The following is a 57671-nucleotide window of genomic DNA, read 5'->3' as shown; positions in this document are numbered from 1 at the left end:
TGTTTAATAGACGTTTCAATACCGGTGTCATTAAAGGAGAACAAAAGAGAATATTGGTGGATGGAGAATGGTGCAGTTACGGTGGTAAACAGCGTAATTAAATCAGATTTTTGTTGCTCTCATCAGGAGAGGTGAGATGATACGAAAAGAGGTTAGCCAGTTAAAATGAAGAGGTGTGTACTCAAGAGCACATAGAGAGAAGGTGACCAATGAGCTACGTCTTTTGACGAGTTATCTGTGATGCAAAAGTCTTTGGCTCTGCAAGGATTTAATAAGGTGTCACTGTTGATGAGGAGTTGCGGGGAGCTTTATCTCTATCTGCCAAGTGCCAAGTGCCAAGCATGACGAACACACTTGTTCACGGTATGGGCTCAATTCGCTAGAGCCAACAGTATGGAAGCAGCGCTCGTTGAATTATGTTGTGGTTAATAGATTGCGGCACCAAACGGCAAACGTTCTCGATGATCTGCTAAGTGTCGGTACATTTGGTTGTGATGTGGGAATCTGTGAGATAGGGGATTGAAGGTGTGAGAGCGTGTCGAATTGAGTTAGAGAACTTTGTATAGAGCCATTTTTATATCGGGGATTCTTTATAGCGGAATCAGTAAACATGTACCATAAAAAGAAAAAGTGATAGTGGACGCTGAGGTCACACTATCACTTTTAGAGAACAATGAAGCTTAAGCTATTGAGATGCTCTCGCTCAGCTTAGAGCGATGTTCATCGTTATTACGCCTACGTTATTGCTGTTGAATCGCCGTAAGAGCATGTTGGAAGTACAAGCTTGTCGCACACACATCGTGGTCATGATCATGGTGGTGGTGACCGCGTCCATGATGGCTATTGAGTATGTTCACCACTTTCATATTTTGCTCAGTCATAGCTAAACCAGAGTTACTGTTTTTCACCGGAGCAGGGATACCTTGGTAAATCGTTGCTTCAACTTTTATCTTGTTGATGTCCTCTGGTTTCACTGTGTATGGGTTGTCGTCGAGTACGGTAAAGTTAGCCGTCTTGCCGATATCAATGGTGCCGATATCATTCTCCATACGAGCGGTGTATGCGGCATCAATAGTGATAGCACGCATAGCTTCATCTACCGTGACACGCTCTTCTGGACCCATAACCGTTTCACCAGATAGTCCGATTCTATTTACCGCTGCCCAAACTAGACCTAATGGTTGTGCCGGAGCCATTGGAGAATCTGAATGTAACGATAGAATACCGCCAGCATCGATGAATGAACGCCCACGAGCCATTACCTCTGCTCGCTCTTTTCCGATGCCTTCCTCAGAATACAACTCTGCTAAGATGTGTGTATAGTAAGGGTTCACACTGAAGTTAGCCCCGACTTCAACCGCTCTAGGAATGTCGTTTTTATCTGTAATTCCAAGGTGGTGGAATCCAGTTCGGTGATCGGCTCGACTTTTTTCTTTGTTGAGTTTTTCAACGATGTTCAACGCAGTTTCGAAACCTAAGTCACCATTAGCGTGAATGATGATGGTGTAGTCGTCCTCCCAATAAGGGCGCATGCTGGCCTCAAGATCCTCTGGTTCTTGTAACCACTCGCCAGAATGACCATCGGTGTACCCATCTTTGAGTTGCATTAACTGACTGTACATTGCGCCGTCAGAGAACAGCTTAACGAATTTTGGCAGCCACTTAATCTGCTCACCTTGATAAGACGGGTGTTGAGTCAAACCTTCGGCAATCGCTTTACCTTTGGCAGGGTCGTTTTCCGCCATCATGTAGGTAAAGTTACCGGCTGGCATTAACCAGTAATCCATTGGGAAGTTGCCGTCTTCAAGGATGTCGACTACTTGTTCGAACATCTCTGGTGTTGCAACGACACCTGGATCAATGGCGGTAGTGATACCACCAGAGTGGATGTAATCTTTGGTTCGCTCCATCCCCGTTGCAAAAATGCCGCTATTTACCCAGAAGCTCATTACATCATTGAGAATGAGTTTGCCGCCAGCTTCATAAGCATGGCCTCGTTCCCAGTCCAACTGAGTATACGCATGGCCTTCGCCAGTCCAGTCTTCTTCAGACCAACCTAGCATTTCCATCGCTGCATCGTTGAAGAACAATTCGTGGAAGCTGCGGTGCCAAATGATAATTGGTCGGTCTTCAGAAATGTTATTCAGCAACTCGCGGCTCATTTCATTGCCGTGGAAGTAATGATGGTAGCCCCAGCTTACCAATGGTTCGCCTTCAGCCAGTTCACTTTCTAACTCTGTTAAACTGGCTAAGTAGTTATCATGGCCGATTACGCCTTCAACGTTACCCCACGGTAAGTCCCAATCAGCAGGAGTAATAAAGTCTGTGCCGATCAATAACGCCATCAGCCAAAGGTGAACGTGAGGTTCAACAAAGCCCGGTGTAAGAACGCGATCTTCAAATGATTTATCAATCGTAAAACCATCTTTAGATTGGTACTTAGTGGTGAGTGTTTTTTGATCGCCAAGGTCGAGGATTTTACCGTCTTGGACTGCGATAGCGTCTACGTTGCTATGATCGTGATCTGAAAGGGTAATGATGTCGTTCGATACGTAAAGCGTTATAGGGCTAGTAGAGGTTTCGGCGAAAGCAGGTGTGGCGACTAGGCCAGCAATAACCGTTGAGAGAAGTAGCTTTTTCATAATGAATCCTATTGCTCTCAATTAACGGCCTTGTTCTATGAGAGGGTTAAGTCGACCATCGCGCTTTGGAAAATCAATCTTCCTGTGAGCGCGTAGAAAGTCAGTTCTTTCTTTGTATTCACGGATAAGTGATAAGGAAAGAGAGGCGGTAAACCCATAATTAGCAATGCGTAACTTCTGTTCAATTAAGTGTGTATAGCTAACTTCTGGGCTTACTGCCAATACATAGAGAAGCGAATTTTATCGTTCAAATACAGAGTGAAAACTCTCTTCGCCTCACATTTGTTGCTAATTTAGCAGTGTTATTACGTTTCTAATAACGCATAATGATGGGTAAATCCAAACATTAATAAATCTAAGGTGGTGGGAATGTTTTCTTACGAACACTTAAACTCATTCTGTGCGACGTATGACGAACAGAGCTATAGCAAGGCCGCGAGAGTTCTTGGTAAAGATAGAACGACCATTCGAGAACAAGTGAAAGCGTTAGAAGACAGTTATCGAACCATTTTATTTACGATTGAAGGCAAAAAGGCGATACCAACTAGCTTTGCACGCTCTATTTATAAGCAGTCAAAATTGCTGGTGCAAAACAGTGAGCGATTACATCTAAGAATGATGAATGCTCATCACCAAGAGCTGACCCGTTTGGATTTTTATCACGACACTCTGATGCCCAACGATTTGGTTGTGGAGATAGAACAGCATGTTTTGAAGGCACACCCTGATATGGTGCTCAATTGGTTGCATCGAAATCGAGACGAAATCTTGGTTGATGTGACACAAGCGTATAACAAAGTTGCGATCATGCAGCACCGAATGGAAAACATGTCGGAATACCCAATCAGCGCCATCAAACTTGGTGACGGTGATATTGCTGCTTACGCACGGGTTGATAGTCCTCTGTTCAAAATCAGTGAGATTCGACTTGAAGATCTGCAATTAGAAACGCAGTACATCAGTGAAAACCAAAGTAAAACCATGCCAGAGTGGTTGGGTGTATCACCGTATTTTCGCACGGTAAGTAATAACGATATGTTACTGGAGTTAGTGAAAGTGAATGGGTGGGCGTTACTTCCAAAAAGCTTAGCGACCGAAGCGGTGAATGAAAAAAAGCTCCGCCGAATAGAGTTTAATGAATTGCTTACACACAGCGCAAAGTTTGGGCTCTCGTTTTTCTATCCAACGAGCTTTGAAAATACCAATGTATATAAAGGTTTGGTTGAAGTACTGAAGGGCTACGCAACTAAGAATTTGTAGAACCACCCTTTAATATCGTTTTGAAAGGTAATTAATATAAGTTGAGAGTTCGGTAGATGCACTCAAGTTGAAGCGGAGTGTTGATTATGAATAGACAAAGGCCAAGTGGCCTTTGTCCGTTTAGCTTTGTTTAGTTTGCTGATTGAATTATTGTTTCAGTCACGTCTCCAATCAAACCCGGCTGGATTAACTGGAAGTTGATCGCTTTTCCAGATTCTTGGATATCTCGCATATTATATTGAAGTTGAGTGTAGTCATCTCCCCATTGGTAGCGAAGTAACGCTTCACCTGATTGTAGGTGATAGTTCACCGCATACTCTGTCGCGTAACCTGCCATTACACCATCAATTGATACATTTGGCGCATCATGTGGGATTTTGTAGGTTACGGAATCGAGTTTTACCATGCCATTAATTACACTGGTTGGCTCTGCGAGGTGTCCAGTGTAGTAAGTTGCGTGGATGAATCTGTCTTCTGGGTTTGCGTTGCCACCAGTACCAAGGTTAGTCTGTGAAAATTGTTGTTCTTGTGGGCCCCAGCCACGCTTAGAGCGTTCTACGTTTGCCAAGTGCTGGTCGTAGTCCGGTTGATTCGTCATTACTGTGTATTCAGGTCCGTGCCAAATTCGTGGCCCCTCGGATCTGAACTCAATGATCGCTGAATCACCGGTTGTGTCTTGAAGACTGATGTGTAGTGCAATTCTGATTGGTACACCAGGTACGAATTCTGTTGCAGCCTGTGTTTTTTCGATAAATCTAACCGCTTCTTCTACCGTGCTAAATTGGGAGAGTACATGCTTGAGGTAGGTAAGTGTGCCTAGATCATCAGCTTTCGTTGATTCTTCGGTATCCATACCACGATCGTATAGCACGTTGCCGCTGAGCCCAGCACTATTCATACCATCCGTTATTTGACCGTATGTCGTTAACCCAGTGACATCGTATTTTGAGGTAACTTGGTTATTGTTATCGAGGTGCGTTAGATACGTTGTTTCCTTCGGAATGTTGATGAGATGAACATTGGTTTGTTCTGACCAATCTAAGGTTCTAGTGACGAATGTACCGTTGTCCTTAGTATCCCAAAGTATGCGTGTACAAGCTTCAGCGGCGGTAACAACACCCATTGTAAAAGTAGCAACTATAGCGGTAGATAAAATCTTTTTGTTCATGATGAATGCCTTTGTAGTTTCGGAATACAATTATCATTACATTGGTTTCCCCCCTTAAAAATTACAATGTGCGGGTTTTAATCCATCATTAAGTGTGGGCTTATATTCTTGTTCCCTATAAAACGCTAATAGCTTCGGCAAAATGTGCTTTTGTAATAGCCTTAATCGTCGGTAGGGGCTCTCTATCATTCATAGATACTGGATAATAAAGTGTTAGACCAAAGTTAAAATGATTAGCGAGCTCTTTGATCTCAATCTGCAGCAGTTCACCTCGCTGAAGTTGAGGATCCGCAAGCTCTTTGCTCATTATTGCCCAACCATCGTGTTTGACTAACTCGAGTAACAAATCGTTGTTACTTACTAAGTGATAGTGCGGTGAAATCAAATATAGGTCAGGGAGTGTATTGAAGTGGTTTTCACTTACATATTGCTTCTCTAACCTTAGGTCTTCAATAGAAAGGTTATTGAGATGAGGAAGCTTGCTTCGTTTGCCCGCGTAGATACCTAACTGACCATATCCTAAGGAAAAGAACTCCACATTTTGGCTGAATCGCTGAATGTTTTTGTGCTGCATCAACGCAATACTATTGGTTTGCTTCTCAATAGAATCAAATGCTTCTTCTCGGTTTCGATGTAACCAGTGTACACGCAGTTCTGGACTTTGCTTATGCAATGCATGTTCGACTTTGATCGCTAAATTTAGTGGCAATGAAATATCGTGATAGATGTTGAGCGTGAGCATTTCATCCATATAGATGTTTTCTAAGGATGTACTGAGTTTTTCGGTGTTACTCAGGACAACTTTAGATCTCTGATATATATGCTCTGCTGCGGTGGTTGGTGTCGCTTTTTTTCCTACTATTTCAAACAGGGTTACGCCGTACAAGTCTTCAACCGCTTTTACTTGGTCTCGTATGGTGGTTCGGTCTTTACCTAGTTGTTTGGCTGCGCCACTGTATGAAGACGCTTCGTATGTAGTACAAAATGCTAGCAAGTGTTCGTAGGAAAACATATGTAAACCTCTGCGGGATAGATAGTTAATGTTCTTATGAAAGAAATCATCCCGCATATTTGGTGCTTATGCTAATTTTTATCCTTTGTCGTGCGCTGAAAATGTGATCAGCACAACGACTTTGTTGCTAGATTGAGTTTAATGAAGATCGAGTAGGTTGGGATCTTCTATTTTGTTCTGTCTAACTAGCCCCAAGTAGGGTAATTCGGTAATAATTTCATTTGGTGACAATGAAATGATTTTTCTTGGTGTCGAAAACATCGTCATAATCATATCTTGTGAAAAAGCTTTGAACTTGTCTTGATTTATTTTTTTAGAGGTACTCTCTAAGCGAATCGAATCGGCCACTACATTAAATTGAATATGATTATTTTCGAATCGTTGCCAATGGGTGTCGAATTTTATGGTGACTTCGGCCACAGAGCCTGTCTGGCTGAAAAAGTTAAAATGCATCGCGTGATAAGACTTGTCTGGTGTCATCCAAACTTCCGACTCAGTCTCGACTACGCGTATATCCCATAACTGAGTAAGGTAACCAAATCGACTTGGGTAGCCTCTGTGTTTATATGACCAATATTGGTTCAGAAATACCGATTCAGGGCTGTACTGAGTAATGTAAATATCTTTAATAATGTAAGACGCCAGCGCGACAATAATAAAAACACCGGTCACTATTTTAGTGGTGATAGATGACATACAAGCACCTCCTTATTGTGATCTCGCCAATATAATCGAGGAAGTGCAGGGGCAGAGTTTTTGCGATGAAAAGGCAAAGTGTCAAACAGTGCACTTTGCTGAGCTTCGATGAGCAAGGACTGACAAATCTGAACGTCGTGCTCGCTAGGGCTCTGAGCTTTTTGGTGTATTAACATCGGGATAGGCGGTGCTATTGTCGGCTCAGTTGTAAGCCGACTGAATGCACTATTGTTGTACAAGTCGGCTAAGTTCCAGGCGATAAATAGAACACATGTGAACCTAATAAGGCTATGAATAAAAAAGGTTTTGTTATGTTGAACCCAGTTTGTTGATTTTGACCATAACGAAGCGTGGCGAGTAATCAGTGATTGGGACTCTGCTTCAGTGAGCGCTTGAGTTTCTCCGATATAGGCGTAGCCCTTCATCACTTGAGTTTGGATGAATTTTGGTTGTTCGCTCGAATCTCCCAGTTGTGCACGCAAGTTTTTCACAGCCGTAGCGACACTCGATTTAGCACGTGTACTTTCCCAGATAGCCTCAAGAATAAACGCTGATGTGAGGTCAGAACCTGCATGTTCAATGAAAAGTGACAGCAATTTCCATTCATTGGAACGCAGTTGTGTCTCTTGCAAAGACGTCAGGTTTAACAGCTTTCCGCTTTGACTGTTAAAAAGCAGATTTTGATTTAATAGGTAGAAACTCATCGTGGCTCGCTCAAGGTTAAGTCTAAATCTTACTTAAGGTGGATCGTATCGTCAGTAACTTTTGATCCCACTTGCGACGACGAGCAAGCTCAAGTGGACTCTCTTGTTTAACCAATATGCGATCAGCGTGCGCTATTTTATTGGTCAGCCAAAGGCTTTGATAGTGCAAAATATTTCTCGCTATCGTATCAGCGGTTACTGACTTAGTTTTTGATTTCAACTGTTCAATGGCTTGATTTATGTTGTCGAGTTTGGCTTTTAATCGAGCTATTTGGTCTTGAGGTGAGCGTGTTGGGCGTCCTCTCTTTACGGCTTTATCTATTGTCGAGCTACTTTCAATGTGGCTACTTTGGTTAGATTTCAATCGTGAAAAATCGATGGTGTGTTCATCAAGTTGGTGCTCTTGGCATAGTATCTGGTCTTCTAATACTAGGCTTTGATTGACGAGTTTTTGCAGTTCACTCATCGGTTTTCTACCGGCTTTTGTTTGGGTTGTTGCTTTATTGTTTTTTTCGAGCGTGTTGGCGGACAGTGTTTCAATACTTAGTGCCGGTTGGTTGTGTGTATGACACGTGTGTCTGTATTCGAGGTACGTATCTTGAAGCACTTGCTCTTGTCGCATTAATAGTACAGGCAAGGGGAGTGCTGGCCTACCCGCGCTGCTTTGTGATTGCCTTGGTAGCAGTGAATCAATTTTGTTGTCAATAATATGCAGCATCAGTAACCGAATGACCTTTCGTTGATGCTTGATGCGCTCAAACACAAACGAAGTGTCGTCACTCCAGAAATTATTGAGAATCTTTGAATCATTTAATAACGTTCCGCTACTCTCTCTGATGCCCGATTTGAAATTTTCTATAACGGTATAGAACCAATCATTTTGCTGAAAAACAGTCGCCTTAACTAATGTACTTTCAATCCAAGTGCTCACTGTTTGCGAGATTCCCTTTTGTGAGAAAGCTTTCTCATGGAGCCAAAGCTGATCCGCGAAATCACACACAAGTATTGAACTTGGCTGTGACGGAAGCGACCTAATCCGAAGTTGGTACAGGCTAATAAGCTGCTGCACATTGCCTAATACCTTCTTATTAACGCTTTGCCATTGCTGGAACGGATCAGAATGACGTTGCGCAGATAGCATTAGGTTATCAATGCTGCTCCAAATCTTATACTCCTCAGAGGCGCTGATGATGTCGGCGTTAATGAGAGCCAACTGTTCTGCGTTGTGTTCTGGGTAGTGTTGACGAAGCTGAGCTTGGTAACGGAGGTTAAGACTCACGTAATCTTGATAGTCTCTTACGACGTGTTTACCTAGTTTCACAATTGGAGACAGAGTAGGGCGACCTCGTTGATGAGTATTCATCATACTGACTCTAATGCGGAGAATGGTTTTGCCAGAGGTAGCACTTTGACGGCATTCCAGTGAGGCTTACCTTTTATTTCCTCAAGCTCCATATAGACTCGTTGACCTTCCTCTAAGTTAATTTCACCATCAAATTCAATGACACTGATGTGAATGAGTACATCAATATCACCGTGATCAGGTTTAGCAAAACCAAACCCGTTTTCTAGGTGAAACCAAGTGATGTAGCCACGAGTGCAAATCAAATCGGACATTTACGAGATTAACTCAGTGAATAGGTAATGAGGTGATTCTATCAGTGGGTGCTATGACAAAGTTTGATTTAAATCTATTTAATAAGTAATTAATTAAATCCAAATTCTATGTGGAATCCGACACAAAACCCTCGGTATTTGCCAGTAAATCATGACTTAGAACAAGTTTGATTCCGACGGCGCTACAGCTCAACTCCCTAAATCGCAAAACTTGACTCAAAAGGGCGCAAGTCCATTCATCCATTTGATGTGTTGGTGGGTCATTCCATGAAAAAACAAACTTCAATGCTTCCAAGTACGGTTGCCGTTAATCGCAGAACACCGAGATCTTCTATGAAAGTCTCGGCGTTAGCTGTGCTGGTGGTTGGAGCATTAACGAGCTACGGAGCATTGGCTGAAAGTGTCAGCTTAAGTGAGCTGTATCAGCAATCTCTCGACAATAACCCAGCGTTAAAAAGTGCAGCATTAGCCATTGATAGTGCGACTTATGGCGCAGACAAAGTAGGTGCCGCGTATTTACCTCAGGTTGATGCAAACCTTGCGTATGGTGTGCTTCGTAACAGTTACACCACACTCAACGAGATAGACACCAACGCAGCGCAAGCGTCTGTTTCTGTTGGGCAAAATATTTATAACGCAAAACTGAACGCGGCAAATGAGTTAAGCAATCAACAGGTTGAACTCAGCCAAGTCTCACACCAAGTCGCGCTAGAGAGCCTCGCTTTGCAAGTCGTAGTGGGCTATTTCAATGCTCTTAAAGTGCAAGAGTCGTTAAAGCAAACCAAAGCGACACAAGAAGCGTTCGAAGAGCAGCTTAAGCAAACCGAGCGCCAATTTTCTTTAGGGATGATTCCTGAAAATGACGTGATTGATGCGCGTGCTCAGTTCGATTTGGTTTCTGCATCGGTGATTGTGGTTGAAAACGAAGTTGAGAAGTCTCTTGATGCGCTTTATGAGTTGTCGGGAAGAGAGTTTACCTCGGTTCACCCATTAAATGCTGACCGCTACTCAGCAAATATTCCCACTCCAGAAAACGCACTGACTTGGCAGGAAAAGGCGCAGCAATTTAACCCAGAAATGCAAATTCAAAAGCAACTGGTTGAAATCAGTAAGCAACAGATTGAGTTGGCACAGGCTGGTCACCAACCAAGTTTAGGGTTGGTGGCGGAATACCGCTACACCTTTGCTTCAGATAGCCGAAGAACCGACATGGGGCAGCCGAGCGATGAATTTCAAAGCCTAGATAATAACTCTACCGTATTTGCAGGCGTTGCAATGACCTTGCCTGTCTACCGAGGCGGGGCAACCAACAACGAAGTACAACAAGCCAAAGTTCAATACCAACAGGCCCTTCAGCTTCAAGAGCAATCTTGGAGAAGCGTGACACGCCAAATCCGCGGTGCAGAAAAAGACCTCAACGCCCTTATTAGTGCCCAGCAAGCTTATGCCAACGCTGTTCATTCTGCTGAACGCTCACTTGTAGCAACCCAACAAGGCTTTGAAATTGGCAACAGAACGATTGTCGATGTGCTGAACGGAGCTCGTCAGCTTTATGCGGCGAAGCAAGACCTGACTGAAGCGCAAATTGATTTCATTTTGGTGTCACTACAGCTCAAGTTCTTGGGTGGTGAGCTTCTACCTGAAGACATCAGTGCGATTAACGCTGGTTTGAAACGGTAGTCGAAAAAGCCGGTTAAAAGCGCTCGCTCTAAATCATGGCGTCAACGCCGAATAGAAAATAGATCAAATGTGATGGCACCTGAGATTGAACCATTAGGTTGAATCAAGGATGCAGTCACTCAATGTATCGACGTATTTGTAGAGAACACACGATGAAAAAAACAATAACGTTATTAACCGCAAGTATCTTACTTGCAGGCTGTGGTGGTAATTCACAACCTACGGAGCAAACTGCTGCTCCAGTGCCTAGTACACCGGTAACGGTGGTGCTTGCAGAGGAAATGGCACATTCGCCAATCCAATATCATGTAGGACGAATGGAGGCGGTTGAATCTGCTCAATTGACGCCAAGAACCAGTGGTTTCTTGTTAAACAAACTCTTTGATGATGGTGCCTTGGTCGAAGCGGGAGCTGTGCTTTTTGAAATTGATCCGACCTCGTACCAAGCGGCATTTGATGCAGCAAAAGCAACCTTATCTGAAGCGCAATCGGCACTGAGTTTGACTCAGCTAAACCATGAAAGAACCACTCAGATGTTGAAGTCGGGCGGTATTTCACAGTCGCAGCTCGATTTGAGTATTGCGGAGCTAGAGATGGCGAGATCTCGAGTGGTATCTGCGCGAGCAAACGTAAGAGTTCAGCAAGACAACTTAGATCAAACCCAAGTTAAAGCACCGTATTCAGGGCAGTTAGGAAAAAGTAACTTCTCTATCGGCGACATGGTAGGACCTAACTTTGGCCCATTAATTGACCTGATAAAGATGGATCCGATTGATGCGACTTTCTCGATTAAAGAAAGCGAACTGAGTCAATATCAGCTTCAAGGTAAGCAAGCGACATCAGTATTGCTTGAGCGTGATGGTCAATTGACGGATTACCAAGGCAACATCGCTTTTGTTGATAACAAAGTGAATGCAGCCAGCGGTACGGTGATGATTTCTGCCTCTTTTGATAACAGCGAAGCGGGTCTGCTGCCGAATCAATTTGTTCGTGTTGGGCTAACGAGTGCAGAGCCGTTAAGCGGCGTGCAAATTCCTCATAAAGCGATCCATCAAGATCAGCTCACTCAATATGTACTTACCATCGAAGAAGGCAACGCGGTGCGTCGTGATGTCGTTGTAGGTGATCGAATTGGACAAGATGTTTTCGTCGCAAATGGCTTGGATGCCGGTGAACCAGTGATTGTTGGCGGACTTCAACGCATTCGTCCTGGTGCCCCTGTTTCAGTTGCGGAGTAATAGATTATGCTCAGTAAATTTTTTATCGACCGACCGAAATTTGCATTTGTTATCTCGATCTTCCTGACCTTGATTGGTTTGATTGCAATTAAAACCATGCCGATTTCAGAGTATCCAAGTGTGACGCCTCCACAAGTTCGTGTCGTAGCGTTCATGCCGGGTGCCAGTGCTGAAACCGTAAAAGAGGTGATTGGTAATCCAATCGAAGAGGAAGTGAACGGGGTTGATGGCATGGTTTACATGCAGTCGCGTTCAACGAACGATGGCCGTTACTTCTTAAACATTACCTTTGATAACAGTGTTGACGCCGATATGGCGATGGTTAACGTATCTAACCGCGTTGCCGTTGCTGAAAACATGCTGCCGTTTGAAGTTCGTGCCCGTGGTGTGCGTATTCGTAAAGCCGCGCCGGATGATTTGCTCGCGATTGCTTTCTACTCTGAAGATCAATCGATGTCAGAACTAGAACTTAACAGTTGGGTTGAATCAAACTTCATGGAACGTATCGCTCGTATCCCTGGCTTGGCGAGCAGTGACTTGATTGGTGCGACCTATGGCATGCGAGTGTGGCTCGATATGGATCGTATGGCGTCACTGGGTGTGACGACATTTGATGTGAAGAACGCGATTCGTGAACAAAATGCAGTCGTGCCAGCAGGGCGAATTGGGCAAGGTCCAAGTCGTGAAAATGCCGCATTGCAGTTTAACTTGATCACACAAGGTCGACTATCGAGTGCAGAAGAGTTTGAACAAATTATTGTAAAAACGTTAGCAGACGGCAATCAAATCTATCTGAAAGATGTATCAAACGTTGAGATTGGCAGTCAATTCTATGATGCCTACGCAACCTACAATGGCGGAGATGCCGCTTTAGTTGCAATGCAGGCCAACCCAGATGCCAACGCTTTGGAAACAGGCGCTGCGGTTAAATCGGTATTGAAAGACATTGAAAGCATCATGCCTGCCGGTATGACTTACGCGATCCCATACGACACCACCTTATCGGTTGAAGCGTCTATTCGCAGTATCGTTGAAACCTTAATTGTTGCTGTCGGGCTTGTGATTGCGGTGACTTACCTGTTCTTAGGTAATGTCAGAACAACACTTGCACCTGTGGTTGCGATTCCTGTGTCTTTGATTGGTACTTTTGCTTTCATGCAAATGGGTGGCTTTAGTATCAATACCGTTACCTTATTTGGCTTGATTCTGGCGATTGGTATCGTGGTGGACAATGCAATCTTGGTGGTTGAGAACGTAGAGCGCATTCTTAACGAAAATCAGACCATTAATGCCAAAGAAGCAACTAATCGAGCGATGAAAGAAGTCACCGGCCCGATTGTCGCGTCGACATTGGTCATGCTCGCGGTGTTTATTCCTGTGGCATTGCTTCCCGGTATCACGGGGCTGATGTTTGCTCAGTTCTCTATCACCATCTGTATCGCTTTGGTGCTATCCGCTATCAATGCACTTACTTTGTCACCTGCACTATGTGCAATGGTTATGAAGCGCAATCCCAAGCCTGCTAAGTGGTTTGTGGCATTTAATGCAATGTTCGACAAAGTGACGACGGCTTACGGCAAAGCGGTATCTTTATTGGTGCGCAAATCAGCAGTACTTCTGGTGGCGTTCGCAGTGGCTATTGCTGCCATGGTAGCGATGAATGACAAGCTACCGACGGCATTTGTTCCAGCCGAAGACAAAGGCGTATTAGCGCTCGCGATGTTCTTGCCTGATAACGCGTCGAAAGAGCGTACTCATGACTTGATTCGTCAAGCTGAAGCGGTATTAAACCAAGACCCAGCAATTGAAGATTTCGCAGGTGCGATTGGCTTCAATGCTCTGACTGGTGGTGTTGCCGCTAACTCAGCGACCATGTTTGTCAATTTGAAAGACTGGGATGAGCGTCTTGCAATGGATGGCGACCATACACAAGCTGCGGTTGCCCAGCGCATCAACATGCAATTGTATGGCATTGATAAGTCGATGAGCATCGCTATGGGCCTACCACCTATTCCAGGTATTGGTATCGGTGATGCACTTGAGTTTATGGTGCAAGACACGTCTGGACGCACTGCTCAAGAACTCGCGCAAGTGACTTACGCGATGATGGCAGCGGCCAATCAAGCGCCAGAAATCACCAATGCGATGACGACTTATCGTGCCAATGTTCCACATTACAACGTTGAAATTGATCGTGAGAAAGCACGTCAGTTAGGTGTACCACTCAGTGCAATTAATGATGCGATGGCGACACATCTAGCGTCTTCATACGTGAATGACTTTGCACTAAACGGAAGAAGCTACCGAGTTTTTGTTCAAGCTAAAGGGGAACAACGAAATGATCTATCTGATGTGTTACGCATACATGTCCCGTCGGCGCTTGGCGAGCAAGTTCCGCTGTCTGCTATCGCAACGATTGAACCGACATTAGAGCCTGACCTAGTCACAAGCTACAACATGTTACCAGCGGCACGTTTGCAGTTAAATCCAGCTCCAGGTTACTCATCTGGTGAAGCGATTGATGCAATGGAGCGTATTGCCGAGGAAGTTTTAACTCAGGGTTACACCTATGAGTGGACCAACATGGCTTATCAAGAGAAGTTGGCGGGGAACACGGCTCAAATCGCATTGGTTTTAGCTCTGGTCTTTATCTACTTGTTCCTTGTTGCTCAGTACGAATCGTGGGCTCTGCCAGCTGCGATCATTATTGTGGCTCCAACCGCTGCTGTGGGTACTTTCGCGGCGCTATTAGCGGGTGGGCAAGCCTTGTCTATCTACGGGCAAATTGGCTTGATTCTATTGATTTCCCTTGCAGCCAAGAACGCGATTTTGATGGTCGAGTTCTCAAAGCTGAAGCGTGAAACTCAAGGTTTAAGTATCGAAGAGGCAGCGATCCAAGGCGGCAAGATGCGTTTTAGAGCCGTAAACATGACGTCATGGTCATTCATTCTTGGCATCTTGCCTTTGGTGTTTGCCAATGGTGCTGGGGCTATCTCTCAGAACACCACTGGACTGGCGCTACTGGGTGGCATGTTGATGGTGCTGGTGGTCGGTTCGATGATGACTCCGGGCTTCTATGCCATTTTCCAAACGCTTCGTGAAAAGCTGAAAACGAAACAACAGTAACCCATAGCCTCAATAAAGTGACGGCAAAGGTGTGTTGTTGCTTTATTGATGGTTTTTACCCTCGTTATGAATTTTAAAGATTGTTTTTATCGTCTGATAATTGAGTGAGGCAGGGAGTACTTCTCTGCCCCGTTTTTGAATATGAGCCATGTGAGTACGGAAGCGGCTATGGCACCAATGAGAATAAGGTTTACACATGAAAAAACTATTACTGACCGCTTCAATGTTAGCTGCAATGTCTGGTACTGCTTTTGCGAATGAAGAAGAAAGCCAAGTGATTGATCCATCGGATCTAACTCGCGTTTATACACAGGCTGCGTTTTTTGTTACTTCTGATGCTGATATCCGTTTGTCTTCAATGCTAACTGGAGCATGGTCTGAAACGACTCAGTTCGGTGGCTTTATCGAAGGTAACTTTGGCGACTCAGATGCTAAGCCTGGCAAAGATTCAATGGGCGTTGACTACCTTGGTAGCCGAGCTCAATATTTCCAAGTATCAGCAATTGATAGCTCATTAATGCCGCGTGTTGGCTTCATGGCGGACTTCATCCACACTAAGAACTCTGCATTGGGCTTGGACGACAATACGTTGATGTCTGTCGGTGCTATTGGTCTGATTAACCCGGCTTATACCGGCGGTGCGATGCTGTTTCCAAACGTAAACTACACCATCGGTGAAGTGTTTGGTGAAACGGCAGACGGCTACATGCTAAACCTGTTTGCCACCATCCCAATGGGAGATTCTGGCGCGTTTGTTCAAGCATGGCCTGAATACATGAACGTTTCTGGCGATACAGTGGAACTTGAATCGACGTCTTTCAATATCATGATGAACGCTCCTATTAAGGAAGACCGAACTCAGTGGCTAATGACGAAACTGCAATACGCATCTGCAGATGTCACTCTGCCAACGGGCGTTACGCTAGAAGGTGACTACGAGCTAAAGGCTGAAGTCGGCGTGAAGTGGTTCTTCTAGTGTGTATAGGTAATTGAGAGAGTTGCTTCGTGAGATAAAAGCGAATCAATAATCTAAACTTAAAAGCGAAGGGAGCTAATGATTTGGCTCTCTTTCTTGTATTGGGCGTCCGTTGGAGTTAGTCAACAAGTGATAAGGTAACGGACATCAAAAATTCAACATGGTCATTTAGTTGTTTTACGATTACACTGCGCCCAATATTTCAGAAGTACATATTTAGGTAGAGGTCACCATGGACCAAGAACATTACGAAGACGCTGATTACGAAGGTCAAGACCTAGGCGAAGAAGGCGAAGAGATTGAAATTGAAGCCATTGGTATCGATGTTTCATCACAGCCAATCGAACTCTACAAAGTGTTTAAAATTGCTAACCTAGTGAGTGGTGGCGGTGAAGCTAAGCACATCATCTCTGAAGGCTATGTAGCGGTAAATGGTGAGCTGGAAACGCGTAAGCGTCGTAAAATGTACGATGGCGACTTCTTTGAATTCAACCAAGAATACTATGTAGTGGTGTGTGATCAACCAGTACAAGAAGAATCAGAAAAGCCGAAAAAGAAAGAAGCGCCTAAACAAAATAACAAGGCGAAGAAAGGCCAGTCTAAAAAGGATTCTAAGAAGAAAGAGTCTAAGAAAAGCAAAGCTGAAATGCTAAGCGCAAAGGCTGAACCGAAGAAAGAGAAAAAAGAGAAGAAACCGAAAAAGAAAGCGGATACGCCAAAGCCAACTCGTGACGACAAAAGCGGCCGTAATTCGATTGAATTCTTCTAAGCTATAGCTCTAAATTGCTGCTCTAAAACTATTCGTTTGAAAATCAAGCAACGTTAAACCTCGGTTTTTCGTTAAGCAGATATCAAAAGGCTCACTATTTAGTGAGCCTTTTTTGTATTTGTTTGCTAGCACAGCTAACGGCCAACAACGCTTATTCTCAGTGTCGAGTGCGAGAAGACGTCAGTTCTGATGCGCGAAGCTGAGCAACGGCTTTTGCTAGTTCAAGCTGAGCTTGTGCAAAGTTGATGTCTACATTGCCCTTATTGATATTTTCTAGAGCTGCATATTTCGCTTCTTCTGCACGAGCGCGGTCAATGTCTTTACCATGCAAGGCAGTATCGGCCAAAACTGTTACCACATCGGGTTGAACTTCAAGCATCCCACCAGAGACATAAAGCACTTGCCCCTCTGATTTAGGGTCTGTGACAAACACTGTTACGCCCGGTTTTATTTTGCTGAGAAGCGGGGAGTGACCGGGGCGGATACCCAGCTCACCATCCGCGCCAGAAACGGCTAGGGCATACGCTGGACCTGAAAACAGCGTACCTTCCGCACTTACAATATTAAGTTGAAATGTATTATCTGTAATTCCGATAGCCATGGTGCACCTACCTCTTAGAGTGATTTTGCTTTTTTAAGCACTTCGTCGATAGAGCCACAGTACAAGAACGCTTGCTCTGGGATGTCGTCATACTCGCCGCTTAACAGACCTTTAAAGCCTCTTAGTGTTTCGCTTAGCGGTACAAAGACACCTTTCTGACCGGTAAACACTTCTGCTACGTGGTAAGGCTGAGTTAAGAAACGTTCAATCTTACGAGCACGAGATACAATCTGTTTATCTTCAGTTGAAAGCTCATCCATACCAAGAATCGCGATGATGTCTTTTAGCTCTTTGTAGCGTTGCAACGTTGTTTGAACTGTTTGTGCAATGTCGTAATGCTCTTGACCAACCACGAGAGGATCCAATTGACGAGACGTCGAATCTAACGGGTCAATCGCAGGGTACAGACCCAATGCAGCGATATTACGAGACAGTACAACGGTCGCATCTAAGTGAGCAAAGGTTGTTGCAGGTGAGGGGTCAGTCAAGTCATCCGCTGGTACGTATACAGCTTGGATAGACGTGATAGAGCCTTGTCTAGTTGAAGTGATACGTTCTTGAAGCACACCCATCTCTTCAGCCAGTGTTGGTTGGTAACCTACCGCGGAAGGCATACGACCTAATAGCGCTGAAACCTCGGTACCCGCAAGCGTGTAACGGTAAATGTTATCAATGAACAGCAGTACGTCACGACCTTCATCACGGAAGCGCTCAGCCATAGTTAGGCCAGTAAGTGCAACACGTAGGCGGTTTCCAGGTGGCTCGTTCATTTGGCCATAAACCATGGCAACTTTGTCTAATACGCCAGCTTCTTTCATCTCGTAGTAGAAATCGTTACCTTCACGAGTACGTTCACCTACACCGGTAAACACAGAAAGACCTGAGTGGGCTTTGGCGATGTTGTTGATAAGCTCCATCATGTTGACGGTTTTACCTACACCCGCCCCCCCGAACAGACCGATTTTACCGCCCTTAGCGAAAGGACAAATAAGGTCGATAACCTTAACACCTGTCTCTAGAAGCTCAGTGCTGTTGGCTTGCTCTTCATAAGAGGGGGCTTCTCGGTGAATTTCGTAGCTTTCTTTCTGACCGATCTCACCACACTCATCGATAGGTTGACCAAGCACGTTCATGATTCGGCCCAGCGTTTCTTCGCCTACAGGGACCGTGATTGGAGAGCCTGTGTTTTCAACGGTTAGGCCGCGGCGCAAGCCATCAGATGTACCCATTGCAATACAACGAACGATGTTGCCGCCAAGTTGTTGCTGAACTTCCAATACTAGCGAGCTTGCTTCGTCGCTGGTGACTTTCAATGCATCATAAACGCGAGGGCTGTTGCCGCCGCTGAATTCGACGTCAACCACAGCGCCGATTACTTTAACTATTTTTCCAACACTCATTCTTAAATCCTCAAATTCTGTTCTGACCCACTCTTTTCTGCCCCTAGACAGCTTGGGCACCTGAGACTATTTCACTCAGCTCTTGGGTAATCGCAGCCTGTCTCGCTTTGTTATATACCAACTGCAAATCATCAATGAGTTGGCCTGCATTATCGGTTGCCGCTTTCATGGCGACCATTCGGGCTGCTTGCTCACAGGCTATACTCTCAACGATGCCTTGATACACTTGTGATTCGATGTATCGATGTAACAGTTCTGAGAGTATGTCTTTGGGTGCTTGCTCATAGATGTAGTCCCAACGACGCGCTTTTTTAGGCTCACTACCAGCCTCAGCTTCTGAAGGGTGGGGGAGCAATTGTAACGTCGTTGGCGCTTGAACCATGGTGTTGACGAATTGGTTGTAAACGAGATACAAGCTATCGATTTTGCCTTCGTCGTAATGCCCTAACATCGCATTTACCGTACCTAAAATGTCTTCTAGTTTAGGTGTATCGCCAAGGCCTGACGTTTGCGCGATGACATTGCCGCCGCGTTGGAAGAACGAGATAGCTTTCGAGCCAATTAAGGTTGTCTCTACCTCGACTCCTTTAGTGCGCCATTGCTCCATTTCCTCTAACACTTTCTTGAACAAGTTTGAGTTCAAGCCACCACACAAGCCTCGATCGGACGAGATAATGATGTAAGCAACACGCTTTGGTTCACGCTGTTGCAGGTATGGGTGCTGGTACTCTAGTGAACCCGATGCGACATGAGAGATAACTTGGCGCATGTTCTCGGCGTAAGGCCGCGTTTGCGTCATGTTGTCTTGAACTTTGCGCATCTTACTTGCTGCAACCATTTCCATTGCACTGGTGATTTTCTGAGTGTTACTAACACTGGCTATCTTGGTGCGAATTTCTTTAGTACTTGCCATAATCTGCTCCTATTTGTTTTGATTTCCAGCTAAGAAACCGGAGCACTTACCAAGCTTTCATTCCAACAAAACCATCTAGAATCTCTTTAAGAGCACTCTCGATGTTGTCGTTGTAATCGCCAGTCGCGTTAATTTTGTCGAATAATGCTGGGTTTTGACCTTTGGCGTAAGCGATCAGCTCTTCTTCAAAACAGGCTATGTTGTTTAGTTCAACACCCGCGAGATAGCCTTTCTCTGCTGCGTAAATAACCGTTGCTTGCTCAGCGACCGACATAGGAGAGTATTGCTTTTGTTTCATTAATTCGGTTACACGCTCACCATGGTCGAGTTGTTTTCGGGTCATCTCATCTAAATCAGAAGAGAACTGAGCGAATGCCGCTAGCTCGCGGTATTGAGCTAATGAAGTACGGATACCACCAGACAATTTCTTGATGATCTTGCACTGTGCCGCACCACCCACACGAGATACTGAGATCCCCGGATCGACTGCAGGACGTAGACCTGAGTTAAACAATTGGGTTTGTAGGAAAACCTGACCGTCAGTGATTGAGATTACGTTGGTTGGTACGAACGCAGACACGTCACCCGCTTGAGTTTCAATGATAGGAAGCGCGGTTAATGAGCCAGTTTGGCCTTTAACTTCACCGTTAGTGAACTTTTCTACATACTCTGCATTCACTCTTGCTGCACGTTCTAGTAGGCGTGAGTGAAGGTAGAATACGTCGCCAGGGAAGGCTTCACGACCCGGTGGGCGTTTAAGTAGCAATGAGATTTGACGGTACGCTACCGCTTGTTTGGATAGATCATCATAAATGATCAGTGCATCTTCACCGCGGTCACGGAAGTATTCACCCATGGTGCAACCCGCGTACGGTGCTAGGTATTGCAGCGCTGCTGATTCTGATGCTGATGCAACAACCACGATGGTGTTTTTAAGTGCATCGTGCTCTTCGAGCTTACGAACAACGTTAGCGATGGTTGATGCTTTCTGACCAATTGCCACATACACGCATTTGATGCCAGAATCTTTTTGGTTGATGATCGCATCGATTGCCAAAGCGGTTTTACCTGTCTGACGGTCACCGATGATCAGCTCACGTTGACCACGACCAATAGGTACCATGGTATCTACAGCTTTATAGCCAGTCTGAATTGGCTGGTCTACAGACTTACGTTCAATTACCCCTGGTGCAATGACTTCTACTGGGTCAAGACGGTCACAACTTATTGGGCCTTTACCATCAATCGGTTCACCTAAGGTGTTCACTACACGTCCCAGAAGTCCGTTACCGACAGGTACTTCTAAGATGCGACCCGTGCCTTTCACTTTCATGCCTTCAGAAAGGTCAATGTAAGGACCCATTACCACCGCGCCAACAGAGTGGGTGTCTAGGTTAAGTGCAAGTGCGTACTTGCCACCAGGTAATTCAATCATCTCGCCTTGCATGACATCAGCAAGGCCATTGATTGTGATGATGCCATCACGAACCGATACGATAGTGCCTTCGTTGCGAGCTTCGGTGCTCACATTAAATTTCGAGATGCGTTCTTTGATTAGATCGCTGATTTCATTTGAATTTAATTGCATAATTGTTACCTATCTCGCGTGAAGTTGATGAGCCAATCGGTCAATTGATGTGTTTAACGAACCATCGATCACGGTTTCACCCGCCTTGATGACCATTCCACCCACTAGCGTGTCATCAATAACCTGCTTCATTTCAACCTGACGCTCTAATTTCTTCTCAAGTGCAGCTGTTAATGACGTAACTTGATCTTGTGTCAGTATTTCTGAACTGGTGACAGTGACAGGCACTACACGTTCATGTTCGTCCTTGAGCTCGCAGAACAATTCAAACAGGTCTCTTACAACAGAAAGGCGGCCGTTCTCGGCCAAGACTCGAATGAGATTAATGACGTGGTCATCAACGAGGCCTTGGCAAATATGAATGATGAGGTTTGCCAACTCTTCGGTTTGTTGTGTAGGAGCACCTTCTGCAGACGAAATCTGACTAGCGATTGTTTCTTCTTCCGCGACAGCCACAAGAATGGACAGCATTGAGTGCCACTCTTGTAACTGGTTCTCACCTAAAGCAAATTCAAACGATGCTTTGGCGTAGGGATGAGCAATATTGGTGTAATCTGACATATTGCCTCTCCTTAGAGTTCGCTAATCATTTGGTTAACCAGCGCGCGGTTCGTTGCAGAATCTAGATTTTTGCTAATCAATTTCTGTGCACTTTGAATCACTGCATCTGCCATATCCGCCTGAAGTTCACGGCGTATCTTTTGGCGTTCGCCTTCTAGCTCAGCTCTACCTTGTTCTAAGATGCGTGCCTTTTCTTGTTCGGCTTCTTGTTGCGCTAAGCTGATGATTTCGTTGCGGCGTTTTCGGCCTTGTTCAATCAGTTCAGTCACATTCTTTCTTGCATCTTCGATGAGTTGTGCGCCATTGGATTTTGCTAGTTCTAGCTCTTTCGCAGCGTTCTCTGAGTGGCGTAAACCATCAGCGATTTCTTTTTGGCGCTCGTCTAACATCGCGGTGAGAGGGGGCCATACATATTTCATGCAGAGCCAAACAAAAATCACGAATGAGATTGCTTGTCCAAACATGCTTGCATTTAAGTTCATACCTTCCTCACTAAATCTTGATTATGTATAAATCGATCTTTTCAAAGCTGTTTGATTAAGCCACAGCGAAGATGATGTATAGACCGATACCAACACCGATCATCGGTACAGCATCCACAAGACCCATCATGATGAAGAATTGAGTACGAAGCATTGGAGTTAGGTCTGGTTGACGCGCAACACCTTCAAGGTATTTACCTGCTAAGTTACCAATACCAGATGCTGCACCTGCTGCACCTAAACCGATCAGTAATGCACCTGCTACATATAAAACTGCGCTTACGATATCCATTTGTATCTCCGATAAATAATTTGTTAGTTAATTTTTGTAGTTATTAATTAGTGGTGTTCTTCTGTTGCCATTCCTAAATAAACAACGGTCAGTACCATAAATATAAATGCTTGTAAGAATACGATTAATATGTGGAATAAGGCCCAAGGTACACTCAGTGCCCACTGCATCCACCAAGGCATTAGTGCAATAAGGATGAATATCATCTCGCCTGCATACATATTTCCGAATAATCGTAAACCTAGTGATATTGGCTTTGAAATTAATGTTATTAATTCAAGAACTAAGTTAATAGGATATAAAAGAGGGTTATCAAATGGCTGAGTAGTTAGCTCTTTGATAAAGCCTTTCAAACCTTTATTTTTAAATGTATAGGTTAACAGTAGAATAAAAACACCGAGTGCCATCGACATTGGTATATTTACGTCTGCTGTTGGTAGGTCTCTAAAGTGCTCTAGACCTACAGCTCGGGTTAACCCCGGGATTAAATCAATGGGTAATAGGTCGACTGCATTCATTAACAACACCCAAACAAAAGTGGTTAATGCCAGTGGTCCTATTAATTTATCTTCTGCTTGAAAAATTTCTTTGACGAGATTATTAACGAAGTCAAAGACAAGCTCGATAAAACATTGAAAACGACCTGGAACGCCGCTAGTGCCACGAGTGGCTACATACCGAAATGCACCGATGAAAAGTAAACCTGTAATCCAAGATACCAACATCGAGTCAATGTTAAACGCCCAGAACCCATCACCTGTAGTTAAGAAGGTTAAGTGATGCTCTATGTATTCGTGAGCGGTAGTGACTTGATCCATACTACGCGTACTCCGATCTATTAGAGGCGGTAATAAATGGTGTTAAGAAGTATCCAACCATAGTAAATATGTACGCATATAATATTACTGGGTTATCCAGTTTGAAGAACTGGAATGCCAAGATAAACATTAAAAACGTATATGTTATTTTTACGACACGACTCATTTGCATTAAGTCACGTAAACTATAATTAGGGTTCTTACGCACCTTTAGGCTTGCATATATAAATCCAAACAGCGGTGGCAACATCGCAATTACGATGCCCAAAGCTGATGATTCCATATCTACTTTATTACCAAAAAACACTTCATATAAAACTACACCGATGGCTAATACTATTTGGCAGAGAACAACTCTTTTAGCGGCAACAAGGATGTCGCTACTAATCCCATTAAGCCTCATAATAAAACCTTATGTTAAACAGTGTAAGTTAATATAAAACACAGTTTAAATTTAACTTGTTACTACATTTCACTTGTTAATAACACTTGATTTGCTTTAAAGAAAAACCCTTGCTGGTTTTATATCTCCTGACGAAATGAAACGAATTAAACTAATTCGCTATCGTTTCGACAAAATATAAATTACGCCTAAAATTATGTGATCAAAACGACAAATATTGATATCAATAATTCCATTTTTGAAATGAGAGTTTTTCATTTATGAAAGTAATCGTTTTATTACTTTATTCATGAATATTTAAGATGCTTTATCCATATGGAAAAGAGGGACTTTTGGGAAGGGTTCTGCGAGCGAAATTATCAACTTATGATCTTATCAATTAAGACTATTCAAACACTTAGGCTCATTTGTAAGCTGAATTGCCAAGTGTGGTTTGAGAGAGATTATGCTTGTTTGAGGCAAGGATGGAAGGTTTCGTTTGTCTGGGATATTAAACGTACGTCGCTCCTTATCAATAAACGAATATTTTTTATATTGTTGTCACTTTGTCATTATTTGCGTACGCGAGCGTGAAAATTCAGCGCCTAAATGTTGATGTTATAGGAGTGATGGTCATGATTGGGTGTGTGAGAAGCATGGTTGGGAGAAGAGACACCGAGTTTTGAGGAAGTAAATGGCAGCAAAGTGCTGCCTAATTTACTTAATCTAGGCTCTCTTATTACTCTTCATAACTGAGGTATTGAACACATAAGTCATGGAAAGCCTGTGCTTGTGGTGAGATCGTACGATCAGACAATCTGAAAATACCAATTTGTCGTTGCAAGGGCGGGTCAATTAATGGAATCCACACTAAGCGGGTTTCGTTGGTTGGGAAAGCCAGTTTAGGTAGCGTAGTTACGCCTATTCCGAGCTCTAACACCGAAAACAGCGAGGTAATGTTCTCTACTGAATACAAAGCTTGTTCGCTGAGCATGCGTGCGGGTGTTGGGTCAAGTAGGGTACAAGTCCCGTTACGAATGAAGGGTTGTTTTAACAATGTTTGCCATTCGATTCCTTCCCGTTGAGAGGCAATAGGATTGTCTTTTAGGCACACCACACCGATCGGATCAGAAAGCAAAGGCGTGAAGTCGATGTTCTCTTCTTCTAAATGGGAGCTATTACCGAGGGCAACATCCACCTCTCCAGAGAGTAATCTTGCTTCTACACCTGCCGCATTATCATCAATCAAACTCACTTCTACATTTGGGTACTGTTCACAAAAAGCCCCTAAAACACTAGGGATTAGTTTTGCGGCTACCGAAGGCACGCTTGCTATTCGAACTCTTCCTTGTTGTCCAGCCGCCGCTGCGCGTAGGTCATTGTCTAATGCTTTGTAAACATTCAAGAATTGAATGATTTTTGGCAAGCATATTTCTCCAAAAGGCGTCAGTGTCGATTTGTTGCCTGTTTCAAACAGAGGTTGGCCGAGTATTTTTTCCAGCTCTTTTATCGATGTAGAAAGTGCCGCTTGCGAGCGATTTGCTCGGTGAGATGCTGCTCGAAATCCCCCTTCTTCGACCACTAAAACAAAATGTTTTAACTGTTGTAGCTTAATACTCATGGCACTGATCCTTCTCTAGCCCTTGCTATACCTTACTTTTTGAAAGGTGATAGATTTTATTTATCAAATGCACAAAATTTACCGTTAGATTTATCAGTCGTCAAGGTGCAGTATTTAACCATCTTGAAACATAGTTGTTACAAAGTTGGATGGAATCGTGAACGCACAAACTAAAAAACACCCAGTAAAAACCGCTCTTTTTGCTTCAAAAGCACCACTAGAGTGGGCAATCGTAAATAACGGCACTCTATACACCGCGCAGATTCCAATTGATGAAACGGGCGCAGTAGTAGAAGGCGGTATCGAAGCGCAAACGCGTCAGACTTTTAACAACCTTGTTCATACGTTGGAGTGTGCAGGCGAATCTATGGATTCCGTGCTGCAAGTTCTGATTTACGTGACAGACCGTGAATATCTAAAAACGGTCAACAGCGTATACGGAGAATACTTCAATGCACCTTATCCAAACCGTGCTGCGGTCGTCGTTGCAGGGTTAGCAAGAGAAGAGATGTTAGTCGAGTTCGTGGTTTATGCATCGGCGTCTCAACCTGAATAATTCGACTGTGAACTAAGGCTATTTGCGGATCAAAACTCTTTTGAATTAAAGCGGTTTATTGATACAAGCGATCGGGTTTACTTTAGATACAAAATGTACGACTTATTTTAGCAATTAATTACCTGAATATTAACAGTTTATTAATTAACCAGATGGTTGCCAGACTCAACCGCAACCTAACCGTTACAAGGACAGAATGATGACTCAATTACAGAATGTTCAAGCAGAAAATGCACTTTACATCGGCGGCGAATGGCAAGCGGGTGTAAGTACCGTTGCGAACATTAACCCATCAGATATTTCTGAAAACATCGGTAACTTTGCACAAGCAAGTGCGGAACAAGTTCAACAAGCGATTTCAGCGGCGAAGCACGCTCAACCAGAGTGGGAAAAAACGCCGATTGAACGCAAGCAAGCGGTGCTTCAAGCGATTGGTGATGAGTTGATTGCACGTTGTGATGAGCTAGGCACGCTTCTTTCTCGTGAAGAAGGTAAGCCTTTTGCTGAAGGTCGTGGTGAGATTTACCGTGCTGGTCAGTTCTTCCAATACTTTGCGGCTGAAGTGCTTCGTCAAATTGGTGACAACGCGGATTCAGTACGCCCAGGCGTTTCTGTAGAAGTGACTCGTGAAGCGGTAGGCGTTATCGGCATCATCTCTCCTTGGAACTTCCCGACAGCAACGGCTGCTTGGAAAATTGCTCCTGCATTGGCTTTCGGTAACAGCGTTATCTGGAAACCAGCAAACCTAACACCAGCAAGTGCGGTTGCGCTTACTGAGATCATTCACCGCCAAGGTATCCCTGCAGGTACGTTTAACCTTGTACTAGGTAGCGGTTCAACGGTAGGTGATGCACTGATCAATTCTAAAGAAGTGAACGGTGTGAGCTTTACCGGTTCTGTTGACACGGGTCGTAAAGTAGCAGCTGCTACAGCGCCAAACTTCGTTCGTTGCCAACTAGAAATGGGCAGTAAGAACGCACTTGTGGTTGCTGATGATGCTGATATCCAAACAGCTGTTGATGCGACTATCGCAGGTTCGTTCTCTGGTGCGGGTCAAAAATGTACAGCATCTTCTCGTCTAGTGGTTATGGATGGCATTCACGACCAATACGTTGAAGCACTGATCAAACGTATGAGCGAACTGAAAGTCGGTCACGCACTAGAAGATGGCGTGTTCATGGGGCCTGTTGTTGACGGCAACCAACTTGAAGCAAACCTAGGTTGGGTTGAGAAAGCACGTCAAAGCGGCGGTGAGCTAGCATTTGGTGGCGAACGCCTAAGCATGCAACACGAAGGTTTCTACATGTCTCCAACGCTGTTCTTGAACACTAAGAACGATTGGGAAGTGAACCAAGAAGAAGTGTTTGCACCAATGGCAAGTGTGATTCGTGTTGCTGACCTAGAAGAGGCTATCGCGACAACCAACGATACTCGCTTTGGTCTAACGGGCGGCATCATCACTCAGAGCCTACGTACTAGCGCGATGTTCAAGCAACAAGCGCAAACCGGTTGTGTGATGGTGAACCTACCAACAGCAGGCACGGATTACCACGTACCGTTTGGTGGCCGTAAAGAGTCTAGCTTCGGTCCTCGTGAGCAAGGTCAATACGCGAAAGAGTTCTACACAGTAGTGAAGACAGCTTACCAGCGTCCTTACTAATCCACTTTCTAAATAAGAATTGGATAGCTGAAGATATTAACTTCCTAGCTATCCAGCTATCGAATTGGCCTGATTCACAGAGTCAGGCCAACATTAAAACCAAAGCAGCAACGAACTTATATAAGTGATTTAACCCATTTTTGAAAACATGTTATTTGAGCGTGTTTTCAAAACCGAGCTAGAACACTGAGCTTTCAATAGGAGTGGTTATGTACCAGCAACGGATTGTTATAGATGGATTGCAATACTGCAATTGGAACAGAGAGTATTTCCAAACACTAAAGGCGAGCGGCATTACAGCAGTTCACGCTACCGCGGTTTACCACGAGACAGCTCGTGAAACCTTATCTCGCTTTGCAGAGTGGAACTTAAGATTCGAGCAGAACGCAGACCTTATCATGCCGATTCACTCAATGGCTGATGTAGAGGCTGCAAAAGCGACTGGCAAAGTCGGCATTTTCCTTGGTGCTCAAAACTGTTCTCCAATCGACGATGAGATTGGTCTTATCGAGGTGATGCGTAAGCAAGGTCTTTTGATCATGCAATTGACGTACAACAACCAGAGCTTATTGGCGACGGGTTGCTACGAAAAGAACGACACCGGTATTACTCGCTTTGGTAAACAAGCTATCGAAGAGATGAACCGAGTGGGCATGATCATCGATATGTCTCACAGTGCCGAGCGTTCAACGCTTGAGGCGATTGACTTGTCTTCTCGTCCTATTTGTATCAGCCATGCGAACCCAACGTTTGCTCATGATGCGCTACGAAACAAATCAAATGATGTGATTAAAGCCCTAACTGCACGCGGTGGCTTAATCGGATTCAGCTTATACCCATTTCACCTACCAAACGGCAGCCAATGTACATTGGAAGACTTCTGCCAAATGGTTGCGACTACCGCTGACATGGTCGGCGTAGAGCACCTCGGTATTGGTAGTGACCTATGCTTAAACCAACCTCAAGCCGTTCTTGAATGGATGAGAAATGGTCGTTGGTCTAAAGCAATGGACTATGGCGAAGGCTCTGCGAACAACTCAGGTTGGCCAGATGCGTTGCCTTGGTTCTGCGGTAGTGCGGGTATGGAAAACATATATAACGGATTGATGCGTCATGGTTTCAGCGAGTCTGAAGCTGGGCAAGTCTTGGGAGAAAACTGGTTTAACTTCTTGAAAGATGGCCTAGAGCCTCAAACCAAGGGTTAATGGTTTCTCGCGAGCCATCATCGAATTAGCAGCCTTGTAACAAACGTTCAATGAGCAAGTGCTGCTTACACCAATTTCACTATTCAAAAGGAACAACGGTCTATTTCGCAACGCGGTAACCCAAACATGGATTAGCCTGCCCAACACAAAAAACAATAGGGCAGGTGTTAAATACACCCTTGTAGTCATCATTCAAATGACAGCTGCAAAGAAACCTCTGGAGTCAGAGTATGTCTGATTTAACCAATAGCGTGAAATCTTCTAGCTTAAATGCGGGTCAAGCACACACAGCAATTAATGCAAAAAGCAACACAAACGAGTCTGAGTCTACGTCAGACAAATTAGGACTATCCAACCCAGCACTTTGGTACAGCGGCGGTTTTATCGCTCTGTTCGTGGCACTTGCTCTATTTGATGGCGAGCTGTTATCAAGCCTAGTAAATGCGGGCTTTGCATGGTCTGTAAAAGTATTTGGTCCTTACTGGCAAATGCTTCTTCTTCTGACTTTTCTTATTGGTCTTGGCTTAGCTGCAGGGCGAACAGGCAAGGTTATCCTAGGCGGCATCGCTAAACCGGAAATGGATGGTTTCCGTTGGATGGCTATCATTTTCTGTACGCTACTTGCAGGCGGTGGTGTATTTTGGGCCGCAGCAGAGCCTATCGCTCACTACGTTAGCCCACCACCATTGTATGGCGCGCAAGAAAATGCGCAGCAAGGCGCGGTGAATGCTTTATCGCAATCATTCATGCACTGGGGTTTCCTAGCATGGGCTATTGTGGGTAGCTTAACGTCTATCGTGGTTATGCACCTTCACTACGACAAAGGCTTACCGCTTAAACCTCGTATTCTGCTTTACCCTGTATTAGGTGAGCGTGCTCTGAAAGGCCACACCGGCGCACTGATTGATGCATGTTGTATTGTCGCAGTAGCGGCGGGAACCATTGGTCCTATTGGTTTCTTAGGCTTGCAAGTGAGCTACGCACTGAACGCACTGTTTGATATTCCAGATGGGTTCACAACGCAGTTGATCATCATCCTGTTCGCTATCGTTCTATACACATTATCGGCATTAAGTGGTCTTAACCGCGGAATGCAAATGCTAAGCCGTTACAACGTAATTTTGGCAATGGCATTGATGGTCTACATCCTGATCTTTGGCCCAACAAACTTCATCTTCAATGGCTACATCCAAGGTGTAGGCAGCATGATTGATAACTTCATCCCAATGGCAACATACCGTGGTGACGAAGGTTGGTTGAGCTGGTGGACAGTGTTCTTCTGGGGTTGGTTCTTAGGTTACGGCCCAATGATGGCTATCTTCATCGCTCGTATTTCACGTGGTCGTAGTATCCGTCAATTGGTGACAACGATTAGTCTAGTTGCACCGTTTGTAACTTGTTTCTGGTTCACAATTGTTGGCGGCTCTGGCCTTGCGTTTGAAATCGCAGATCCAGGCAGTGTGAGTAAAGCGTTTGAAGGCTTTAACTTACCAGGTGCGCTACTGGCGGTAACTCAGCAGCTACCAATGCCAATGCTTATCTCAATTCTGTTCTTGATCTTAACCACGATCTTCATCGTAACGACTGGTGACTCAATGACTTACACCATCAGTGTGGTGATCAGTGGTGAGACAGAACCGAATGCAATTATTCGTACCTTTTGGGGTGTGATGATGGGGGTAACAGCGTTAATTCTGATTTCCCTAGGAGCCGGCGGTATTTCAGCGCTGCAATCCTTCATTGTTATCACCGCGGTACCGGTGTCCTTAATCTTGCTGCCATCACTTTGGAATGCGCCTCAAATCGCAATCAAGATGGCAAAAGAGCAGGGACTCTAAAGATAAGGCTCTGTAAGAAAGAGCTCTGTAAAACAAGAAACTGATTAAATAAGAACAAATCAGCCTTTGAAAGAAGGCTGATGCAAGATTCCGAAAGGAACAGAAAAACCGTACTGGTGAAGATACATCGGGCGGCACGTATTTAGGTCAATCGATCTAGTCAGGACAAATAATAAGGGGTGAGTTTGCTTGCCTCGATAACTATCAAAAACGTGAAAGCTAACCAACATACTGTCGCAACAATGCTTCAAATGACGCCAACGCTCGGTTCTGAATGGCTAGCAAAATCCTATAACTATAAGGTGGTGAGCAAAATGGATGCACATCGTTCTACTTACACTGAATCAGTACTACGTGACGCAACCGTCGTCATGGCACCGGAAAGGCTAGGTGCAATGCACCAAACACGCATCAGCTTCGTGAGAACACTGATTCGTAAAATGGCGCAACAGCAATGGAAAGTGACTAAGCATGAGTGGCAATTAGACACTCAAGGGTTTGGCCATGTTATCTATAAGCTGGCGACGCCAAACCATGTTTATCATTTGGTTGTTTTCTGCGATGAGATCGCAGATGACGAACGAAATGACCGTGTAATTGCTGAAAAGTGGGATGTAACGTTTGCGCTTGTTCTTGGTGATGTTGATGTCACCCTACTTGAGAGACTTCGTGCGAATGTACCGCTACAAGAAGCCGGCCGTAATCCTAACAATGTGCTTGTTTTAGCGCGTGCAAACAAAAGTGTACGTGTGTTTGAACATATCGTTAGTCACTTGGCTAAAGGTGTTCAACCAACACCAAAAGAGCTGGCTGAAGTGGGTTACATCCTGCGAACGACAGCGGTATACGGCAATGGAAAATTTGGAATTGCTGACTTTAAAGTCTTAGAGAAAAATGAAGATTTTAATCAGTCGTTTAGTGCGCAAATGTGTGCGGTTTATATGCTGCGTGAGTTCAGCCTAGATTGGGTTCATTACCTAGCGGAGCAACAAGGCGGAGAACAGGCGATTACCTTGCACAGAGGTTTACAACGCTACCTAGGTGTGGGTAATGCTACTGGTTTAGGCATGGCGCCATATTTGATTAACCACCCAAGTATTGTCGATCAATGGATGACTACTCGTGAACATGCATTAGCTGACGTGTTAGCTAGTCACACGGAGAAGGCATTGATTGAACCACTACGAACATTAGTTAAAAAAGCGATTTGTCATTTAGAACAAGTCGTTACCATCAATGAAACCCAGCAAGAGTTAAACAAAGCGGCGGTTGATGACCTTAAAAAGGCTGAGCAATCGCTTGAAGCGTCTGTCAGCCAATGTGATACGTGGGCGCAGTTAGTTGAACAATCTAAGCACATGAGTATGGAAGCCCAAGAAATCCTTATCTCATGCTTGATGGAATTGTACCCAGAATTAGTGGACGCCCATCAAGAGCATATGAATTGCAGCGAAACACTGTCGCTTCCTAGTGGCAAAAAGATTCAAGACCTTCTTGTTGTATTAGAAGAAAAGTACCGTTGGGCGATCACGACTGATTTTACCAAAGCACAGAACAACTACTGGTTTTGGTATCGCTCTCAAGACAAAGAAGAGCCAAGGCTTGGAGTGCGAGGTGAGGAGCTAGGTGAAGAGCGTGAACTGCCGTTGGATATAGGTCGTCAAGCTTACCGTTTGTACCATGCTTTATTGCAGTTTGCGCCAGAGCTTTCATTAGCTGAGTTCCTTGTTAAGCAACCTCAGCACCGTGCGATAGCTCGTCGTGTATGGACGCTAGGCAACAAGGCGATGGGCGACATTCAAATGAATGTGCTGCATCAAGATTCGCCACCAATGCATTTACTGCGTTGCAAGCTTGCGATGTTTGGCGCGACTAAGTTTGATCCTCGCTCAGACCGTTGGGTACGAGTGACGTTTTTCCAAGGTGCACCACTGCTTGATGAAATTCATCAGGACGAATGGGTGTTCCCAGTCTTACCAAGTGAAGCGGAGCTTGCTGACTCTCAAAAATCTACTACACACATCAACGCTCAACATGGAGGTAAATCGTTATGATCGTTTCTCACAATGAACTGGTAGCGGCCGTCAATAAAGCCTTTCTGGGTATGCGTCGTACATGTGGTGAAGCCGATGTGATAGCGAACATGGTGGCAGATTTACAAATGGTCGGTTTGGATGGTGTTCGTCATTTTAACAATGCGAGCAACTTCATTGGGCTAGAAGACGATTGCCCAGTGGACATTCAAGTGCTTAGTGATAACACGGTTGAAGTTGATCTGCACAAGGCAAGTTTGGCGTGCCACCTTCCAGTGGTGATGGATTACGCGATTGAAAAAATGGTCGGCAAGAAGACGTTGAAAATTGAGCTCAACAACTGTCATAACCGCTGGCTAGCGTATAGCGAGCTTGTGAAACTGGCCGCGAAAGGCATCGCGTGTACTGCACGTTGGGACAACGGATCCAACCCTAAGAGCACTTTGTATGTGCTCAACCGTGGTTGCGTTGCACCAGAACTGTTTTTATCAGATTTGCCTCTGGCATCGGACGATCATATCCATAATATGACCATCGAGCTTTCCGTCCAGGATTTCGATATCGAACGTTTGTCAGATGGCTACCAAACACACATTGAATCGGAAGCGCTTTTTAAAACTCAAGAGAAGGCGTGGAATGAAGGCATTGAAGTTGACGATGGAGAGTGGGGCGCGTTGAAAGAAACGGCGACGGCTATCCTTGTTGAAAACAGCCAACGTTCAATTCAAGGTGCAGGTGAACTAGAAGCTTCTTAGCTATAAGTTATAGAAACTAAGTTTATAGATATTTAGCTTATAGAAACTGAGCCTATAAAGCCTGAGCTTATTGAACTTAAAAGCATCATCTACAACAGATAAAACCAAAGAGCTTAACGTATCCTCACCTCGTTAAGCTCTTTTTATTTGTGCCGCATTTTTATTCTTCCTCTCAATAGCTCAAACCTTAAACTCTCTGTTTTGACACAAGTTGTTACGCGTTGAAGGTAAATTAAGCGATTAGATGAAGCACCTTCACATTCATGTTAAACAAACGGTTTCTTTTACAAGCCACTATGCGTATCTTGCTAACTAAAGGTGCCAATGGGCGCCGTTTTTATTCGTACCGATGACTTTAGAATCAGATAAAAAGGAATGAAGCGTGCAAGCTAACTTTATTGATGGAACCACCCTGTATCGTCAGCACTCTTTTGAGTTGCCACTCGATTACCAAGCAAAAGATGGACAACAGATCCAAGTCTTCGCACGCGAGCTGGTTGATCTCGCTAAAGATGCGCAAGAGCTGCCGTGGTTGATCTACTTTCAAGGCGGCCCGGGTTTTCCTTCTCCACGTGTTAGCGGCCAATCAGGTTGGCTAAAGCGTGCATTGCAAAACTACCGTGTTCTGCTTCTTGATCAACGTGGTACAGGCAACAGTACGGTGATCAGCCACGAAACATTGGCGCACCTGTCTCCAGAGCAGCAAGCTGAATACCTAACTCATTTCAGAGCCGATAACATCGTTCGTGACGCGGAAGCGATTCGTGAGCAGTTCGGTGTTAAACAGTGGTCGACGATTGGCCAGAGCTTTGGTGGCTTCTGCACATTGAGCTACTTGTCGCTGTTCCCACAAAGCCTAAAGTGCTGTTATGTCACGGGCGGTATACCTTCTATCGAACGCGAAGCTGACGATGTGTATCGTGCGACCTACAAGCGTGTAGAAGACAAAAACAAAGCCTTCTTTGCTCAGTTCCCGCAAGCGCAAGCTATGTGTCGTGAGATCTCTGATTACCTACTTAACAACGACGTGAGACTGCCAAATGGTCAGGTGTTTACGGTTGAACAGTTCCAGTTGATTGGTATTAATCTTGGCGGCGGTGAAGCAAACCTTCCTATGTACTTCACATTAGAGACTGCGTTTGTTGAAGTGAACGGTAACAAACAGCTGAGCTACAGCTTCCTAAACCAAATGCAGCAAGAGCAGGGCTACCTAACAAACCCTATCTACGCGATTCTACATGAATCGATTTACTGCCAAGGTACAGCGTCTAACTGGTCGGCACATCGAGTTCGTCAGCAGTACCCACACTTCAACTACCAATCGGGTCGTGAGTTCTGGTTTACCGGAGAAATGGTCTACCCATGGATGTTCGACCAACTAGAAACGTTGAAGCCACTGCGTGAAGCAGCCAATCTATTAGCTGAGAAATCGGATTGGGGTACTTTGTACAACGCGGAGCAGCTGAGCAAGAATACGGTTCCTATGGCGTGTGCAGTTTACGCAGATGACATGTACGTAGAACTGGATTACAGCCGCGAAACACTGGCTAATATTCCAAACTCGAAAGCGTGGATTACCAACGAGTATGAGCACAATGGTTTGAGAGTGGATGGTGAACGAATCGTCGATAAGTTAATGACGATGGTTGATGCATTAGAAAACTTGCCAAAATAATTAATTTTTCCCTGCCAGAAACAAGAAAACGCTGCATCCGTGCAGCGTTTTTTTTATGTCATCGAACTATTCGATTTAAGGAACTAGGAGGGGTAGCCCTTGAAGCCATTAAGGTTGGATGACGATATCTTGATTTTCAGTGGTCGATAAGCTGGCGCGGTTCTGTTCGATAAGCTGAGCCGCATAAGAGGGAGTCACAGCTTGAATTTCGCCTTTTGAACGAATCGTTAATGCTTCCCACGCATGGTCACGATATTTGCCTGTTTGTGTATATTCAATTAGTACTCTCATGATTCTTCCATCCGATGTGTGGTTAACGTGCTACTAACATTAGCGCCATTATTGAGGTTGCACACCTGTTAAAAATGGAACATAAGATTAACCAAATGAGAATGCGAGTAACTTGAAAAAAAGGCCCTATTGCACTTATCTTACTTAACCGTACTTATCGTAACCAAGCGTACCTATTGTAAATAGCTCTCATAAAAAACGCTGCACAATGGCAGCGTTAAAGTAGAGATAGGTTGAAGATTGATTAGCTGTTTTCTAGGCCAACAATCTTTCGTGCAGACATCACTGCACTATCTAAATCGGTCAATCTACCAGCACTGGCTGGACCAAGAACTGATGAATACAAAGCCAACTGCTTCTCAAATGATAAATCTAATTGGTTATATAGATTTTGGCGGATTTGAGCGTGTTGCTGTGGCTGTGCGCTCGACAGGCCTTCCAACGTATCGTAGATGAGTGTAGTTGTATCCATAACTGTCCTTAGTACATCTTTAGAAAATTTTGCATATTATGCACTTGGTGTCATCTTTGTTCTGCGAGATTGATCGCATTATGTGCAGCTCTGCTTAATTGTGTAATCAGTTAGTTACAATTGTGTTGTTTGGCAAAGCGTCGAAAGGGTGCGTTTAGACAAAAGAAAAGGAGACACAGTGGTCTCCCTTTGGTTTATTGCAACTCACTTTCTAAGCCATTTGTCTGTTACCGGATATTGATGGTGTTGTCTCTGCGGTCATACATGTCTGGAGTGGTATGTAAGCCACCTGCGTAACCTGCCGCTTCAAGTGTTTCTCTTACCTCACGAACATGCTCTGCGGTTACTGGTTCTTGCCTGTCTCCAAGGTGCAATCGGACGAAGGTGATCAACTCAGCCAGTCTCTGATCCGATAGGACATCTTCAAAGCTTGCCATTGGCATGAAGTTTCTATCCTTGTCAAGGTAGGTCGGTTGTAAACCGCGAACAGTTACCGCAATGGTGTTGAATGGGTCGCTGTGCATGATGATACCGTTGTTCAACAGAGTAGGGGCGATAGGGTCGCGACCTTTACCATCGTCACCATGACACGCCCCACAGGTCTGACGATATGTGGCGTAGATTTCTCTTTTATACGCGGCCTCATCAAACCCTTTAGGTTGTAACGGTACTGCGTCACTAGCGATGGTGTTGTTGACGTCTCCGCTGAGAAGGTAATAAGACATCGATTCAACGTCTTCACGCGTCATCAAACTCAGACTGTTCTTTACTACGTCAGCCATACCCGCAAAAGCAGTTCCTTTGTCTGAATGACCTGTGTGTAAGAAGTCGGTGAGTATTGCTTCATCCCAACCATCGATATAGAGCTCATTGGCTGTGATATCAGGCGCATTCCAACCATCAATTAAGTTACCTTGGAAAATACGTTCTGGTATTAGAGCTTGGGCAATATTTCGTGGGGTATGGCACTCAGAACAGTGACCAAGACCTGCGACCCAATATTTGCCTTGTTGCCATTTATCGACATCATCAATTTCTCCCTTAAGTTCCTCTGGTACTTCGTAATCAATAGGGTCTGTATCCATAAAGACGATGTTCCAGCCAAGCAAACCTAAGCGAATATTGGATGGAAACATCATGCTGTTGTCATCATTGCGTCGCGGCACGGCGGTGATTGACTGCATGTATTCCCATAAATCAACCATGTCTTGGTCGGTGAGATATTGATAAGAGGTGTAAGGCATTGCAGGGTACAGGTAACCATTCTTACCTTTACCTGCAACTAACGCGGCTCGGAAATCATCGAAGTCATAAGTCCCAATACCTTCGGTGGTGTGTGGCGTTATGTTGGTTGAATACACGGTGCCGAAAGGGGTAACAAAGGGCAGGCCGCCAGCAAAGGGTTCTCCACCTTCTGCACTATGACAAGCCACACAGTCACCGGCATAAGCGAGATATTCTCCGCGCTCAACAGATGATGCTTTCAAACTCGCGAGCCTTTGTTGCTCTACTTCACCAGCATGTCGTATATAAGCCCCAAGCGCGAGTATTTCGTTCTCGGTGAGCTGCTTATCAAACGCAGGCATTAGGTTGTTCAAACCGTAATTGATGGTGTGCTGAATCTCTTCAATACTTCCGCCGTGAAGCCAGATATCATCGGAAAGATCAGGTACGCCAATCGCTGGATTAGCGACAGCACCATCGGCATGACAAGACGAACAGTATTTGACGAACAAGGTTTTACCGAGCTCGACTTTAATCTCCGGCACATCGGTATGACGTTGGTTGAGAGAGGCTAGATAGTAGGAGACTTTTGCCACCTCATCTGGGCGCATGATTTCACTCCAACCCGGCATAGCACCGTTCCGACCTTTAGCTATCGAATGAATCACAGCTTCATCACTGCCACCATAAAGCCATTCTTGGTCTATCAGATTGGGAAAGTGCTTTTGTCCCTGAGCATTATCTCGGTGACAAGCGGCGCAGTGAGTTTGGAACAGGATTTGACCGCTGTTCACAATCTCTGGGACCGCAGCTAATCCTTCTAACGTGGTGTCACTGGTTTGTGAAAATTGTTCGTTAAGGCTGGTGGTCGGCGAACTGAGTTTGTCGTCGCTTTGTTTCCAATCGACTAATCCTTCCCATTCGCCAAGCCCGGGGTAGAGCACTAAATAACCCGCAGACAAAAGAAATGCCACTGCATAACTGACAAATAACAGCTTAGGTGGAGGCGCATCTTTCTCTTCAATACCATCAAAGGTGCCAATGGTGTGGTCGTGATCGGCCTTGTGATTGCTACGCCAGTATTTAACGACAACAGACACCATCAGAACAAAGAATATTAAGGTTAAGAGTACCGCCCATAGATTCCAGAATGTGCTCATTGTGATACCTCCTGTGACGTATCTTTACCCAGGCTTTGTAAATAGCGAATCAGCGCTTCACCTTTGGTTTTGCCTCTTACTTGCAAACGGGCTTCACCAATTTCTTGATCGGTATAAGGCACTCCTAAGGTACGTAACACTTCCATTTTGGCGCTGATATCATCGCCAGTCAGAGTCTGCTCAAACAGCCACGGGTAAGAGGGCATGATCGATGTCGGTACGACTTTTCGAGGATCAATTAAGTGAATAACATGCCATTGGTCAGAATACTTTCTACCTAAGTTAGTGAGGTCTGGGCCAGTACGTTTAGAGCCCCACAAGTTAGGAAACTCATAGATATCGTCTGCTTCTTGGTTCGGGCGACCATTTCGTTTCACTTCTGGCTCAAGAGGGCGAACCATTTGTGTGTGACAAACATGGCAGCCTTCACTGATGTAGATGTCTCGGCCTGCTAACTCAATAGGTGTGAGCGGCATCGCTAAACTGCCTTTGGCAATATCGTCTCCACGGACGATGCTTGGCACTACCCAAACCAATAAAGAGAAGGAGGCGACAACAACGGTAGTCAAAATCAAAATGACGATTGAATGTGTAAAGTCTTTACTCATCATTTAAGCCCCCTCATTAACGGTGTGTTTAGCGTTATGTACGGCGGGCATACGAACCGTTTTGTACAAGTTGAATGCCATTAAGAACAATCCAAGGACGAACAGCGCGCCACCAAAGAATCGTAAGAACAACCAAGGTGCTTTGAAGTCCATTGCCTCTACAAAACTGTAAATCAGTTCGCCATTTTCATTTTGAGCGAGCCACATATAACCTTCACCGATGCCCGCGACCCAAAGTGCTATCGCATAAAGAGCGACGCCTGCATGAGCGAGCCAGAAGTGCCACTTAATCAGTCGTGGCGACCAAAGATCGGTTTGGCCCCATAAGCGCGGAATGAAGTAGTAAAAGACCGCTATCCCTGACATCCCAACCCAGCCTAGTGCTGCTGAATGTACGTGACCGATAATCCATTCGGTGTTATGTGCCACCATGTTGAACCAGCGAATGGCAAGCAATGGGCCTTCAAATGTCGCTAAGCAGTAGTAAAGAATTGCTGAGAAAAAGAATAAAAGAATGTAATCGGACTTCAGCTTTTCTTTGTTTTGTAGAAGGGTCATTGCGCTATTGAACGCACCAGCCCACGAAGGGAGCCATAGGATCAACGACATCACGATTCCGATGTTCTGAATCCAGATGGGAACGGAAGAGTAAACGAGATGGTGTGTCCCGGCCCATGTGTAGAAACCGACCAAGCCCCAGAAGTGGATCACTGACAATCGGTACGAATAGATAGGTCTATCTGCCGCTTTGGGTATGAAATAGTAATTCATACCAATGATACCCGCAGTCAGTAGGAAGCCGACGGCATTATGTCCCCACCACCACTGCACTATCGCATCTTGAGCTCCTGCAAATACAGAGTAAGACTTCATCGCTAACACTGGTATCGCGAGGTTGTTGACGATGAAAATCATGGCAACGACGATGATGAAAGCAGCAAAGAACCAGTTTGCCACGAAGATATGGCTGACCTTCCGCTTTGCAAGCGTGCCAAAGAACAACACCGCATAAAGCACCCAAACCAGCACAATCATTAAGTCGATTGGCCATTCAAGCTCTGCATACTCTTTTGAGGTGGTGTGGCCTGCGGGGAGGGAAATGACCGCTAGTAAAAGAATGAATTGCCATCCCCAAAATACCATCCATGAAAGACTTTTGTTAAACAGGTCACAATGGCCCGTTCGTTGGGCAATGTACAAAGAGGTCCCCATCAAAATATTCACGACGAAGCCGTATATCACACCAGAGGTATGTAGCGGGCGCAGTCGACCAAATTGGAAATATTGGGAATCGAAGTTTAAGACTGGCCAATATAATTGCGCGGCGAGAATCACGCCGATGATCATACCTACGATCGCCCACACTAAGGATGCGACGATGAAGTACTTCACGACCTTAATGCTGTATTGCGTTGTCACTTGTTCCATAACAAGGCTCCTTGCCTAGAGGTTTTGAACCGCTGACTTAATTTTATTCGTTGACTTCATTTGAATCGCCGAGCGAGCTTGAATCATTACCCAGCACTGAATAGAAATAGGAAATATCACGGATATCTTGGTCTGAAAGCGTGTCGGCTTGTTGCTGCATGAGAATCGCTAAGCCACTGGTTCTTTCGCGTGTCTGATAATCTTTCAGTGAAGAGATCAGATATCCCACTTTTTGACCGCGTAGGTTCGGGTAGGGATCTTGTGTTGAAATGCCATCAACGCCATGACAGGTCATACACACTTTGGCTTTTTGTTTACCTAATTCGAATTGCTCTTTGTTAACTTCAGCAGAAACAGGAAACATGACCAACGTCATTGCTAGGGTAGAAAGTGTCGCCATGGGGTTAAATTTTTTTATATTCAAACTCATTCTCGATTCCCTTGATTATGAAATGAGTAAGCTTTTTAAGATCAACGCACGAGATCAACTGGTGGAGTAGAAACGACTGGAACCCGTTATTAAGTCTCTTAAAGCTGCTTACGTTCGATTAAAGGTTATGCAGCAACTAGCATTCTCGCTACTCGCAGACTCATTTTTATTGTCAACTTTATTGGCCATTACGTATTCAGTGGCTGGATTGGATTACTCAAGGTGTTTAAAAAGCAGAGATTTCTACTAGATAAACGTGACCGAATGATTATCTGGGAAGGAGTAAAGGTTGTGTTCGCGCAGGATTATAAGGTGAAATGTTATTTAGTCAGGGTTGAGTTGTACGAATCAAAAATAAGGCAATGTCTAAGCAAGTTAAATGGCCAATATGGACTAAACTCAGGTTAGTGACCTTTTTAAAACGGAGTTTAAAATGAGAACTGCACTGTTGTTTGTACTTTCATTGTGTTCATTTTCTATTTTCGCTGCATCGCAACTCACTGTATTTGACCATCTAGGTCAAAAGCACCAGTTAAGCCGAGAACAACTGTTACAACTTCCCCAACAAGAGATTGTTACATCATTACCTTGGGTTGATGGAGAGTTGGTTTATAGCGGTGTAACTCTGCAAACAGTGCTTGAAACAATGGATTTACCTATTACATCTCAGGTAACTTTCGTGGCGTTAAACGACTATAAAATCGCGGTGCCTAAAGAAGATTTTTATGATTATCAGCCAATCATTGCGATAAAACAAAATGGAAAATTCATGTCGGTTAGAGACAAAGGTCCTTATTGGTTGATATATCCTCTTTCTTCGACGCCTGATATTGATAACACAGACTTCCATGCCAAGATGATCTGGCAGATACGCGATATTCACTTATAAGGGCTTAGTATGAAAAAGCTGTTGTCATTGACTGCCATTAAAGTCGTCGTGTTATCTTTGGCTGCGGTGGTACTCACCGTTAATATTTACAGTGTCACTCGCATTAACGACATCAACAAAAGCTTTTCGACTCGACAAAATGAAGCCACCTGGTTTGTTTTCCAGTTAGTAAAGGAATATGCCAACTTTTTGATGGTGAGCCGTTCTGAAAACATTGATTATGAAGAGTTATGGCTAGCATACGATATTACGTGGAGCCGTTTTGATATATTAATTAACAGTGCCGAGTCTTCTAATTTTATTAAGTCAGCAAACTTTAAGCCTTATTTTACTGCGGAGTTTGAGAAATTTAAGAGTTTGGAAGCTTCAATTGAATTGGTTGAACGAGGAGTGCTACCGAAGGGTTCTTTACAGAAAAAGGTCGATATTTGTTACCACACACTCGTTGGTTTTATTAACGACAAGTTTCGATTACAAAGCCCTGTGATTGAAGAAAATACTTCAATGGTTGATAAATTAGTTATCGTCCATCTAATCAGTAGCGTGTTTCTAGTTGCCATCTTGTTGATTACAGGAATTATTTTCTATGTGGATTTCTCTATCAAAAGAAAACTCTATTCTACGGATTTTATTACAGGGTTTCGTAATCGAATCTCATTGATGAAATTTGTGAAGAATAGCTACTCAAAGGATAACAACTTTGATCTTTATTTTGTCCGAATCAGAAATCTTAGCGAAATCAATCAAAAATATGGACTTGAATATGGCGACCTTGTCGTGAGTTCGGCAGCTAAGTCTTTGACCGCTAAGATACCGGAAAGCACTATTTCATTTCGCAGTAGCGGAAGCCAATTCTTATTTTTTATTCCTGACCATTTGTATGCGAGTGATGAAATTCAGGAAAGGTTCAATGATGTGCTTAGTGATTACATATCAGCGGGAAATTTAGAGTTGATGATTGACGCTGTAGTAAGGCATAAGAAAAACATAAGCTCTAAAGACATGATGGAGTTATTGACTACCATCAAGGGATAAGATTGTTTAAAAGCTTAGTTCTAATTTCTTACTCCTCATTAATATCGATGTCTCTACCTTTGACTAGGTGTACAGCCTTACATAACAATCCTTATCTGAACGTATTTTATTCGCTTCGGATGAAACTTATGTCTGTTTAATAAACGTTAATCCCAATACACCTAATGTTTATTACTGCGCTTGATTTCTGGTGGTAGCTCAGGTTAAAAATAGATTAACAATTATTTTTGGTTCAGCGCTATGATCCTTTTGTTAGGGACCGATTTTAAAATATCTTGCTGATCTAGAATTGTTTGTGGATTATGGTCACGAACAAATTCGATAAACTCAATGTAAGTTAATGGTTGGCTGAAATAATAACCCTGTATTAGATCGCAGTTGGCTTTTCGAAGGTGATGATATTGCTCGATAGATTCGACTCCTTCCCCAACAACTAAGGTGTCACAAGAGTGGCCCAAGTTAACCATGGATTCGACCATCTTACGGTCAGCTTTGTCGGTGGCGATATTGTCGATAAAGCTCTTGTCAATTTTAAGCTCATCGACAGGATAATGAAGAAGCTGGTTAAATGCTGTGTAACCCGTACCGAAGTCGTCGAGGGAAACTTTTAAACCCAAGCTTCTAATGCTCTCGATTGTCTGTACGGTCAATTTGGTGCTTTTTACATAGCTGGTTTCAGTAATTTCAATGATGATGTTGCCAGGCGGAACTTTATAACGCTCGAGTACCTTACGAATGTTGTCGGCAAAGTTGCGATTATAGAGCTCCATCGCTGATATGTTTATGGATAATGTACCTTTGTAGTTGTGAATCTCTGAGAGCTCTTTATAGCTCTTGATTGCGGTGCTGATGACCCACATGTCGAGTTTGGAGATTAAATTGCTCTTCTCCGCGACTGGAATGAACTCATCTGGCCCTGCTTTGATATCAAAAAGAGCAGGGCAACGAATCAGACATTCCGCGCCGTCGATATGCAGTGTTTGAGCATTGAAGATAGGCATAAAACGAAGTTCAAAGTTGTCACTCTCACAGCACTCCAATAGCCTTTTCTCGATAACATCATGCCTTTCAAGTGAGTGAAGCAACTCTTCGCCATAAACAATTCGGCTCTCGCCGTCACTATGATCCTTAGCATTAATCAACATCTCATCGATACATCGGTGCCATATCTCTTCAAATTTCGGGGTATCTACGGGGAGAACACCCGTTGCAATCGAGAGCCTGAAACCATAGTAATCGAGGAAAGCCGTACCCGTGAGGGTGTTGTTAATGTTCTCAATCTCTTCATTTATTGATTGATGCCCGCCTATTTCTAAGATGGCGATGAACTGGTTTCCTCCCAGCCTTGCTAAAGAATAGTCACTGCAACTAAAGCCGAAAGAGGATTGTTGGTTTTGCAACGTTTCTCTCAATGTTCTAGCTAGACTTACCAAGACGTTATCACCGACTTTTGCGCCATATAAATCATTGATTTTACGGAAGTCGATAATGTCCCAACATACTAGGTAACAGTGTGGGCTCATAGAGCTTTTTAAACGAACATCAAGATGTCGAATGAACGAGCGCCTATTGGCTAACTTGGTTAATTGATCAAATTCGGCTTCGAATTTCAATTCCGTCAATGAATCAATATAGGCGTTCTTGAGTCCGTCAATTTCACTTTGTCCGGATGAGCGTTTAAAGTATCTAAGTTTGAGTCCACCAATGGAGATTTCGTGTAACAAGTCTTTGAGTGGACGGACTAATTGGTAGCGTACGACCATGTGTACGATGAGCATAATAATGAATAATATCGTTAAGCCACCAAGCAAGGTCTCCTGAGCGATGAGGGATTTTTCTGGATTGAATTTCTTTTCACGAATATTAATTTGAGCGAGAAAATGTCGACTATTCATCTCAACGTTGATGCTGTCTTTAGTTTGTTTAAAGGATTTAATAACGAATTGCGTGTTGTCAATATGCTCGGTATTTGATGATGGTTCAATTAGAAGTTGCGTATTGTCATCATCGTTATATTTGGTGAGTAAATTAGAGAGTTGTTTTAATGGGCCATCTGCAATCAATATATATCGATTCAAACTCATTTTTGCGCGTTTGTCCTGGGGGAGTAAATAAGGGTCTATTGCAGCAACATAAGCGTATCTGAGTTCACCACTCACAGAGATATAAGAAAAGCCTTCGTGGGAGAGTTCATTCTTATTGATCAAAGATGTATAGATATCGAAAACTTTCTCGTAGATATTATCGGGGATTTTTAGGCCTTCAAAAGGGTCAACTCGTAAAGTAGATAGCGTTAATTGGAATTTAGGATCAACAATATAGATATTACGTTGACCAAATTGATTTACGTGACTTTGGTTTAAGACTCGAAGTACTCTTTTTTCCAATAGGGATAAGGTGGTGTAGTCTCCGGGGTTTTGAATATATCGTAAGAACTGTAAGGATGAACCAATATCTTTTACTAGTAAAGACAAGCCGAGTTGTTCGTACTCAGCCGCAACTAGGGCGGTATTTACATCGGATTGTACTTCGTCTAAATACAGGTGTTTAGTGTGGTTAGAGGCTAAGTTATAGGTAACCACTCCGCCTATTGCAAATACGAACAATAACGTAGGAATGAGTACAAAATAGAGCTTCTTCAATAATGGCATTGATTATCTCAAACTGTCGACAATACGGTTACGGATTTGAATACTATTGGGCTCGAGTTGCTCATATAGATAGCTGCGTTCTAATACCTCTTTGCTAGGGAATAGCTCCGGATCGTTTTGATACTCTTGAGTGGTCAGTACTTTTGCTTTCGAGCTTGGAGTTGCAAACCAGGAGTCCATCGCGTTTTGAGCGGCGATCTCGGGTTGAGATAAGAATAATAGAATCGTGGTCGCTTGTGGAGATAGCTCACCGTTGTTAATTGCAGCAATACATTCCAACCATAACGTAGTACCTTCGTTAGGGACAATATAAGCCCAAGAAGCATTAGGTTCCGCATCGTTCAGTACATAGCTATCGCCTGAGTAGCCGTAGGCGAGGTTGATCTCAGCGAGACGTTCAGGTTGGTGGATATAGTCAATGACGTACTCACTGCTTTCAATATGAGGCTTTTGAGCTTGCAGGGTTTTGTAAGCTACGCGAAGTTCTTGCTCGTTATTAGTGAATGGCTCAAATTCATTTGCTAACAATGCGGTACTCACCAAATCGGTTGGTTCGTAATACATACTTATGCGACCACGGCTGTTCGCGTCTGGTTCGAGAATAGCTTTCCAAGAGGTGGGAGTGCTTACTTTGTCACTTCGATATAAGATTCCCGCTGTCCCCCAAGCATAGGGGATACCATGCTCTCCACATCCTTCAACCCACCTTGAATCGATGTTGCCAGCAATGGATTGTTGTAGTTCATGAAGGTTATGAAATAGATTCTGTTGGGCTAGTGCCTTGAGCTTTACGCTTTCTATAATCACCAGCTCAAATGCGCCCCGACGTTCGCTTAATAGCACTTCATCTCTGATCGATTCGTCAGAAAAAAACTGTTGTTTCAAAGAAATGCCGTATGTGTCACTTAATTGGGTCACGACGCTGTCAGAGAGAAATTCGTCCCAATTGTAGAGATATATGTCATTCTGTTGGCCAAATGCCGTGCCAGTCAAAATGGATGATGACACAAGAACTGAAGCATAAAGTGATTTCACTGGCGGATTCCTTTCCTACTTTACCTAACTCAATCGTAGACCAAAATTTGCGACATAGTTCAAATTTATCTCTCTAATTTCACTTCAACTTTATGCATTGCATGCAGATACCCAATTCCTGCGATCCAGTTAGAACTATAAACTAGCTTTGGTTACAAGATAATTAAGTTAAATCATGGTGATATTACGCTTTAGTGAACGAAAAGCTGAAAAAGCGCTTACATGAGGCCATAGACTTCTGATTTGGATTGATGAAAACGCGTAGTCTGTCTAATTATTTGAAAATGGGCAAATAAATATGCAATTGACCGAGTGCTTTTTCGTTAATTATGCAATAGTAAAGCATTAATTGAGCTACAAGGAAGTTAGTTTATGGATGCAGGTTTAGTTGGTGTATTTGTTACCGTGGCGATTGCCCACTTTTTGGCGTTGTTAAGTCCCGGGCCAGATTTTGTGATTGTGGTGAAGAGTGCTGTTCGAAATAAGGGAAGAAAGGCGTTAGGTGTTGCATGCGGTATTGCCAGTGCAAATGCTGTTTATATTGCTTTATGCCTAGTTGGTGTCGGCTCGATTTTGGCGGCATCCGTTTCTGTTATGATTGCATTGAAGATTATTGGTGGAGTATTTCTCGTTTATCTTGCTGTTCAAGCGATAAGAGCCAAAAAATGTAATTACAGCAATATTGATGTTGCTGAAGAAAGTACCTCCAATCAAACGACTTTTCTTAAAGAATTCGTCACGGGTTTTCTATCTGGAATCCTTAATCCTAAAAATCTTTTGTTCTACTTGAGCTTATTCACGGTTGTACTGAATAATGAGGTGGGTTTCATGTTCAAATTGGGGTTAGGTATTTGGATGACAGTGGTTGTGTTTGTGTGGGATGCCGCGATTATATTCCTTTTATCTGCACCTAAAGTCCGCCGAGAATTTACGCGTGTCGCTTACTACATTGATAAAGTGACTGGTGTCATGCTAGGCCTACTTGGCTTGACTATTGTGAAATCTGCTCTAGTACGCCATTAGATTTAATTGAATCGTAATTACTCCATAAGCTTACGTTCGTAGCTCAATATGATGTCGGTGTGCCGCGAACGTGCGCTTATTTGTTCCCTAATTAGGGATTACCAAGCCTTATCTTTGGTTTAAGCCATATACTCAACGTTCTGTTGAACTCGTAAACTCTTTTGATAACGCCCAGTTTATCAATCCATACTTATTGAATAAGCAATAGTAAAGTTGCTGTTAAACACTTGTAGCACAGAGTGTTTGTGCTTATTGTAGTCAGCAATATTTAATCAATACCAGAGCTAGGCAGTATTGTGAGTTTAGAGATATATCAAGTAGATTCGTTTACAACTCAAGCGTTTAAAGGGAACCCTGCTGGGGTCTGCATCTCCAAAGAGCCATTGGATGAGTCGCTAATGTTTTCAATCGCTGAAGAGATGGCGGTATCCGAAACGGCTTTTCTTTCGCTTAGCACCATGACGCTTAAATGGTTCACTCCCGAAGTAGAAGTGAAGTTATGTGGGCATGGTACACTGGCAACTGTTCATGTAATGAAAGAACAAGGGCTGATCAATCCAGGTGATAGAGTTGTGTTCAACACATTATCAGGGGAGTTATCAGCCGCAGTTTGTGAATCGTCTATTGAGCTTGATTTCCCAAGTACTCAGTTATCATTGTGTTCCGAACCCAACCTCACGTTACTTGAATATCTTGGCTTAGAGCCGCATCAAGTCGTTTCATTCAGAGAGTTTGAGTCTAAGCAGTTAATTGAAGTTTCCAACGAACAAGTGCTATTGGAGCTTTCACCGAACTTTGATGCTTTAAAAGGCATTCAAGGACGAGGTGTTGTGGTGACAGCGCTATCATCAAATGCGGAGCTTGATTTTGTTTCTCGCTACTTTGCACCCTGGGTTGGGGTTAATGAAGATCCTGTGACTGGCTCGGCACATTGTGCATTGACGCAGCACTGGGCTGAAAAGCTAAACAAAAGCTGCTTCAGTGCTTATCAGGCGTCTCGTCGTGGTGGTTATATGTCGACAGAGTTATTAGCTAACGGGCGAATCAAGCTGATTGGTTCGGCTATTACTGTGATTAGTGGTGTGTTGAAGCTTTAGAGCTTTGTTGAATCTTTAGAGCTCAGTTGAATCTATAAAGCATTGTTGCCGTATTTTTTTGACTAACCAAGTGAGTTTTCTTAGGCCATTTATGGTTGAGCAAAACGGCTAGGGTGTAATGTTATTATTGAAGGAATCACAATGTCAGCCTTTTATCTTTCTCAAATACTCGTCGCGATTGCTATCTGTTTCGATCTTCTGTCTTTTCAGTTTAAAGAAAGGAAGAAAATTGTAACCTGTCTATTCTTTGCTGGCGTGCTTATCTCTAGTCATTTTATTTTGCTCGAGCAATGGACAGCGGCGAGTTTAATGATCATTGCAACAATCCGTTATTTAACGAGTGTATTTTCTACATCGTCTAAGTTTAAATATTTGTTCTGTTCCATGTCGGTGATCGCAACGGTTGTGACTTACTCAGGGCTGACTAGCATATTGAGCTGCTTTGCTTCCGTGTTTCAAACCTTTGCTGCCTTTAACAAAGATGACCGCAGATTAAGAGAATTGATGATCATCGGAACCAGTTTTTGGTTGGTTCACAATTACTTAGTTGGCTCGCCAACAGCGGTTCTTATGGAGGCGCTGTTTATCTGCAGTAACTTGGTGGGCTATTACCGTTTTTATTTCAGAAATAGTGCTGCTGCTTAGGTTTTACAGTGCAGTTCAAGTCCAGGTTGTTAATCAATTCAATGCTAGCTAGGAGAGCTTGATGCCAAACATTTACAATGATGTTCCTTCGTCAATGCCCAATGAAATATTCAATGACCTGCTTGCGAACGACAGTGTTCGAATCGAAAGGATATTGTCGCATGGACATAGCTCACCAGAAGAGGGTTGGTATGACCAAGAAGAGAATGAATGGGTAATGGTGCTTGAAGGTCAAGGTGTCATCGAGTTTGAAGATGGGCGTGTTGTCACCCTGTCTAAAGGGGATTTCATCAACATTACTGCGCGAGAAAAGCACAAGGTCATTGGTACGGATAAAGACATGGTGACGATCTGGTTGGCTGTGTTTTATCGTTGATCTCTTGATCGAAAGCTGAGGTTGTTGAGTTTGGATTATAGAGCCTGTTGATTCAGCTGTTTATTTGCCCCTTTGAAAGGGCTTAGGACAAAAAGGAGTATGTCGTGGTTAGAATTCGAAATTATCAAACGAGTGATGACAAAGCACTGTGGGAGATCTTCTTTCATACTGTACGTAATGTGAATGTTCGAGATTATTCTCAACAGCAAGTCGAAGCTTGGGCACCTAGTAGCTTTGACTTTGCGTTATGGCAAAAGCGTATGAATGGGTTACAACCCTTTGTGGCTGAGCTAGATGGTTGCGTTGTTGGCTATACTGACCTGCAACCCAATGGCCTGATTGACCACTTTTTCTGTCATCATGAATATCAAGGCAAAGGCGTCGCTAGAGCTTTAATGGAGCATGTATTTGAGGTTGGTCGGGCTCGTGGTCTCTCTCGATACTTTTCAGAGGTGAGTATTACCGCTAGGCCTTTCTATGAGCACCTTGGTTTTGCAGTCGTTAATGAGCAGCAAGTCGAAATGCGTGGCGTAAAACTCACCAATTACGTGATGGAGAAGGTAGTGCCTTCAGAGGAACGGTAATCTCATTTTTGTTACAGTTTTTGCCTGATTTTTTGTTCTCCTCTTCGAGAAAAATCATCACTTTAGAGATAATATTCACTTCAACTAATATCAGTGAAGGAAGAAAAGTGGGTATTGAAGCTTTAGCGTTTGTGATGGACGCATTAATCACCGCATGTTGTATGTATATCGCCTCTAAAATGTCATTCGTGGTCGCAGATTTTAAATCCCTTCTTACTATTGCTGTAATCGTTGCTTTGGTGTCATTGATTCCGACAGTGGGCTGGGTGTTAGGGTTGATTCTATTTGTGTTCCTACTGGGGAAAGCGACGCACTCTAGTATTGGTGATTGCATATGGGTGGTGGTTTTCACAAAGGTGGTATCGATGGCGGCCTTTCTGATATTCGGGCGCTTGTTTATGTAATCCGGGTTCTTACTTATATAAAGGCAGGCTCGGCTAATTTGATACCGATCTTAACTTGGTATTTAAACATGAAAAGGGTGTGAACCTGTCACACCTCTAAGAACCTTTGATTTGTGTTCGTCTGTGTTATTTAGGCAGTAATACAGCGTCAATAACATGAATAACACCATTGCTCGCTTCAACATCTGCCATCACGACCTGCGCTTTGTTGATCATCACATTGCCGTGATCAATTCCTACCATTACCGTTTCACCTTGCACTGTTACGGCACTATCAAGTTTCATCACTTCAGACGCCATTATTTTTCCTGGCACCACATGATAGGTCAGTACTGCGATTAGCTTGTCTTTGTTTTCTGGCTTCAACAGCATATCAACCGTTCCTTCAGGTAGTGCAGCGAACGCTTCATCCGTTGGCGCAAACACAGTGAACGGGCCATCACCTTTCAATGTTTCAACTAAGCCTGCCGCCTTTGCTGCAGCTACCAAGGTATTGAAAGAGCCATTTTCAGCCGCTACGTCAACGATATCTTTCTTCATTCCGTGGTGATCAGCGTGAGCAAAAGCTGCAAAAAGAAGCGTCGCAACTAGCACTGACATGGTTTTGATTAGTTTATTAAACATATTGTCTTCCTTTGAGTTGTGTCCGTTATTTTCGAGAGGTATTACGAGAGCTCAATCGTGATAGATCAATTTGTTGTGTCTTTGAGTGAATGGTTAGCGATATCGACCGCGCCAAGCGAATAAATTTACATTGTTAAATGCTTGTTATAATTTTATTTTGATGCTTATAGTTACTTGATGATTATTCAAATAATGGATGTGAATATGAGGTTTGTTTTACCAGTTGTCTTTTCTGCATTGGCTTCAATGCCTGCATACAGTGGTCTCGCTCCAAGTGAAGGTTTCAGCGGTAACTTCAGTGTATTGGCCGGTTTCTACTCTGACAGTAGTAATTTGAGTACTGAACAAGATTCGAATCAAGCAACTAACACCCAGGAAGGGGAGAGTGAAAACCAAGGGTTACTCGGCTTTTTGGGTACTGTTCAATATACTTTTGGCGAATCGCTGACTCACCAAGTGTATGCGGGTACGACGCGAGAGGATATTGCAACAGGTACCATTGCGTTTGAGATCGGTTATAGATACCAACTTTCTGGAGGCACCATATTAGACTTTTCTGTTCTTCCTACCCTTATCTCAGGTAAGGCTTGGTCTGACCCATATGCGGTTGGCGTCAATCGAAACGAAACCGATGTAAAAGGTAATGTTGGGCGATTGCAAATGACTAATATAGGCGGTACTGGCTTTCGAACGGATTTCGCGATTGGTGAATCTGACGTTGATGATGAGTTATCGGGCACCCAAGGCTTATCTCCGGAAGAAGCTGTGCTGCTTGATAGAGAAAGAACCTATTTATACGCCAAAGCAGGGTACCGCTTTATCTTGCCAAACCAAGCAGGTCTATTTGTTCCTTCAATGGTGTATTTCCACTCAGACGCAGAAGGGGGAGCACTCAGCTTCGATAGCTATGGCATAGAATTAAACTACGCTAAGCGAATCGGCCGTCATGGTTTCGTTGTTACGCTCGATGCAAGTGATCGTCAGTACGATGAAGCCAACCCTATTTATGGTAAAGCGCGCGAAGATAATGAATATGGTGCCTTTTTAGCGTACGAGTTTGGTGGCTTGATGGGCTATAAAGATTGGTCGTTTGTCACGTTACTTGGCTTAAGATCTATTGATTCAAATATCGATTTTTATAATTCAGAACAAGTATTCACAAGCGTTGGTGTGGACTATAAATTCTGACGTTCATACTACGTATAAAATTAATCAAACAGGCTCTTAGGCTCAGGTTTTCTATTTTTTTAAATATTTTAGGAGCTTACATCTATTAAGGGTTGTAGATGTTCGTTGCTGTCCGTAATATAAAAAATTAGATGATGGATAGAAATAATATATAAGGAAGCGCTTTGGAAATACAAATAAGACATCTTGAAACGACAGATAGCCAAGATATGTTTGATATCTATCGACACCCATCAGTATCAGAAAATACTTCACAAAAGCCTTTCCTTAGCTCTGATCAGGTAGAGCGGTTGTTTGGTCATTCAGACCATTTCACTTTAGTTGCTGAAGTGTCTGGCAAAGCAGTAGGCCATATTACTTTATTTATGACCACCAAGGTGAGAGACAAACATTGTGCTGGCCTTGCGATAGCGATTAACCCGGATATGCACGGCAAAGGGGTTGGTCAAGCGTTAATGCAAGAAGCTATTAATCAATCCGATAATTGGCTTAACCTCGTTCGACTTGAGTTAGAGGTTCATGCAGATAACCACGCCGCTATTGCTCTGTACGAACGCGCAGGCTTTCAGTTAGAAGGCACCAAAAGGCTGAGTACATTCAAAGCGGGTAAGTACATCGATATGTTACTTATGTCTAGAATTAGGCCTGATTATCAATATTAGTGAGCAGAATCTGTTTCATTCGACATTAGTCAATAAGATAGCTATTACTCAAAGCCCGTATGCATAAGGGCTTTGTATCCAATTAAAGCTAGAAGCACCTAAAGGATCAACAAGTGTAGGTCATTTTTATTGGTTTTTAAGCTAGATAAATGAATTAAGATACTAAGAACTATGATTTTCTTTAGAGGGAAATACAGTGTTGTATTGGTAATGAGCTACATTTAAGTAACGCGGAGAAATACCGTGTCAATGCTGTATGAAGACTATCGGAGGAGGAACTAGTTATTGTTAGAACCAACAATCAGTGAACAAATACAATGGCCATGTGATTTACCACAAGACTTTATAGACAGCCTACTCGAAATCGCTGTTTTAAAGACGGGCATACATAGCCTAGAAATTACGAAAAAATTTCAAAACCTACCGGGCGTTTTCTATATTCTTAAGGGCTCAGCAGGTATCTGCTTTTCAACTGAAAACATGAAAAGCTTATCTGGTGGTGTTATTGGAAGGGGAGATTGGATGGGTGCTTTGTCTATACATGCTGACTACAACCTCTTTGCAGTGGCAGAAGAAGTCGAGCCTATCACTATGGTACTTTTTCCTGAAAGTAAGGTATTAGAGCTCGCAGAGCGGAAGTGCATGGTTTACAAATGGCTACTTCACTGTGGAACCAAAGCGCAATCTATTTGGATGCAGGCTTACTTATCCTCGATTCATGAAAAAGAGCAGAAAACCATTTACGTCTTGTTGGAACTTGCGGCACGCCAAACCAATATTGCAGGTGTGACCGTGAGTATAAATATCTCACAAACTCAATTGAGTACTATTACAGGGATCTCGAGACCGAGATTGAATGAGGTGCTTAAAGGTATTGAGCAACAGGGCTTAGTGAAGATCCAAAGAGGGAAGGTTTTTATAACCGATGTTGAGGGGTTGTATGAGCATATTTCACCGATGAATTTGATGATACGAAATCCTGTCACTGAGATTAAGTCCTAACATGTGTATAACAAGAGCGAACTGAGTCGAACTTTTCTCTCATTATTGTTAAATTTACCAACACTTAATGGGTATTTCACAACAAAATTAGCTTCTGTGTTCTTTTGGGAACATACATTGTTTTTCCATATCTATAACTTCCTCGCTAGATTTATAAATTGAAATAAAGCGGAATAGAATTGTTATGAAAATGGCTGTATTGGAATATAAAGTATTGGGGCTTGGTGATTGGATTAAAACAAGAGTTTCTAGCCGCTGTGCGCACTTACTGGCAGCAGAATACAAAGCGCTAGGATGGCCAACAAAAGTAGATGGAAAAGTGTTATCGACTGAGTCGGCTTAATCAATATAAGCCTAAATCATCTAGATGAAGACAAAAAAGAAGCTGGCAGTGTGCCAGCTTTTTTCATTTTTAAATTCAGACCATTGAGCTACTTGTTCACGTAATCTTTGAATTTCTGCTTGGTTTCAGCATCGGCTTTTTCGTACCAGAAATACAGCATTTCTTCAGCAGTATTCGCCGCATTCGCATCAATCTTTGCTGGTAGAGTGACTGGTTGTACTACAGTCGCAGCTGTGCCTGTACTAGCTCCTAGTGTTAGTGCAGCGACACCACCTTTCTGGTTGTATTCCTTTGCTTCTTGAGGAAATTTACGACCAATCTGCATACCATCTTTCAATAGCTTGTCTTGCTTAACACTGATTGTATTTTGGTTCTCATCAACTAATTTCCAATCTAGGTTCTCAAAGCCTTTCTTCGCTTCAGCGGTATTACGGTATTTAGGCATATCAAACGTTAATACGGCGTTTGTCGTGCTAAAGGTTGCAATAATAGCATCGCTATCAACAAACTCGCGGTCGTTACCTTTATCAAAAGCAAGTTGATATTGGAATACGATTTGGTTTTGGCCGTCTGGAACGGTGAGGGTTTTATGAGATGAAAATAAGCTGCCATCTAGGTCAGGCTTGGCTTCATTTACTGCCAGAATATCAACACTTGATGGAACTTTGATTTCAACGTCAGCTAATACTGCTGGTGCAGCAACGATAGTTGAAAGTAGGGCAATGCTTTGGATTGTCTTCATAATCATACAGTTGTTATGGTTAGTTAAATTACAATCGCACGGTAAGAACTCCAATTCAAGTCGTGTCATAAGGATTTGAAAAAATTTGCGAAATCTTAACGCAACAGTCATATATCAAGGTTCATATTGACTAGTGTGAGTTCATATTTTTGAAAAATGAGCGGATAGCTTTGGTATGAATTGTATTAGTTGACGGTTAGCGCCTATATGTTCTTTGTATTGGATACTAAAAAGCCGAGATAACGTTTGAGCTATCACGGCTTTGTTTGGCTTTACTTGGAGGGGGAGCGTTAGCTAGTTATTACTTAGCTTGTGCTGCTGCCGCTTCTAGTTGCTTAAGTTTACCTTGAAGCATGTAAGCATTCTGGTTGAAGTTACCAGGGTTCAACACTTGGCTTTGCTGCATAGGGTAGTCAGGTAGCGTGTTCATGAACTCTTGCACTTTGCCGCCTACAGGTACGAATAGCCACATGTTGTCTGCCATCCAACGTAGGTACATGCCAGATTCGTGTGGTGCTTTTTCGAATGGGTCAGCACGTAGGTGAACTACTTGAGGCCAGTTTGGTTGGAAACGCACAGCATCAACGATGTTACCATCCATAACAGCGAATGAAATCTTGAAGTCGTTCCAACGTACAGCATTTAGTTCAGCGTTAGCAGAGAAGTAAAGCATGCTGTCACGAGGGCCTTTCTCTTCTTTACCTTGGAAGTAAGGTAGGAAGTTGTAACCATCTAGGTGTACACGCCAGTTTTTACCGTTGTAAGTTGCACCTTTGTCAGACGCTAGCTTCTCAACCACTTTATCATCACCAGCAGCTGCTAGTAGCGTTGGAATCCAGTCTTGGTGACCCATGATGTCGTTGATCTTAGTTCCCGGTTTGATAGTGCCAGGCCAGCGAACTAGCTGAGGAACACGCATACCACCTTCGTAAGTTGTACCTTTCTCACCGTGGAAGTAAGTAGCACCACCATCAGGCCAAGATACTGTCTCTGCACCGTTATCGGTAGAGTAGATTACGATTGTGTTGTCTGCGATTTTAAGCTCATCAAGCTTGTCTAGAAGGATACCTACTTGGTCATCGTGCTCTAACATGCCGTCAGCGTAAATGCTGATACCTGATGCGCCTTGGTATTTTTCTTGTAGACGAGTCCACACGTGCATACGTGTTGTGTTGTGCCAGATGAAGAATGGTTTGTCAGCTTTCACTGCTTTTTCCATAAAGGCTAGAGATTCTTCTAGGAACTCTTCATCCGCGTGCTCCATACGCTTACGCGTCATAGGACCTGTATCTTCAATCTTACCGTCAGCAGTAGACTTGATTACACCACGAGGTCCGAAGTTCTTACGGAACTCAGGGTCTTTAGGGTAGTAGTATGTCTCTGGCTCTTCTTCTGCATTCAGGTGGTATAGGTTACCGAAGAACTGGTCAAAACCGTGGTTCGTTGGAAGGTGTTTATCTTGGTCACCCATGTGGTTCTTACCGAACTGAGCAGTCATGTAGCCTTGTTCTTTAAGAAGGTCAGCGATAGTTGGAGCCCAATCTGGGATACCGTGATCAGAGCCTGGCATACCGATAGTTAGTAGACCTGTACGGAAAGGTTCTTGACCCGTTAGGAATGCAGCACGACCAGCAGTACACGATTGCTGACCGTAGTGGTCAGTAAATAGTGCGCCTTCGTTAGCAATACGGTCGATGTTAGGTGTTTCATAACCCATCATACCGTTGTTGTATGCACTGATGTTGAATACACCAATGTCATCACCCCAGATAGCAAGAATGTTTGGTTTTTCTGCTGCTGTTGCCGCTGAAGAAGCTGCTAATAAGCCAACACCTAATGCTAGTTTATTAATTTTAGTACCCATAAGGACTCCGATTCACTTTAAAGATTAATGCGTTAGAGCAACACATCGTTGGGCAAACATTAATCTCTAAAATCGGTCGTGTCTTTTTATAGTGGTTATAACTAATTGTTATGGGGTTATTGTAACCTTTTGATTTTTAGAGTTTTGGTGCTGTTTACTCATTTTGCCCTCTAACGTCATGTGTGATCCTTATCATGTTTATATACGTAAGTTCCATCGTCTAGTTGTGCGCGTCGCTGTGAAGAAAAATGACAAATAGATTAATAGTTTAGTGAATCTCGCGATCGTTCAAAAAATGGACTATACGTTGTAGGGCAGGATGCAAATAACTAACGAAGAGGTTTCTATGACAGCGAAATATGGCGTCAAACGTCGATTAGCGATTTTGGGTACTGCGATGATGGCGGCTTCCACCACCACATTCGCGGCAGAAAAACCGAATATTCTCGTCATTTGGGGTGACGACATTGGTCAATCTAATGTCAGTGCGTACACCTTTGGCTTAATGGGGTATCAAACTCCGAACATTGATAGCATCGCCAAAGAAGGCATGATGTTTACCGATTACTACGCAGAGCAATCTTGTACCGCAGGTCGCTCTACGTTCATTACAGGTCAAAGTGTAC

The 57671-nt window shown here is 43.7% G+C and carries 54 protein-coding genes (1 of these 54 cut by a window edge); 26 read left to right on the top strand and 28 right to left on the bottom strand.

Annotated elements, in window-relative coordinates:
• Positions 1 to 740: 740 nt before the first annotated feature.
• Positions 741 to 2642, bottom strand: a complete 1902-nt coding sequence (locus L4C44_RS04295) for an amidohydrolase (RefSeq protein WP_428804450.1) — start codon at positions 2640 to 2642, stop codon at positions 741 to 743.
• Positions 2643 to 3011: 369 nt separating this feature from the next.
• Here L4C44_RS04295 and L4C44_RS04290 point away from each other — a divergent pair, with 369 nt between their 5' ends.
• Entirely contained in the window at positions 3012 to 3902 is an 891-nt protein-coding gene (locus L4C44_RS04290; protein WP_428804449.1) for a LysR family transcriptional regulator, read from the top strand.
• Between the two features lie 130 nt (positions 3903 to 4032).
• Here the strand turns inward: L4C44_RS04290 and L4C44_RS04285 are convergent, their stop codons facing one another.
• The 6 genes from L4C44_RS04285 to L4C44_RS04260 all read right to left on the bottom strand — a co-directional run bounded on the left by L4C44_RS04285 (position 4033) and on the right by L4C44_RS04260 (position 9099).
• A complete protein-coding gene (locus L4C44_RS04285; protein ID WP_428804448.1) occupies positions 4033 to 5070 on the bottom strand; it encodes a linear amide C-N hydrolase in 1038 nt (345 codons plus the stop codon).
• 115 nt (positions 5071 to 5185) lie between these two features.
• On the bottom strand, positions 5186 to 6082 hold the full coding sequence (locus tag L4C44_RS04280) for a LysR family transcriptional regulator (protein ID WP_428804447.1): 897 nt from the start codon (positions 6080 to 6082) through the stop codon (positions 5186 to 5188).
• Positions 6083 to 6220: 138 nt separating this feature from the next.
• Positions 6221 to 6778 (bottom strand): hypothetical protein, encoded by a 558-nt coding sequence (locus tag L4C44_RS04275; protein ID WP_428804446.1) that lies wholly within the window; start codon positions 6776 to 6778, stop codon positions 6221 to 6223.
• Positions 6754 to 7482 (bottom strand): winged helix-turn-helix domain-containing protein, encoded by a 729-nt coding sequence (locus tag L4C44_RS04270; protein WP_428804445.1) that lies wholly within the window; start codon positions 7480 to 7482, stop codon positions 6754 to 6756. The genes L4C44_RS04275 and L4C44_RS04270 overlap by 25 nt, the downstream gene beginning before the upstream one ends.
• 22 nt (positions 7483 to 7504) lie before the next feature.
• Entirely contained in the window at positions 7505 to 8848 is a 1344-nt protein-coding gene (locus tag L4C44_RS04265) for a hypothetical protein (RefSeq protein ID WP_428804444.1), read from the bottom strand.
• Complete coding sequence (locus tag L4C44_RS04260) at positions 8845 to 9099, bottom strand: cold shock domain-containing protein (protein WP_428804443.1); 255 nt, start codon at positions 9097 to 9099, stop codon at positions 8845 to 8847. The genes L4C44_RS04265 and L4C44_RS04260 overlap by 4 nt, the downstream gene beginning before the upstream one ends.
• A gap of 267 nt (positions 9100 to 9366) precedes the next feature.
• On the opposite strand from L4C44_RS04260, the gene L4C44_RS04255 reads away from it, so the two are divergent.
• The 5 genes from L4C44_RS04255 to L4C44_RS04235 all read left to right on the top strand — a co-directional run bounded on the left by L4C44_RS04255 (position 9367) and on the right by L4C44_RS04235 (position 16888).
• Positions 9367 to 10779: a TolC family outer membrane protein gene (locus L4C44_RS04255; RefSeq protein ID WP_428804442.1), complete on the top strand. Its 1413-nt coding sequence runs from the start codon at positions 9367 to 9369 to the stop codon at positions 10777 to 10779.
• 152 nt (positions 10780 to 10931) lie between these two features.
• The gene (locus tag L4C44_RS04250) at positions 10932 to 12017 is read left to right on the top strand and encodes an efflux RND transporter periplasmic adaptor subunit (protein ID WP_428804441.1); all 1086 of its coding nucleotides are present in this window, start codon (positions 10932 to 10934) and stop codon (positions 12015 to 12017) included.
• 6 nt (positions 12018 to 12023) lie between these two features.
• Complete coding sequence (locus tag L4C44_RS04245) at positions 12024 to 15143, top strand: efflux RND transporter permease subunit (protein WP_428804440.1); 3120 nt, start codon at positions 12024 to 12026, stop codon at positions 15141 to 15143.
• A 196-nt stretch (positions 15144 to 15339) separates the two neighbouring features.
• On the top strand, positions 15340 to 16119 hold the full coding sequence (locus L4C44_RS04240) for a hypothetical protein (RefSeq protein WP_428804439.1): 780 nt from the start codon (positions 15340 to 15342) through the stop codon (positions 16117 to 16119).
• A gap of 232 nt (positions 16120 to 16351) precedes the next feature.
• Entirely contained in the window at positions 16352 to 16888 is a 537-nt protein-coding gene (locus L4C44_RS04235) for an RNA-binding S4 domain-containing protein (RefSeq protein ID WP_371714441.1), read from the top strand.
• A 157-nt stretch (positions 16889 to 17045) separates the two neighbouring features.
• On the opposite strand, the gene L4C44_RS04230 is transcribed toward L4C44_RS04235, so the two are convergent.
• The 10 genes from L4C44_RS04230 to L4C44_RS04185 form a co-directional block, all read right to left on the bottom strand.
• Positions 17046 to 17489 carry a F0F1 ATP synthase subunit epsilon gene (locus L4C44_RS04230; RefSeq protein WP_048668867.1) on the bottom strand — a complete coding sequence of 148 codons (444 nt, stop codon included), beginning with the start codon at positions 17487 to 17489 and terminating at the stop codon, positions 17046 to 17048.
• A 14-nt stretch (positions 17490 to 17503) separates the two neighbouring features.
• Positions 17504 to 18889 carry a F0F1 ATP synthase subunit beta gene (gene atpD, locus L4C44_RS04225; RefSeq protein ID WP_086713776.1) on the bottom strand — a complete coding sequence of 462 codons (1386 nt, stop codon included), beginning with the start codon at positions 18887 to 18889 and terminating at the stop codon, positions 17504 to 17506.
• A 43-nt stretch (positions 18890 to 18932) separates the two neighbouring features.
• Complete coding sequence (gene atpG, locus L4C44_RS04220) at positions 18933 to 19802, bottom strand: F0F1 ATP synthase subunit gamma (RefSeq protein ID WP_239718946.1); 870 nt, start codon at positions 19800 to 19802, stop codon at positions 18933 to 18935.
• Between the two features lie 46 nt (positions 19803 to 19848).
• Positions 19849 to 21390: a F0F1 ATP synthase subunit alpha gene (gene atpA, locus L4C44_RS04215; protein ID WP_285954600.1), complete on the bottom strand. Its 1542-nt coding sequence runs from the start codon at positions 21388 to 21390 to the stop codon at positions 19849 to 19851.
• 9 nt (positions 21391 to 21399) lie between these two features.
• Positions 21400 to 21951 (bottom strand): F0F1 ATP synthase subunit delta, encoded by a 552-nt coding sequence (locus L4C44_RS04210; protein WP_086713779.1) that lies wholly within the window; start codon positions 21949 to 21951, stop codon positions 21400 to 21402.
• Between the two features lie 11 nt (positions 21952 to 21962).
• A complete protein-coding gene (locus L4C44_RS04205) occupies positions 21963 to 22433 on the bottom strand; it encodes a F0F1 ATP synthase subunit B (protein ID WP_428804438.1) in 471 nt (156 codons plus the stop codon).
• A 55-nt stretch (positions 22434 to 22488) separates the two neighbouring features.
• Positions 22489 to 22725 (bottom strand): F0F1 ATP synthase subunit C, encoded by a 237-nt coding sequence (gene atpE / locus L4C44_RS04200; protein ID WP_004730405.1) that lies wholly within the window; start codon positions 22723 to 22725, stop codon positions 22489 to 22491.
• A 47-nt stretch (positions 22726 to 22772) separates the two neighbouring features.
• The gene (gene atpB / locus L4C44_RS04195; RefSeq protein ID WP_065676261.1) at positions 22773 to 23543 is read right to left on the bottom strand and encodes a F0F1 ATP synthase subunit A; all 771 of its coding nucleotides are present in this window, start codon (positions 23541 to 23543) and stop codon (positions 22773 to 22775) included.
• A 1-nt stretch (position 23544) separates the two neighbouring features.
• Complete coding sequence (locus L4C44_RS04190) at positions 23545 to 23946, bottom strand: ATP synthase subunit I (RefSeq protein ID WP_048608582.1); 402 nt, start codon at positions 23944 to 23946, stop codon at positions 23545 to 23547.
• Positions 23947 to 24664: 718 nt separating this feature from the next.
• On the bottom strand, positions 24665 to 25546 hold the full coding sequence (locus L4C44_RS04185) for a LysR family transcriptional regulator (RefSeq protein WP_146490164.1): 882 nt from the start codon (positions 25544 to 25546) through the stop codon (positions 24665 to 24667).
• Positions 25547 to 25703: 157 nt separating this feature from the next.
• On the opposite strand from L4C44_RS04185, the gene L4C44_RS04180 reads away from it, so the two are divergent.
• The 7 genes from L4C44_RS04180 (at position 25704) to L4C44_RS04150 (ending at position 35268) form a co-directional block, all read left to right on the top strand.
• Complete coding sequence (locus L4C44_RS04180; protein WP_004741170.1) at positions 25704 to 26102, top strand: RidA family protein; 399 nt, start codon at positions 25704 to 25706, stop codon at positions 26100 to 26102.
• A gap of 199 nt (positions 26103 to 26301) precedes the next feature.
• Entirely contained in the window at positions 26302 to 27762 is a 1461-nt protein-coding gene (locus tag L4C44_RS04175) for an aldehyde dehydrogenase family protein (protein ID WP_428804437.1), read from the top strand.
• Positions 27763 to 27971: 209 nt separating this feature from the next.
• Positions 27972 to 28967, top strand: coding sequence for a membrane dipeptidase (locus tag L4C44_RS04170; RefSeq protein WP_371714437.1), 996 nt, complete (start codon positions 27972 to 27974; stop codon positions 28965 to 28967).
• 230 nt (positions 28968 to 29197) lie between these two features.
• On the top strand, positions 29198 to 30805 hold the full coding sequence (locus L4C44_RS04165) for a BCCT family transporter (protein WP_285954596.1): 1608 nt from the start codon (positions 29198 to 29200) through the stop codon (positions 30803 to 30805).
• A gap of 251 nt (positions 30806 to 31056) precedes the next feature.
• Positions 31057 to 32859, top strand: a complete 1803-nt coding sequence (locus L4C44_RS04160; protein ID WP_428804579.1) for a hypothetical protein — start codon at positions 31057 to 31059, stop codon at positions 32857 to 32859.
• The gene (locus tag L4C44_RS04155) at positions 32856 to 33593 is read left to right on the top strand and encodes a DUF3726 domain-containing protein (RefSeq protein WP_048660319.1); all 738 of its coding nucleotides are present in this window, start codon (positions 32856 to 32858) and stop codon (positions 33591 to 33593) included. Before L4C44_RS04160 ends, L4C44_RS04155 begins: the two co-directional genes overlap by 4 nt.
• 382 nt (positions 33594 to 33975) lie before the next feature.
• Positions 33976 to 35268: an alpha/beta fold hydrolase gene (locus L4C44_RS04150; RefSeq protein ID WP_428804436.1), complete on the top strand. Its 1293-nt coding sequence runs from the start codon at positions 33976 to 33978 to the stop codon at positions 35266 to 35268.
• Positions 35269 to 35376: 108 nt separating this feature from the next.
• On the opposite strand, the gene L4C44_RS04145 is transcribed toward L4C44_RS04150, so the two are convergent.
• The 6 genes from L4C44_RS04145 to L4C44_RS04120 all read right to left on the bottom strand — a co-directional run bounded on the left by L4C44_RS04145 (position 35377) and on the right by L4C44_RS04120 (position 40881).
• On the bottom strand, positions 35377 to 35559 hold the full coding sequence (locus L4C44_RS04145) for a hypothetical protein (protein WP_004730424.1): 183 nt from the start codon (positions 35557 to 35559) through the stop codon (positions 35377 to 35379).
• A gap of 244 nt (positions 35560 to 35803) precedes the next feature.
• Positions 35804 to 36031, bottom strand: coding sequence for a PAS factor family protein (locus tag L4C44_RS04140; RefSeq protein WP_285954594.1), 228 nt, complete (start codon positions 36029 to 36031; stop codon positions 35804 to 35806).
• A 227-nt stretch (positions 36032 to 36258) separates the two neighbouring features.
• Positions 36259 to 38415 carry a c-type cytochrome gene (locus tag L4C44_RS04135; protein ID WP_428804435.1) on the bottom strand — a complete coding sequence of 719 codons (2157 nt, stop codon included), beginning with the start codon at positions 38413 to 38415 and terminating at the stop codon, positions 36259 to 36261.
• Positions 38412 to 39026: a cbb3-type cytochrome c oxidase subunit II gene (locus L4C44_RS04130; protein WP_146490171.1), complete on the bottom strand. Its 615-nt coding sequence runs from the start codon at positions 39024 to 39026 to the stop codon at positions 38412 to 38414. Before L4C44_RS04130 ends, L4C44_RS04135 begins: the two co-directional genes overlap by 4 nt.
• Positions 39027 to 40451, bottom strand: coding sequence for a cytochrome-c oxidase, cbb3-type subunit I (gene ccoN, locus L4C44_RS04125; protein WP_239718953.1), 1425 nt, complete (start codon positions 40449 to 40451; stop codon positions 39027 to 39029). It lies immediately after the preceding gene.
• A gap of 43 nt (positions 40452 to 40494) precedes the next feature.
• Positions 40495 to 40881, bottom strand: a complete 387-nt coding sequence (locus L4C44_RS04120; RefSeq protein ID WP_428804434.1) for a c-type cytochrome — start codon at positions 40879 to 40881, stop codon at positions 40495 to 40497.
• Positions 40882 to 41314: 433 nt separating this feature from the next.
• Between L4C44_RS04120 and L4C44_RS04115 the strand changes: the two genes are divergently transcribed.
• Entirely contained in the window at positions 41315 to 41770 is a 456-nt protein-coding gene (locus L4C44_RS04115) for a putative pterin-binding protein (RefSeq protein WP_239718955.1), read from the top strand.
• A 9-nt stretch (positions 41771 to 41779) separates the two neighbouring features.
• Complete coding sequence (locus L4C44_RS04110) at positions 41780 to 42805, top strand: diguanylate cyclase domain-containing protein (protein WP_428804433.1); 1026 nt, start codon at positions 41780 to 41782, stop codon at positions 42803 to 42805.
• A gap of 221 nt (positions 42806 to 43026) precedes the next feature.
• On the opposite strand, the gene L4C44_RS04105 is transcribed toward L4C44_RS04110, so the two are convergent.
• Together L4C44_RS04105 and L4C44_RS04100 are read right to left on the bottom strand one after the other, a co-directional pair.
• Positions 43027 to 45456 carry a putative bifunctional diguanylate cyclase/phosphodiesterase gene (locus tag L4C44_RS04105; protein ID WP_146490176.1) on the bottom strand — a complete coding sequence of 810 codons (2430 nt, stop codon included), beginning with the start codon at positions 45454 to 45456 and terminating at the stop codon, positions 43027 to 43029.
• A 3-nt stretch (positions 45457 to 45459) separates the two neighbouring features.
• Entirely contained in the window at positions 45460 to 46491 is a 1032-nt protein-coding gene (locus tag L4C44_RS04100) for an ABC transporter substrate-binding protein (protein WP_239718958.1), read from the bottom strand.
• A gap of 372 nt (positions 46492 to 46863) precedes the next feature.
• Here L4C44_RS04100 and L4C44_RS04095 point away from each other — a divergent pair, with 372 nt between their 5' ends.
• The 6 genes from L4C44_RS04095 to L4C44_RS04070 all read left to right on the top strand — a co-directional run bounded on the left by L4C44_RS04095 (position 46864) and on the right by L4C44_RS04070 (position 50620).
• A complete protein-coding gene (locus tag L4C44_RS04095) occupies positions 46864 to 47514 on the top strand; it encodes a LysE family translocator (RefSeq protein WP_061017223.1) in 651 nt (216 codons plus the stop codon).
• 296 nt (positions 47515 to 47810) lie between these two features.
• On the top strand, positions 47811 to 48611 hold the full coding sequence (locus L4C44_RS04090; protein ID WP_146490178.1) for a PhzF family phenazine biosynthesis protein: 801 nt from the start codon (positions 47811 to 47813) through the stop codon (positions 48609 to 48611).
• Between the two features lie 141 nt (positions 48612 to 48752).
• Positions 48753 to 49256 (top strand): YgjV family protein, encoded by a 504-nt coding sequence (locus L4C44_RS04085; RefSeq protein ID WP_428804432.1) that lies wholly within the window; start codon positions 48753 to 48755, stop codon positions 49254 to 49256.
• A 61-nt stretch (positions 49257 to 49317) separates the two neighbouring features.
• On the top strand, positions 49318 to 49632 hold the full coding sequence (locus L4C44_RS04080; RefSeq protein WP_428804431.1) for a cupin domain-containing protein: 315 nt from the start codon (positions 49318 to 49320) through the stop codon (positions 49630 to 49632).
• Positions 49633 to 49736: 104 nt separating this feature from the next.
• Positions 49737 to 50216: a GNAT family N-acetyltransferase gene (locus tag L4C44_RS04075; RefSeq protein ID WP_285954587.1), complete on the top strand. Its 480-nt coding sequence runs from the start codon at positions 49737 to 49739 to the stop codon at positions 50214 to 50216.
• Between the two features lie 107 nt (positions 50217 to 50323).
• Positions 50324 to 50620, top strand: coding sequence for a hypothetical protein (locus tag L4C44_RS04070; RefSeq protein WP_017064710.1), 297 nt, complete (start codon positions 50324 to 50326; stop codon positions 50618 to 50620).
• A 126-nt stretch (positions 50621 to 50746) separates the two neighbouring features.
• On the opposite strand, the gene L4C44_RS04065 is transcribed toward L4C44_RS04070, so the two are convergent.
• Positions 50747 to 51244: a fasciclin domain-containing protein gene (locus L4C44_RS04065; protein WP_146490182.1), complete on the bottom strand. Its 498-nt coding sequence runs from the start codon at positions 51242 to 51244 to the stop codon at positions 50747 to 50749.
• 204 nt (positions 51245 to 51448) lie between these two features.
• Here L4C44_RS04065 and L4C44_RS04060 point away from each other — a divergent pair, with 204 nt between their 5' ends.
• The 4 genes from L4C44_RS04060 (at position 51449) to L4C44_RS04045 (ending at position 54439) form a co-directional block, all read left to right on the top strand.
• The gene (locus L4C44_RS04060) at positions 51449 to 52432 is read left to right on the top strand and encodes a DUF2860 family protein (RefSeq protein ID WP_371715169.1); all 984 of its coding nucleotides are present in this window, start codon (positions 51449 to 51451) and stop codon (positions 52430 to 52432) included.
• A gap of 164 nt (positions 52433 to 52596) precedes the next feature.
• Positions 52597 to 53094, top strand: coding sequence for a GNAT family N-acetyltransferase (locus L4C44_RS04055; RefSeq protein ID WP_372385138.1), 498 nt, complete (start codon positions 52597 to 52599; stop codon positions 53092 to 53094).
• Between the two features lie 285 nt (positions 53095 to 53379).
• Positions 53380 to 54096, top strand: coding sequence for a Crp/Fnr family transcriptional regulator (locus L4C44_RS04050; RefSeq protein ID WP_285954585.1), 717 nt, complete (start codon positions 53380 to 53382; stop codon positions 54094 to 54096).
• A 184-nt stretch (positions 54097 to 54280) separates the two neighbouring features.
• Positions 54281 to 54439, top strand: a complete 159-nt coding sequence (locus L4C44_RS04045) for a hypothetical protein (RefSeq protein ID WP_017070406.1) — start codon at positions 54281 to 54283, stop codon at positions 54437 to 54439.
• Between the two features lie 88 nt (positions 54440 to 54527).
• On the opposite strand, the gene L4C44_RS04040 is transcribed toward L4C44_RS04045, so the two are convergent.
• Together L4C44_RS04040 and L4C44_RS04035 are read right to left on the bottom strand one after the other, a co-directional pair.
• The gene (locus tag L4C44_RS04040; RefSeq protein WP_285954584.1) at positions 54528 to 55181 is read right to left on the bottom strand and encodes a DUF2057 family protein; all 654 of its coding nucleotides are present in this window, start codon (positions 55179 to 55181) and stop codon (positions 54528 to 54530) included.
• A 301-nt stretch (positions 55182 to 55482) separates the two neighbouring features.
• Positions 55483 to 57045 (bottom strand): arylsulfatase, encoded by a 1563-nt coding sequence (locus L4C44_RS04035; RefSeq protein ID WP_146490187.1) that lies wholly within the window; start codon positions 57043 to 57045, stop codon positions 55483 to 55485.
• A 346-nt stretch (positions 57046 to 57391) separates the two neighbouring features.
• On the opposite strand from L4C44_RS04035, the gene L4C44_RS04030 reads away from it, so the two are divergent.
• Positions 57392 to 57671, top strand: the 5' end (the start) of a protein-coding gene (locus L4C44_RS04030) for an arylsulfatase (RefSeq protein ID WP_372385135.1). It continues 1268 nt past the right edge of the window; the window shows 280 of its 1548 coding nt (coding positions 1–280); it begins with the start codon at positions 57392 to 57394; the stop codon falls past the right edge of the window.

Origin of the sequence: Vibrio satsumensis, from assembly GCF_050337435.1 — a bacterium.
Classification (GTDB): domain Bacteria; phylum Pseudomonadota; class Gammaproteobacteria; order Enterobacterales; family Vibrionaceae; genus Vibrio; species Vibrio satsumensis.
Note: the sequence above shows the minus strand (reverse complement) of the source record. Positions and strands in the feature narration are given on the sequence as shown.

Coding starts and splice junctions, on each gene's coding strand:
- L4C44_RS04120 (WP_428804434.1), bottom strand. CDS start 40,881: ATGAGTTTGAATATAAAAAAATTTAACCCCATGGCGACACTTTCTACC.
- L4C44_RS04275 (WP_428804446.1), bottom strand. CDS start 6,778: ATGTCATCTATCACCACTAAAATAGTGACCGGTGTTTTTATTATTGTC.
- L4C44_RS04260 (WP_428804443.1), bottom strand. CDS start 9,099: ATGTCCGATTTGATTTGCACTCGTGGCTACATCACTTGGTTTCACCTA.
- L4C44_RS04245 (WP_428804440.1), top strand. CDS start 12,024: ATGCTCAGTAAATTTTTTATCGACCGACCGAAATTTGCATTTGTTATC.
- L4C44_RS04065 (WP_146490182.1), bottom strand. CDS start 51,244: ATGTTTAATAAACTAATCAAAACCATGTCAGTGCTAGTTGCGACGCTT.
- L4C44_RS04135 (WP_428804435.1), bottom strand. CDS start 38,415: ATGAGCACATTCTGGAATCTATGGGCGGTACTCTTAACCTTAATATTC.
- L4C44_RS04085 (WP_428804432.1), top strand. CDS start 48,753: ATGTCAGCCTTTTATCTTTCTCAAATACTCGTCGCGATTGCTATCTGT.
- L4C44_RS04270 (WP_428804445.1), bottom strand. CDS start 7,482: ATGAGTTTCTACCTATTAAATCAAAATCTGCTTTTTAACAGTCAAAGC.
- L4C44_RS04255 (WP_428804442.1), top strand. CDS start 9,367: ATGAAAAAACAAACTTCAATGCTTCCAAGTACGGTTGCCGTTAATCGC.
- L4C44_RS04250 (WP_428804441.1), top strand. CDS start 10,932: ATGAAAAAAACAATAACGTTATTAACCGCAAGTATCTTACTTGCAGGC.
- L4C44_RS04285 (WP_428804448.1), bottom strand. CDS start 5,070: ATGAACAAAAAGATTTTATCTACCGCTATAGTTGCTACTTTTACAATG.
- ccoN (WP_239718953.1), bottom strand. CDS start 40,451: ATGGAACAAGTGACAACGCAATACAGCATTAAGGTCGTGAAGTACTTC.
- L4C44_RS04170 (WP_371714437.1), top strand. CDS start 27,972: ATGTACCAGCAACGGATTGTTATAGATGGATTGCAATACTGCAATTGG.
- atpD (WP_086713776.1), bottom strand. CDS start 18,889: ATGAGTGTTGGAAAAATAGTTAAAGTAATCGGCGCTGTGGTTGACGTC.
- L4C44_RS04110 (WP_428804433.1), top strand. CDS start 41,780: ATGAAAAAGCTGTTGTCATTGACTGCCATTAAAGTCGTCGTGTTATCT.
- L4C44_RS04040 (WP_285954584.1), bottom strand. CDS start 55,181: ATGAAGACAATCCAAAGCATTGCCCTACTTTCAACTATCGTTGCTGCA.
- L4C44_RS04265 (WP_428804444.1), bottom strand. CDS start 8,848: ATGATGAATACTCATCAACGAGGTCGCCCTACTCTGTCTCCAATTGTG.
- L4C44_RS04145 (WP_004730424.1), bottom strand. CDS start 35,559: ATGAGAGTACTAATTGAATATACACAAACAGGCAAATATCGTGACCAT.
- L4C44_RS04280 (WP_428804447.1), bottom strand. CDS start 6,082: ATGTTTTCCTACGAACACTTGCTAGCATTTTGTACTACATACGAAGCG.
- L4C44_RS04235 (WP_371714441.1), top strand. CDS start 16,352: ATGGACCAAGAACATTACGAAGACGCTGATTACGAAGGTCAAGACCTA.
- L4C44_RS04165 (WP_285954596.1), top strand. CDS start 29,198: ATGTCTGATTTAACCAATAGCGTGAAATCTTCTAGCTTAAATGCGGGT.
- L4C44_RS04045 (WP_017070406.1), top strand. CDS start 54,281: ATGAAAATGGCTGTATTGGAATATAAAGTATTGGGGCTTGGTGATTGG.
- L4C44_RS04190 (WP_048608582.1), bottom strand. CDS start 23,946: ATGAGGCTTAATGGGATTAGTAGCGACATCCTTGTTGCCGCTAAAAGA.
- L4C44_RS04095 (WP_061017223.1), top strand. CDS start 46,864: ATGGATGCAGGTTTAGTTGGTGTATTTGTTACCGTGGCGATTGCCCAC.
- L4C44_RS04105 (WP_146490176.1), bottom strand. CDS start 45,456: ATGCCATTATTGAAGAAGCTCTATTTTGTACTCATTCCTACGTTATTG.
- L4C44_RS04295 (WP_428804450.1), bottom strand. CDS start 2,642: ATGAAAAAGCTACTTCTCTCAACGGTTATTGCTGGCCTAGTCGCCACA.
- atpA (WP_285954600.1), bottom strand. CDS start 21,390: ATGCAATTAAATTCAAATGAAATCAGCGATCTAATCAAAGAACGCATC.
- atpB (WP_065676261.1), bottom strand. CDS start 23,543: ATGGATCAAGTCACTACCGCTCACGAATACATAGAGCATCACTTAACC.
- L4C44_RS04205 (WP_428804438.1), bottom strand. CDS start 22,433: ATGAACTTAAATGCAAGCATGTTTGGACAAGCAATCTCATTCGTGATT.
- L4C44_RS04185 (WP_146490164.1), bottom strand. CDS start 25,546: ATGAGTATTAAGCTACAACAGTTAAAACATTTTGTTTTAGTGGTCGAA.
- atpE (WP_004730405.1), bottom strand. CDS start 22,725: ATGGATATCGTAAGCGCAGTTTTATATGTAGCAGGTGCATTACTGATC.
- L4C44_RS04210 (WP_086713779.1), bottom strand. CDS start 21,951: ATGTCAGATTACACCAATATTGCTCATCCCTACGCCAAAGCATCGTTT.
- L4C44_RS04080 (WP_428804431.1), top strand. CDS start 49,318: ATGCCAAACATTTACAATGATGTTCCTTCGTCAATGCCCAATGAAATA.
- L4C44_RS04130 (WP_146490171.1), bottom strand. CDS start 39,026: ATGATGAGTAAAGACTTTACACATTCAATCGTCATTTTGATTTTGACT.
- L4C44_RS04140 (WP_285954594.1), bottom strand. CDS start 36,031: ATGGATACAACTACACTCATCTACGATACGTTGGAAGGCCTGTCGAGC.
- L4C44_RS04290 (WP_428804449.1), top strand. CDS start 3,012: ATGTTTTCTTACGAACACTTAAACTCATTCTGTGCGACGTATGACGAA.
- L4C44_RS04155 (WP_048660319.1), top strand. CDS start 32,856: ATGATCGTTTCTCACAATGAACTGGTAGCGGCCGTCAATAAAGCCTTT.
- atpG (WP_239718946.1), bottom strand. CDS start 19,802: ATGGCAAGTACTAAAGAAATTCGCACCAAGATAGCCAGTGTTAGTAAC.
- L4C44_RS04115 (WP_239718955.1), top strand. CDS start 41,315: ATGAGAACTGCACTGTTGTTTGTACTTTCATTGTGTTCATTTTCTATT.
- L4C44_RS04175 (WP_428804437.1), top strand. CDS start 26,302: ATGACTCAATTACAGAATGTTCAAGCAGAAAATGCACTTTACATCGGC.
- L4C44_RS04035 (WP_146490187.1), bottom strand. CDS start 57,045: ATGGGTACTAAAATTAATAAACTAGCATTAGGTGTTGGCTTATTAGCA.
- L4C44_RS04240 (WP_428804439.1), top strand. CDS start 15,340: ATGAAAAAACTATTACTGACCGCTTCAATGTTAGCTGCAATGTCTGGT.
- L4C44_RS04060 (WP_371715169.1), top strand. CDS start 51,449: ATGAGGTTTGTTTTACCAGTTGTCTTTTCTGCATTGGCTTCAATGCCT.
- L4C44_RS04160 (WP_428804579.1), top strand. CDS start 31,057: ATGACGCCAACGCTCGGTTCTGAATGGCTAGCAAAATCCTATAACTAT.
- L4C44_RS04230 (WP_048668867.1), bottom strand. CDS start 17,489: ATGGCTATCGGAATTACAGATAATACATTTCAACTTAATATTGTAAGT.